At 58.5% G+C, this 55671-nt stretch carries 58 protein-coding genes, 4 tRNA genes and 1 riboswitch (2 of these 63 only partly in view); of the genes, 36 read left to right on the top strand and 26 right to left on the bottom strand.

Annotated elements, in window-relative coordinates:
* The 7 genes from KUA23_RS23350 to astE form a co-directional block, all read left to right on the top strand.
* Positions 1 to 1208, top strand: the 3' portion of a protein-coding gene (locus KUA23_RS23350) for an aspartate aminotransferase family protein (RefSeq protein WP_252992923.1). The gene continues 13 nt to the left of window position 1, outside the view; 1208 of the gene's 1221 nt are visible here — the last part of the coding sequence; its start codon lies beyond the left edge, outside the window; it ends in the stop codon at positions 1206 to 1208.
* 246 nt (positions 1209 to 1454) lie between these two features.
* Positions 1455 to 2474: an arginine/ornithine succinyltransferase subunit alpha gene (gene aruF, locus KUA23_RS23345; protein WP_003175655.1), complete on the top strand. Its 1020-nt coding sequence runs from the start codon at positions 1455 to 1457 to the stop codon at positions 2472 to 2474.
* Positions 2475 to 2525: 51 nt separating this feature from the next.
* The gene (astA, locus tag KUA23_RS23340) at positions 2526 to 3551 is read left to right on the top strand and encodes an arginine N-succinyltransferase (RefSeq protein ID WP_078049883.1); all 1026 of its coding nucleotides are present in this window, start codon (positions 2526 to 2528) and stop codon (positions 3549 to 3551) included.
* Positions 3548 to 5017: a succinylglutamate-semialdehyde dehydrogenase gene (astD, locus tag KUA23_RS23335; RefSeq protein ID WP_252994310.1), complete on the top strand. Its 1470-nt coding sequence runs from the start codon at positions 3548 to 3550 to the stop codon at positions 5015 to 5017. The genes astA and astD overlap by 4 nt, the downstream gene beginning before the upstream one ends.
* 161 nt (positions 5018 to 5178) lie before the next feature.
* Positions 5179 to 6525, top strand: a complete 1347-nt coding sequence (gene astB / locus KUA23_RS23330; protein WP_100492273.1) for an N-succinylarginine dihydrolase — start codon at positions 5179 to 5181, stop codon at positions 6523 to 6525.
* A gap of 38 nt (positions 6526 to 6563) precedes the next feature.
* Complete coding sequence (locus KUA23_RS23325) at positions 6564 to 6854, top strand: hypothetical protein (RefSeq protein WP_003214319.1); 291 nt, start codon at positions 6564 to 6566, stop codon at positions 6852 to 6854.
* A gap of 11 nt (positions 6855 to 6865) precedes the next feature.
* Positions 6866 to 7870: a succinylglutamate desuccinylase gene (gene astE / locus KUA23_RS23320; protein WP_252992922.1), complete on the top strand. Its 1005-nt coding sequence runs from the start codon at positions 6866 to 6868 to the stop codon at positions 7868 to 7870.
* Here the strand turns inward: astE and KUA23_RS23315 are convergent.
* Complete coding sequence (locus tag KUA23_RS23315) at positions 7867 to 9342, bottom strand: M91 family zinc metallopeptidase (RefSeq protein ID WP_252992921.1); 1476 nt, start codon at positions 9340 to 9342, stop codon at positions 7867 to 7869. The two genes, astE and KUA23_RS23315, sit on opposite strands and share 4 nt — an antisense overlap.
* A 143-nt stretch (positions 9343 to 9485) precedes the next feature.
* Entirely contained in the window at positions 9486 to 9998 is a 513-nt protein-coding gene (locus KUA23_RS23310; protein ID WP_078049878.1) for a 6,7-dimethyl-8-ribityllumazine synthase, read from the bottom strand.
* A gap of 96 nt (positions 9999 to 10094) precedes the next feature.
* Positions 10095 to 10264: riboswitch (FMN riboswitch) on the bottom strand.
* A 190-nt stretch (positions 10265 to 10454) separates the two neighbouring features.
* On the opposite strand from KUA23_RS23310, the gene ltaE reads away from it, so the two are divergent.
* The 8 genes from ltaE (at position 10455) to mgtE (ending at position 18193) form a co-directional block, all read left to right on the top strand.
* Complete coding sequence (ltaE, locus tag KUA23_RS23305) at positions 10455 to 11459, top strand: low-specificity L-threonine aldolase (RefSeq protein ID WP_099493697.1); 1005 nt, start codon at positions 10455 to 10457, stop codon at positions 11457 to 11459.
* A gap of 146 nt (positions 11460 to 11605) precedes the next feature.
* Positions 11606 to 14224 carry an alanine--tRNA ligase gene (gene alaS, locus KUA23_RS23300; RefSeq protein ID WP_252992920.1) on the top strand — a complete coding sequence of 873 codons (2619 nt, stop codon included), beginning with the start codon at positions 11606 to 11608 and terminating at the stop codon, positions 14222 to 14224.
* Between the two features lie 94 nt (positions 14225 to 14318).
* On the top strand, positions 14319 to 15560 hold the full coding sequence (locus KUA23_RS23295) for an aspartate kinase (RefSeq protein ID WP_010208327.1): 1242 nt from the start codon (positions 14319 to 14321) through the stop codon (positions 15558 to 15560).
* 174 nt (positions 15561 to 15734) lie between these two features.
* Positions 15735 to 15923 carry a carbon storage regulator CsrA gene (gene csrA, locus KUA23_RS23290; protein ID WP_003175645.1) on the top strand — a complete coding sequence of 63 codons (189 nt, stop codon included), beginning with the start codon at positions 15735 to 15737 and terminating at the stop codon, positions 15921 to 15923.
* A gap of 62 nt (positions 15924 to 15985) precedes the next feature.
* Positions 15986 to 16076 (top strand) — tRNA-Ser (locus tag KUA23_RS23285).
* 108 nt (positions 16077 to 16184) lie between these two features.
* A tRNA-Arg gene (locus KUA23_RS23280) sits at positions 16185 to 16261 on the top strand.
* Positions 16262 to 16333: 72 nt separating this feature from the next.
* Positions 16334 to 16410: transfer RNA gene (locus tag KUA23_RS23275), tRNA-Arg, on the top strand.
* A 340-nt stretch (positions 16411 to 16750) separates the two neighbouring features.
* Complete coding sequence (gene mgtE / locus KUA23_RS23270) at positions 16751 to 18193, top strand: magnesium transporter (protein ID WP_058427502.1); 1443 nt, start codon at positions 16751 to 16753, stop codon at positions 18191 to 18193.
* A 171-nt stretch (positions 18194 to 18364) separates the two neighbouring features.
* Here mgtE and KUA23_RS23265 read toward each other — a convergent pair whose 3' ends face one another.
* A complete protein-coding gene (locus tag KUA23_RS23265) occupies positions 18365 to 18691 on the bottom strand; it encodes an Arc family DNA-binding protein (protein ID WP_003175643.1) in 327 nt (108 codons plus the stop codon).
* 49 nt (positions 18692 to 18740) lie between these two features.
* Between KUA23_RS23265 and KUA23_RS23260 the strand changes: the two genes are divergently transcribed.
* Entirely contained in the window at positions 18741 to 19055 is a 315-nt protein-coding gene (locus tag KUA23_RS23260; RefSeq protein WP_252994321.1) for a hypothetical protein, read from the top strand.
* 19 nt (positions 19056 to 19074) lie between these two features.
* On the opposite strand, the gene KUA23_RS23255 is transcribed toward KUA23_RS23260, so the two are convergent.
* Together KUA23_RS23255 and KUA23_RS23250 are read right to left on the bottom strand one after the other, a co-directional pair.
* Complete coding sequence (locus KUA23_RS23255; protein ID WP_078049874.1) at positions 19075 to 19254, bottom strand: PA3371 family protein; 180 nt, start codon at positions 19252 to 19254, stop codon at positions 19075 to 19077.
* Positions 19255 to 19265: 11 nt separating this feature from the next.
* On the bottom strand, positions 19266 to 19493 hold the full coding sequence (locus tag KUA23_RS23250; RefSeq protein ID WP_252992919.1) for a hypothetical protein: 228 nt from the start codon (positions 19491 to 19493) through the stop codon (positions 19266 to 19268).
* A gap of 325 nt (positions 19494 to 19818) precedes the next feature.
* Between KUA23_RS23250 and KUA23_RS23245 the strand changes: the two genes are divergently transcribed.
* Positions 19819 to 19895 (top strand) — tRNA-Arg (locus KUA23_RS23245).
* 68 nt (positions 19896 to 19963) lie between these two features.
* Positions 19964 to 20833, top strand: a complete 870-nt coding sequence (locus KUA23_RS23240; RefSeq protein ID WP_252992918.1) for a DUF2971 domain-containing protein — start codon at positions 19964 to 19966, stop codon at positions 20831 to 20833.
* Here KUA23_RS23240 and KUA23_RS23235 read toward each other — a convergent pair whose 3' ends face one another.
* Positions 20834 to 21445: a recombinase family protein gene (locus KUA23_RS23235; protein ID WP_252992917.1), complete on the bottom strand. Its 612-nt coding sequence runs from the start codon at positions 21443 to 21445 to the stop codon at positions 20834 to 20836.
* Between the two features lie 570 nt (positions 21446 to 22015).
* Here KUA23_RS23235 and KUA23_RS23230 point away from each other — a divergent pair.
* Entirely contained in the window at positions 22016 to 23200 is a 1185-nt protein-coding gene (locus tag KUA23_RS23230) for a hypothetical protein (RefSeq protein ID WP_252992916.1), read from the top strand.
* A 33-nt stretch (positions 23201 to 23233) separates the two neighbouring features.
* On the opposite strand, the gene KUA23_RS23225 is transcribed toward KUA23_RS23230, so the two are convergent.
* The 9 genes from KUA23_RS23225 to KUA23_RS23185 form a co-directional block, all read right to left on the bottom strand.
* Positions 23234 to 23830, bottom strand: coding sequence for a tail assembly protein (locus tag KUA23_RS23225; RefSeq protein ID WP_252992915.1), 597 nt, complete (start codon positions 23828 to 23830; stop codon positions 23234 to 23236).
* Positions 23831 to 23838: 8 nt separating this feature from the next.
* Positions 23839 to 24183, bottom strand: a complete 345-nt coding sequence (locus KUA23_RS23220; RefSeq protein WP_017138409.1) for a hypothetical protein — start codon at positions 24181 to 24183, stop codon at positions 23839 to 23841.
* Positions 24184 to 24252: 69 nt separating this feature from the next.
* Positions 24253 to 25086 (bottom strand): hypothetical protein, encoded by an 834-nt coding sequence (locus KUA23_RS23215; RefSeq protein ID WP_252992914.1) that lies wholly within the window; start codon positions 25084 to 25086, stop codon positions 24253 to 24255.
* Positions 25083 to 25301: a hypothetical protein gene (locus tag KUA23_RS23210; protein ID WP_092359525.1), complete on the bottom strand. Its 219-nt coding sequence runs from the start codon at positions 25299 to 25301 to the stop codon at positions 25083 to 25085. The genes KUA23_RS23215 and KUA23_RS23210 overlap by 4 nt, the downstream gene beginning before the upstream one ends.
* The gene (locus KUA23_RS23205; protein ID WP_252992913.1) at positions 25288 to 25719 is read right to left on the bottom strand and encodes a hypothetical protein; all 432 of its coding nucleotides are present in this window, start codon (positions 25717 to 25719) and stop codon (positions 25288 to 25290) included. Before KUA23_RS23205 ends, KUA23_RS23210 begins: the two co-directional genes overlap by 14 nt.
* Positions 25716 to 26132, bottom strand: coding sequence for a DUF5681 domain-containing protein (locus KUA23_RS23200; protein ID WP_017529439.1), 417 nt, complete (start codon positions 26130 to 26132; stop codon positions 25716 to 25718). The genes KUA23_RS23205 and KUA23_RS23200 overlap by 4 nt, the downstream gene beginning before the upstream one ends.
* A 754-nt stretch (positions 26133 to 26886) precedes the next feature.
* A complete protein-coding gene (locus KUA23_RS23195; RefSeq protein WP_252992912.1) occupies positions 26887 to 27798 on the bottom strand; it encodes a toll/interleukin-1 receptor domain-containing protein in 912 nt (303 codons plus the stop codon).
* Positions 27799 to 28102: 304 nt separating this feature from the next.
* Positions 28103 to 28759 (bottom strand): hypothetical protein, encoded by a 657-nt coding sequence (locus KUA23_RS23190; protein WP_252992911.1) that lies wholly within the window; start codon positions 28757 to 28759, stop codon positions 28103 to 28105.
* A 135-nt stretch (positions 28760 to 28894) separates the two neighbouring features.
* Complete coding sequence (locus KUA23_RS23185; RefSeq protein WP_346356359.1) at positions 28895 to 29557, bottom strand: DUF4145 domain-containing protein; 663 nt, start codon at positions 29555 to 29557, stop codon at positions 28895 to 28897.
* Between the two features lie 186 nt (positions 29558 to 29743).
* On the opposite strand from KUA23_RS23185, the gene KUA23_RS23180 reads away from it, so the two are divergent.
* The gene (locus tag KUA23_RS23180) at positions 29744 to 29974 is read left to right on the top strand and encodes a hypothetical protein (protein ID WP_252992908.1); all 231 of its coding nucleotides are present in this window, start codon (positions 29744 to 29746) and stop codon (positions 29972 to 29974) included.
* 145 nt (positions 29975 to 30119) lie between these two features.
* The gene (locus KUA23_RS23175; RefSeq protein WP_252992907.1) at positions 30120 to 30485 is read left to right on the top strand and encodes a hypothetical protein; all 366 of its coding nucleotides are present in this window, start codon (positions 30120 to 30122) and stop codon (positions 30483 to 30485) included.
* 478 nt (positions 30486 to 30963) lie between these two features.
* Here the strand turns inward: KUA23_RS23175 and KUA23_RS23170 are convergent, their stop codons facing one another.
* The 3 genes from KUA23_RS23170 to KUA23_RS23160 all read right to left on the bottom strand — a co-directional run bounded on the left by KUA23_RS23170 (position 30964) and on the right by KUA23_RS23160 (position 31986).
* Positions 30964 to 31368 carry a helix-turn-helix domain-containing protein gene (locus KUA23_RS23170; protein ID WP_252992906.1) on the bottom strand — a complete coding sequence of 135 codons (405 nt, stop codon included), beginning with the start codon at positions 31366 to 31368 and terminating at the stop codon, positions 30964 to 30966.
* 61 nt (positions 31369 to 31429) lie between these two features.
* Positions 31430 to 31666, bottom strand: a complete 237-nt coding sequence (locus tag KUA23_RS23165; RefSeq protein ID WP_252992905.1) for a helix-turn-helix domain-containing protein — start codon at positions 31664 to 31666, stop codon at positions 31430 to 31432.
* A 116-nt stretch (positions 31667 to 31782) separates the two neighbouring features.
* Positions 31783 to 31986 carry a helix-turn-helix domain-containing protein gene (locus KUA23_RS23160; protein ID WP_252994309.1) on the bottom strand — a complete coding sequence of 68 codons (204 nt, stop codon included), beginning with the start codon at positions 31984 to 31986 and terminating at the stop codon, positions 31783 to 31785.
* A gap of 186 nt (positions 31987 to 32172) precedes the next feature.
* Here KUA23_RS23160 and KUA23_RS23155 point away from each other — a divergent pair, with 186 nt between their 5' ends.
* Positions 32173 to 32667 (top strand): hypothetical protein, encoded by a 495-nt coding sequence (locus KUA23_RS23155; RefSeq protein ID WP_252992904.1) that lies wholly within the window; start codon positions 32173 to 32175, stop codon positions 32665 to 32667.
* On the opposite strand, the gene KUA23_RS23150 is transcribed toward KUA23_RS23155, so the two are convergent.
* The gene (locus tag KUA23_RS23150; RefSeq protein WP_252992903.1) at positions 32664 to 33875 is read right to left on the bottom strand and encodes a site-specific integrase; all 1212 of its coding nucleotides are present in this window, start codon (positions 33873 to 33875) and stop codon (positions 32664 to 32666) included. The two genes, KUA23_RS23155 and KUA23_RS23150, sit on opposite strands and share 4 nt — an antisense overlap.
* 438 nt (positions 33876 to 34313) lie before the next feature.
* Here KUA23_RS23150 and KUA23_RS23145 point away from each other — a divergent pair, with 438 nt between their 5' ends.
* On the top strand, positions 34314 to 35693 hold the full coding sequence (locus KUA23_RS23145; RefSeq protein WP_078049872.1) for an MFS transporter: 1380 nt from the start codon (positions 34314 to 34316) through the stop codon (positions 35691 to 35693).
* A gap of 60 nt (positions 35694 to 35753) precedes the next feature.
* Here KUA23_RS23145 and KUA23_RS23140 read toward each other — a convergent pair whose 3' ends face one another.
* The 4 genes from KUA23_RS23140 to flgA form a co-directional block, all read right to left on the bottom strand.
* Entirely contained in the window at positions 35754 to 36503 is a 750-nt protein-coding gene (locus KUA23_RS23140) for a flagellar brake protein (RefSeq protein ID WP_078049871.1), read from the bottom strand.
* 96 nt (positions 36504 to 36599) lie between these two features.
* Positions 36600 to 37070 carry a flagella synthesis protein FlgN gene (locus KUA23_RS23135; protein WP_015885461.1) on the bottom strand — a complete coding sequence of 157 codons (471 nt, stop codon included), beginning with the start codon at positions 37068 to 37070 and terminating at the stop codon, positions 36600 to 36602.
* Positions 37071 to 37118: 48 nt separating this feature from the next.
* Positions 37119 to 37442 (bottom strand): flagellar biosynthesis anti-sigma factor FlgM, encoded by a 324-nt coding sequence (gene flgM / locus KUA23_RS23130; RefSeq protein ID WP_078049870.1) that lies wholly within the window; start codon positions 37440 to 37442, stop codon positions 37119 to 37121.
* Between the two features lie 142 nt (positions 37443 to 37584).
* Positions 37585 to 38349 carry a flagellar basal body P-ring formation chaperone FlgA gene (flgA, locus tag KUA23_RS23125; RefSeq protein ID WP_078049869.1) on the bottom strand — a complete coding sequence of 255 codons (765 nt, stop codon included), beginning with the start codon at positions 38347 to 38349 and terminating at the stop codon, positions 37585 to 37587.
* 81 nt (positions 38350 to 38430) lie between these two features.
* On the opposite strand from flgA, the gene KUA23_RS23120 reads away from it, so the two are divergent.
* The 7 genes from KUA23_RS23120 (at position 38431) to KUA23_RS23090 (ending at position 44712) form a co-directional block, all read left to right on the top strand.
* Positions 38431 to 39363: a chemotaxis protein CheV gene (locus KUA23_RS23120; protein WP_033901287.1), complete on the top strand. Its 933-nt coding sequence runs from the start codon at positions 38431 to 38433 to the stop codon at positions 39361 to 39363.
* Positions 39364 to 39407: 44 nt separating this feature from the next.
* The gene (cheR, locus tag KUA23_RS23115; protein ID WP_016979774.1) at positions 39408 to 40235 is read left to right on the top strand and encodes a protein-glutamate O-methyltransferase CheR; all 828 of its coding nucleotides are present in this window, start codon (positions 39408 to 39410) and stop codon (positions 40233 to 40235) included.
* Between the two features lie 312 nt (positions 40236 to 40547).
* Positions 40548 to 40955: a flagellar basal body rod protein FlgB gene (gene flgB, locus KUA23_RS23110; RefSeq protein WP_010208346.1), complete on the top strand. Its 408-nt coding sequence runs from the start codon at positions 40548 to 40550 to the stop codon at positions 40953 to 40955.
* Positions 40956 to 40958: 3 nt separating this feature from the next.
* Positions 40959 to 41402 carry a flagellar basal body rod protein FlgC gene (flgC, locus tag KUA23_RS23105; protein WP_076949604.1) on the top strand — a complete coding sequence of 148 codons (444 nt, stop codon included), beginning with the start codon at positions 40959 to 40961 and terminating at the stop codon, positions 41400 to 41402.
* Positions 41403 to 41418: 16 nt separating this feature from the next.
* Entirely contained in the window at positions 41419 to 42147 is a 729-nt protein-coding gene (gene flgD, locus KUA23_RS23100) for a flagellar hook assembly protein FlgD (RefSeq protein WP_099493663.1), read from the top strand.
* A 31-nt stretch (positions 42148 to 42178) separates the two neighbouring features.
* A complete protein-coding gene (flgE, locus tag KUA23_RS23095; protein WP_078049867.1) occupies positions 42179 to 43489 on the top strand; it encodes a flagellar hook protein FlgE in 1311 nt (436 codons plus the stop codon).
* Between the two features lie 224 nt (positions 43490 to 43713).
* Positions 43714 to 44712 carry a hypothetical protein gene (locus KUA23_RS23090; RefSeq protein WP_252992902.1) on the top strand — a complete coding sequence of 333 codons (999 nt, stop codon included), beginning with the start codon at positions 43714 to 43716 and terminating at the stop codon, positions 44710 to 44712.
* Between the two features lie 102 nt (positions 44713 to 44814).
* On the opposite strand, the gene KUA23_RS23085 is transcribed toward KUA23_RS23090, so the two are convergent.
* The gene (locus KUA23_RS23085; protein WP_071493969.1) at positions 44815 to 47709 is read right to left on the bottom strand and encodes a ribonucleoside-diphosphate reductase subunit alpha; all 2895 of its coding nucleotides are present in this window, start codon (positions 47707 to 47709) and stop codon (positions 44815 to 44817) included.
* Positions 47710 to 48426: 717 nt separating this feature from the next.
* Between KUA23_RS23085 and KUA23_RS23080 the strand changes: the two genes are divergently transcribed.
* Complete coding sequence (locus KUA23_RS23080; RefSeq protein WP_078049865.1) at positions 48427 to 49152, top strand: response regulator; 726 nt, start codon at positions 48427 to 48429, stop codon at positions 49150 to 49152.
* Positions 49149 to 50759, top strand: a complete 1611-nt coding sequence (locus KUA23_RS23075; protein ID WP_078049864.1) for an ATP-binding protein — start codon at positions 49149 to 49151, stop codon at positions 50757 to 50759. Before KUA23_RS23080 ends, KUA23_RS23075 begins: the two co-directional genes overlap by 4 nt.
* Before the next feature lie 65 nt (positions 50760 to 50824).
* On the opposite strand, the gene KUA23_RS23070 is transcribed toward KUA23_RS23075, so the two are convergent.
* On the bottom strand, positions 50825 to 51541 hold the full coding sequence (locus tag KUA23_RS23070) for a 4'-phosphopantetheinyl transferase family protein (protein WP_252992901.1): 717 nt from the start codon (positions 51539 to 51541) through the stop codon (positions 50825 to 50827).
* A 137-nt stretch (positions 51542 to 51678) separates the two neighbouring features.
* Here KUA23_RS23070 and KUA23_RS23065 point away from each other — a divergent pair, with 137 nt between their 5' ends.
* Genes KUA23_RS23065 through KUA23_RS23055 form a run of 3 tightly spaced genes read left to right on the top strand, consistent with a single transcriptional unit; the run spans position 51679 to position 54026 of the window.
* Entirely contained in the window at positions 51679 to 51987 is a 309-nt protein-coding gene (locus tag KUA23_RS23065) for a hypothetical protein (RefSeq protein ID WP_078049862.1), read from the top strand.
* An 18-nt stretch (positions 51988 to 52005) separates the two neighbouring features.
* Complete coding sequence (locus KUA23_RS23060; RefSeq protein WP_015885446.1) at positions 52006 to 52683, top strand: response regulator transcription factor; 678 nt, start codon at positions 52006 to 52008, stop codon at positions 52681 to 52683.
* Positions 52680 to 54026 (top strand): ATP-binding protein, encoded by a 1347-nt coding sequence (locus tag KUA23_RS23055; protein ID WP_078049861.1) that lies wholly within the window; start codon positions 52680 to 52682, stop codon positions 54024 to 54026. The genes KUA23_RS23060 and KUA23_RS23055 overlap by 4 nt, the downstream gene beginning before the upstream one ends.
* A 130-nt stretch (positions 54027 to 54156) precedes the next feature.
* Here the strand turns inward: KUA23_RS23055 and KUA23_RS23050 are convergent, their stop codons facing one another.
* On the bottom strand, positions 54157 to 55155 hold the full coding sequence (locus KUA23_RS23050; protein ID WP_078049860.1) for an AraC family transcriptional regulator: 999 nt from the start codon (positions 55153 to 55155) through the stop codon (positions 54157 to 54159).
* A gap of 338 nt (positions 55156 to 55493) precedes the next feature.
* Here KUA23_RS23050 and KUA23_RS23045 point away from each other — a divergent pair, with 338 nt between their 5' ends.
* Positions 55494 to 55671, top strand: the 5' portion of a protein-coding gene (locus KUA23_RS23045) for a dicarboxylate/amino acid:cation symporter (protein WP_028617588.1). It continues 1154 nt past the right edge of the window; the window shows 178 of its 1332 coding nt (coding positions 1–178); the start codon lies at positions 55494 to 55496; its stop codon lies beyond the right edge, outside the window.

Here is a 55671-nt window from a genome sequence, read left to right as displayed (position 1 = left end):
AAGCCCCGGTGCAACGTGCCGATTTCGACCAGGTGATGGTTCCCAACTACGCACCTGCCGCGTTCATCCCCGTGCGTGGCGCAGGTTCGCGCGTATGGGACCAGGCCGGTCGCGAGCTGATCGACTTTGCCGGCGGCATCGCGGTCAACGTATTGGGTCACGCCCACCCGGCGCTGGTCGGTGCGTTGACCGAACAGGCCAACAAGCTCTGGCACGTCTCCAACGTGTTCACCAACGAGCCGGCCTTGCGCCTGGCTCACAAGTTGATCGACGCCACCTTTGCCGAGCGCGTGTTCTTCTGCAACTCCGGCGCCGAGGCCAACGAGGCCGCGTTCAAGCTGGCCCGTCGCGTGGCGTTCGACCGTTTCGGCACTGAGAAATACGAGATCATCGCTGCGCTGAACAGCTTCCACGGCCGTACCCTGTTCACCGTCAACGTCGGTGGCCAGTCGAAGTACTCTGATGGCTTCGGTCCTAAAATTACCGGCATCACCCACGTCCCTTATAACGACCTGGCTGCGCTGAAAGCCGCCGTGTCGGACAAGACCTGCGCCGTGGTGCTGGAGCCGATCCAGGGCGAAGGTGGCGTGCTGCCGGCCGAGCTGGCCTACCTGCAAGGCGCCCGTGAACTGTGCGACGCCAACAACGCGTTGCTGGTGTTCGACGAAGTGCAGACCGGCATGGGCCGCAGCGGCCATCTGTTCGCTTACCAGCATTACGGCGTGACCCCGGACATCCTTACCAGCGCCAAGAGCCTGGGCGGCGGTTTCCCGATTGCCGCGATGCTCACCCGTGAAGACCTCGCCAAGCACCTGGTGGTCGGCACCCACGGCACCACCTACGGCGGCAACCCGCTGGCGTGCGCGGTGGCCGAGGCGGTGATCGACGTGATCAACACCCCGCAAGTGCTGGCCGGCGTCAACGCCAAGCACGACCTGTTCAAGGCGCGCCTGGAGCAGATCGGCAAGCAATACGGCATCTTCACCGAGGTGCGTGGCATGGGCCTGCTGCTCGGTTGCGTGTTGAGCGATGCGTTCAAAGGCAAGGCCAAGGACGTGTTCAACGCGGCCGAGAAAGAAAACCTGATGATCCTGCAAGCCGGCCCGGACGTGGTGCGTTTTGCCCCGAGCCTGGTAGTGGAAGAGGCGGACATCCAGGAAGGCCTGGACCGTTTTGAACGTGCAGTTAAAGCGCTGACGCAAGCTTGATGGACCGCTCGGCGTCCGAACAATCGGGCGCCGAACACAAATTCCAAAGGCCGGACTGGATCAAATGTGGGAGCTGGCTTGCCTGCGAAGACGGTGGTACAGGCAACATCTGTGCTGACTGACGCGCCGTAATCGCGGGCAAGCCCGGCTCCCACATAGATTTGTTTACACCGTGAGAGCGGTGTGAGCAGTTCTCCTGTCCGGCATTTTTCCCTCTGTGAGTTTTTCGAGTTAAGGAGTGACACCATGCTGGTGATGCGCCCCGCGCAAATGGCTGATCTGGGCGAGGTACAGCGTCTGGCTGCGGACAGCCCGATTGGTGTCACCTCCTTGCCGGATGATGTGGAACGCCTGAGCGACAAGATCGCCGCCAGCGAAGCGTCCTTCGCGGCCGAGGTCAGTTTCAACGGTGAAGAGAGCTATTTCTTCGTGCTCGAAGACACCGAGACCGGCAAGCTCGCCGGCTGCTCGGCCATCGTCGCCTCGGCCGGTTACTCGGAGCCGTTCTACAGCTTTCGTAACGAGACCTTCGTGCACGCGTCTCGCGAGCTGAAGATCCACAACAAGATCCACGTGCTTTCCCAGTGCCACGACCTCACCGGCAACAGCCTGCTCACCAGTTTCTATGTGGTGCCCGAGCTGGTCGGTTCGCCGTGGTCGGAACTCAATTCCCGTGGCCGGCTGCTGTTTGTCGCCAGCCACCCCGAGCGCTTTGCCGACTCGGTGGTGACCGAGATCGTCGGCTACAGTGACGAGAACGGTGACTCGCCGTTCTGGGACGCCATCGGCCGCAACTTCTTCGACCTCAACTACGCCGCCGCCGAGCGCTTGTGCGGGCTGAAAAGCCGTACCTTCCTCGCCGAGCTGATGCCGCATTACCCGATCTACGTGCCGCTGCTGCCGGACGAAGCCCAGGAAGCCATGGGCCAGGTGCACCCGCGTGCACAGATCACCTTCGACATCCTGATGCGCGAAGGCTTCGAGACCGACCATTACATCGACATCTTCGACGGCGGCCCGACGCTGCACGCACGGGTATCGGGCATTCGCTCGATCGCCCAGAGCCGTGTGGTACCGGTGAAGATCGGTGAGATGGTCAAGGGTGTCGGTCGCCAGTACCTGGTGAGCAACGCGCAGTTGCAGGATTACCGCGCGGTAATGCTGGAACTGGACTACGCGCCGGGTAAACCGGTGACGTTGGACCTGGCAGCGGCCGAAGCCCTGGGTGTTGGCGAAGGCGCGAGCGTGCGCCTGGTAGCGGTTTAAAAAGAGAGTTTCGCGGGTGGCTGACAACAGCGGCCCGTTCGAGGAGATAGCATGATCGTTCGTCCCGTACGCAGCAGCGATTTACCGGCCCTGATTGATCTGGCGCGCAGCACCGGCACCGGCCTCACGACCTTGCCGGCCAACGAAGAGCGCCTGACCCACCGCGTGGGCTGGGCGGAGAAAACCTTTCGCGGCGACGCCGGGCGCGGCGATGCCGACTACCTGTTCGTGCTGGAAAACGACGAAGGACGCGTGGTGGGCATTTCTGCCATCGCCGGTGCCGTCGGCCTGCGTGAGCCCTGGTACAACTTCCGGGTCGGGCTGACCGTCAGCGCCTCCCAGGAGCTGAACATCTACCGCGAGATTCCGACGCTGTTCCTGGCCAACGACCTCACCGGCAATTCCGAGCTGTGCTCGCTGTTCCTGCACGCCGATTACCGCACCGGCCTCAACGGCCGCATGCTGGCCAAGGCGCGGCTGTTGTTTATCGCCGAGTTCCCGCAGTTGTTCGGCAACAAGATCATCGCCGAGATGCGCGGGGTGTCCAACGACGCCGGGCGCTCGCCGTTCTGGGAAAGCCTGGGCCGACACTTCTTCAAGATGGAGTTCAGCCAGGCCGATTACCTCACCGGCGTGGGCAACAAGGCGTTTATCGCCGAACTGATGCCGAAGTTTCCGCTGTACAGCTGCTTCCTTTCCGAAGATGCACGCAACGTCATCGGCAAGGTCCACCCGGACACCGAGCCGGCGCTGAGCATGCTCAAGAGCGAAGGGTTCAGCTACCAGGGCTATGTCGACATCTTCGACGCCGGCCCGGCGGTGGAGTGTGAAACCACCAAGATCCGCGCGGTGCGCGACAGCCAGTCATTGGTACTGGCCATCGGCACACCCGGGGACGACGCCACGCCGTTCCTGATCCATAACCGCAAGCGCGAGGATTGCCGCATTACCGCCGCACCGGCCCGCCTGGCCGCAGGCACGCTGGTGGTCGATCAACAGACCGCCAAGCGCCTGCAACTGGTGGTGGGTGATCAAGTGCGTGCCGTACCGTTGTCCGCTGCTCGGGAGTCGAAATAATGAATTCGCTGTATATCGCAGGTAGCTGGCTGGCTGGCCAGGGTGAACTGTTTGAGTCGCGCAACCCCGTGACCCAGCAGGTACTGTGGGCCGGCAATGGCGCCACTGCCGAGCAGGTCGAGTCCGCCGTGCAGGCCGCGCGCCAGGCGTTCCCGGCCTGGGCCCGGCGCCCGCTGGAAGAGCGCATCAATGTGCTGGAAACCTTCGCGGCCACGCTGAAAAACCGTGCGGATGAAATCGCCCGCTGCATCGGCGAGGAAACCGGCAAGCCACTGTGGGAGTCGGCCACCGAAGTCACCAGCATGGCCAACAAGATCGCGATCTCGGTGCAGAGCTACCGCGAGCGTACCGGCGAGAAGAGCGGCGCCCTGGGCGACGCCACCGCCGTGTTGCGCCACAAGCCCCACGGTGTGGTGGCGGTGTTCGGGCCGTACAACTTCCCGGGCCACTTGCCCAACGGCCATATCGTGCCGGCCTTGCTGGCGGGTAACACCGTGCTGTTCAAGCCGAGCGAGCTGACCCCTAAGGTCGCCGAACTTACTGTGCAATGCTGGATCGAAGCCGGCCTGCCGGCGGGCGTGTTGAACCTGCTGCAAGGCGCGCGGGAAACCGGCATCGCGTTGGCGGCCAACCCAGGTATCGATGGGTTGTTCTTCACCGGCTCCAGCCGCACCGGCAATCATCTGCACCAGCAATTCTCCGGGCGCCCGGACAAGATCCTCGCCCTGGAAATGGGTGGCAACAACCCGCTGGTCGTCGATGAAGTGGCCGATGTGGATGCGGCGGTCTACACCATTATCCAGTCGGCGTTTATCTCGGCTGGTCAGCGTTGCACCTGTGCCCGCCGCTTGCTGGTGCCGGAAGGCGCCTGGGGCGATGCGTTGCTGGCGCGCCTGGTGGCGGTCAGCGCGACGATAGAAGTCGGCGCGTTTGATCAGCAGCCGGCGCCGTTCATGGGTTCGGTCATCTCCCTCGCCGCCGCCAAAGCGTTGATGGACGCCCAGGAACTGATGCTCGCCAATGGCGCTGTGGCGCTGCTGGAAATGACTCAGCCTCAGGACCAGGCCGCCTTGCTGACCCCCGGCATCATCGACGTGACCGGCGTGACCGAGCGTGAAGACGAGGAACTGTTCGGCCCACTGTTGCAGGTGATCCGCTACGCTGATTTTGAAGCGGCGATTGCCGAGGCCAACAACACCCAATACGGTTTGGCCGCTGGTCTGTTGTCGGACTCCGAAGCGCGCTACCAGCAGTTCTGGCTGGAAAGCCGCGCCGGCATCGTCAACTGGAACAAACAACTGACCGGCGCCGCCAGTACCGCGCCGTTCGGTGGGGTAGGGGCCTCGGGCAACCACCGCGCCAGTGCCTATTACGCGGCGGATTATTGCGCGTACCCGGTGGCCTCGTTGGAAACCCCAAGCCTGGTGGTGCCAACAACCCTGACCCCCGGTGTAACACTCAAGTGAAGGTGGCACCGATCTAAGGTGGGAGCTGGATTGCCTGCGAGGCAGACGACTCGGTCTTTCAGTACAACCGAGTTGATGCTATCGCAGGCAAGCCAGCTCCCACAGTTGATCGGGATGACAAGTTGATGCCTATAAAAACAGATGTTCGTGGAGCCTCGCCGATGAAATCCTATGAAGTCAATTTTGACGGTCTAGTGGGGCCGACCCATAACTACGGCGGTTTGTCCTATGGCAACGTCGCGTCCCAGAGCAACAGCCAGCAGTCTTCCAACCCAAAGGAAGCGGCGTTGCAGGGCCTGCAGAAAATGAAAGCCCTGATGGACATGGGCTTTGTGCAAGGTGTGCTGGCACCCCAGGAACGTCCTGATGTGGCGGCCTTGCGCAACCTCGGTTTCAGCGGCACCGACGCCCAGGTCATCCAGCAGGCCGCCAAGCACGCTATGCCGTTGTTGGTCGCGAGCTGCTCGGCGTCGAGCATGTGGGTGGCCAACGCCGCCACCGTCAGCCCGAGTGCCGACACCTTCGACGGTCGCGTGCATTTCACCGCCGCCAACCTCAACTGCAAGTACCACCGCAGCATCGAACACCCAACCACCAGCCGCGTGCTGGGGGCGATGTTTGCCGACCAGAAGCACTTCGCCCATCACGCTGCATTACCGGCGGTGGCGCAGTTCGGTGACGAGGGCGCGGCCAACCACACACGCTTCTGCCGCGACTATGGCGAGGCGGGCGTGGAGTTTTTCGTGTACGGGCGCAGCGCCTTCGACACCCGTTACCCGGCGCCGCAGAAGTACCCGGCGCGCCAGACGCTCGAAGCGTCCCAGGCCGTTGCACGCTTGCACGGCTTGAAGGATGAGGGCGTGGTCTATGCCCAGCAGAATCCGGCGGTGATCGACGCCGGCGTGTTCCACAACGATGTGATCGCGGTGGGTAACGGCGAAGTGCTGTTCTATCACGAGGACGCGTTCCTCAACACCGAACAGATGCTGGGCGAGCTGCAAGGCAAGTTGGGCAAGCTGGGCGGCAACTTCCAGTCTGTCTGCGTACCGCGGGCCCAGGTCAGCGTCGAGGACGCGGTGCGTTCCTACCTGTTCAACAGCCAGTTGCTGAGCCGCCCTGATGGTTCGATGCTGCTGATCGTGCCGGAGGAGTGCCGCGCCAACGAACGCGTGTGGCAGTACCTGCAGAACCTCACGGCCTCTGGCGGGCTGATCCGCGAAGTCAACGTCTTTGATCTCAAGCAAAGCATGCAGAATGGCGGCGGCCCGGCCTGCCTGCGTTTGCGTGTGGCGTTGAACGAAACCGAGCTGGCGGCGGTGAACCCAGGGGTTATCATGACCGCGCCGTTGTACGACACATTGACCCAATGGGTCGACAAGCACTACCGCGACAGCCTGCGCGAAACCGACCTGGCGGACCCGCAATTGCTGCTTGAGTGCCGGACGGCATTGGATGAACTGACGCAAATCCTTAAACTGGGCTCGGTCTATCCTTTCCAGATCAATTAACGCCACCTTCTTTTACGCCCTATGCTGAGAGCTACTTTATGACCACCGACACCCTGAAACTGATTCTTGAAGACACCGACGGCACCCAGCTGGAAACTTCCTGCACCCGCGTCGCCGTGGTCTGGCAGGGCAAGGAAATCTGGATCCAGCACGACGGCCGTGGTCAACTGCTGATCGGTGTGGACGTGGAAGAAGGCGACGCCGAGTACGCGAACCTGCTGATGCGCCCGCTGGCCACCAACCTGATGAGCCTGCAACTGGAAATGGAACCGGCCGACGTCGAAGGTGATGACGACGATCACGTCCACGGTCCTGGCTGCAACCACTAAGGAAGCTGCTTATGCTCGCCCTCGGCAAACTGCTTGAACTGACCCTCGCCGGTCGCGAACCGGCGCAAAAAATTCAACTGACTGTCGACGGCGTGCAGATGCGCTGGCTCAGCGAGGGCGCACTCGAAGTGCGCCCGCCTGAAGCGAAGGACAACGGCAGCGACGTGCTGCTGTCGTCCGGCATCCATGGCAACGAAACCGCGCCGATCGAACTGCTCGACCGCCTGTTGCATGGCATTGCCCGTGGGGAGATCAAGCCCCGTTCCCGTATTCTGTTCCTGTTCGGCAACCCCGAGGCCATGCGCCGCGGCGAGCGTTACCTCGAACTGGACGTCAACCGGCTGTTCAACGGTCGCCATGAGAAAAACATCGGCCCCGAAGCCATGCGCGCCGCTGAGCTGGAGCAATTGGCTCGCAGCTTCTTCAGCCTGCCGGGCCGTTCACGCCTGCATTACGACCTGCACACGGCCATTCGCGGCTCGAAGATCGAGCAGTTTGCCCTGTACCCGTGGAAGGAAGGTCGCCAGCATTCACGTCAGCAGTTGGCGCGCTTGAGCGCGGCCGGCATGCAGGCGGTGCTGCTGCAGAACAAGACCTCGATCACCTTTACGGCCTTTACCTACGAGCAACTCGACGCCGAGGCCTTCACCCTCGAACTGGGCAAGGCCCGGCCATTCGGGCAGAACCAGGGCGTGGATGTGTCGCGCCTGGAAACACGCCTCAAGCAGATCATCGAAGGCACCGAGCCTGAGACTGACAGCCTGGATGGCTTGCAACTGTTCGCCGTGTCGCGCGAAGTCATCAAGCACAGCGATGCCTTCTTGCTGCACCTGCCGGCAGACGTGGAAAACTTTTCGCCGCTGGCCAAGGGTTATCTGCTGGCCGAAGACGTGGCCAAGACCCGCTGGGTGATCGAGGAGGAGGGCGCGCGCATCATCTTCCCCAACCCGAAGGTGAAGAATGGTTTGCGCGCGGGAATTTTGATTGTGCCCACCACCGAGGACGGCCTGGTTTAATTATTCCGGTACTGTTTGCGCGGCGGTAACCCGAGTTCCTTGCGTAGCCCGTTTTCGCTGAACTCCCTCGGGTTGGTGTTGGTGGGCGGCGTGCTCGAGTCGCGATCAAAGTCGAACGGCGGTGCTGTCGTGGGCAGGCCCACGGCTTGCAGTTCGAGGTTTTTCACCGGATAGCGCGGTTTGTTGCCGTCAATACCGTCGGGGCTCTCACCGCGCAACAACGTGCCGCTGATGTGGTTCCAGGCGTGGCACAACTCGTGGAACAGGTTAATGATGCTGGGCGTTCCGGGGATTATGTCAGTGGTGTTGTACCAAATGTCTCCGCCGAACGAGGGACGGCCAGGCTGGTCATTGTCGATAAACGGCCAATCTGCGGTGCCGGGCGCCGGGACGAATAGCCCGTTGAGCCTGGGGTAGAACTCATGAATGGTGATGGGGTGTCCGTTCTCGCGTGCGGCATGCTCCAGTTGCGCGAGCAAGCGTTGCCCGGTCGGTGAGCCGAGCAGCAGGCGTAGATCGTCATTGACCCGCTGGACGAATTGCGCACTGCCTTGCACAACGAGTCCACTCTGGCCCAAGGGCTTGGGCTCCAAATGAACCACGTGGGAAGCCAATTGGCCGGGAGGAAGGTCATCCGGCACGTCCGGGTGCATCATCAAGGCACAGTCAACTGTCAGGCTGCTCTTGAAGTTGTAGTACGTGACATCGTCGGCCTTGAGCTGGGTGACGTCGTTGAGCCCATCGCCGGTGTAGATAACGTTTTTGGCCGGGCCGGCCTTGATCCGGTCGTTACCGGGGCCGCCGCTGAGGATGTTCAACCCGCGCCCGCCGACAATATGATCATTACCCGGGCCTCCATCCAGGAAGCATGAGCCGCTGCCGCCGCTGATCTCGTCAGCACCGGGGCCGCCATACACGGTCATGTGGGTATCTTGAAAACCGTGGACCTCGTCGTTGCCGTCGCCCGCTTCCACATGGCAAGCGCCGTTGACGACAGCGATGAAGTCATCGCCAGGGCCGGTGTAGAGGGTGGCCGTTTTGGCTGCGGTGACCACGCGGTCGTCGCCTTCGCCGCTGTACACAAAGACCGGCACAATCACATTATCTTCAATATGAATTCGATCGTTACCGCCGCGGGTGTCCAGCACCACTGTCTGGGTGCGCCAGTTGAGGGTGATCTCATAGCGGGCCTGATTGATCTGCACCGTCAGTGTCAGTAGGGCGTCTATCGGAGGGGCGCCAACGATATTGACCATGTCGGGGGTGTTGAAGGTGGTGAGGCACAGTTGGTCGACCTCTTCATCCCTGAACAGCTTGCGTTCGATGCGCACATTTTCATTTTCAAGGATGTCGTGGATTTCGATAAAGCCCGGGCCGCCAGGACGTTCGTTGGTGGGTTCGCGCCTTGGTTTGGGGGTGAGTGTGCGTGCATCGATGACGTAGACGCCTTCGGCATTTTGATTGGGGTGCATCTCGCAGTTCCTTGCGTCGGAGGTAAGGGGGCAGGCCTTACTAAACCGCAGGGGGGCGCTCTTGAAGCGGTATATATGCAGCGTCAAAAAAAAGCCCCGGCAAAGGCTTGCCGGGGCATTTTTGATCACGGGCTGAGGAGGCGTCAGACCGCCAGTTTTTGCGGCTCTTCGCTGCGACGGATCGCGCGGACTTTCTTCAAGGTATCAGCGCAGGTACGGGCGGCTTCCTGGCCCTTGTGCACGAAGTGCTCGTAGAAGAAGGTGTGGTGCTCGCTACCGGCGTGGAAGTGATGCGGGGTCAGGGACACCGAGAACACCGGTACTTCGGTTTCCAGCTGCACTTGCATCAGGCCGCTGACCACCGATTGGGCCACGAATTCGTGGCGGTAGATGCCACCGTCCACCACCAGCGCAGCGGCGACAATGCCGGCATAACGACCGGTCTTGGCCAGCAGCTTGGCGTGCAGGGGCATTTCAAAGGCGCCGCCGACTTCGAAGAAGTCGATGTCCGATTCCTGGTAGCCCTGGGCGATGATTTCGGCGAGGAAGCCTTTACGGCTCTGGTCGACAATATCCTTGTGCCAGCAGGCCTGGATAAACGCGATACGTTCGCCGTGGTGGTGTTTGCTTTTGCTGTCGATAGCGGTGGGTTGCATGTTCTGACTCCTGTTTAAGAAAAAAACAGGGCGTTATGAATCGAATGGGATTTAAGGGTACGCAAACACACGTCGTGCGCGGCCCTTAGGTGCCAATCCCGTTCTCTCTTCATCCGGACTATGACCGTCGGCCCCGGGATCACACCGGGTCTGCTGACCTTGGCGCCGTCCTGCATGAGCAGTTCGAGGCGCCAAGCGCTCGCGGGCTATGCACATTGCGTGCAATTACCGCCGGTGGGGAATTGCACCCCGCCCTGAGAACGTTGCCGCCAGAACCCTGGCGGCGGAGAGTTTTTAACACGGTTTTTCGAAAACTGCACGACCGCTGTATCGATAAGCTATATCGGTTTGTTTGGTTGGTATTCGATTGAATGCAGTTGGGGCTTGATATTGCGCGGCTTTGCCCGCAGTAATCACTCACAAAAGGAACTTACTCAACCCTGAGAGGCGTGCTTCATGTCTGTGATCGACCTGCGCAGCGACACCGTGACCCAACCCACCCCCGGCATGCGGGATGCGATGGCCAATGCCCTCAGCGGCGATGACGTGTATGGCGAAGACCCCAGCGTCAACCTCCTGGAGGCCGAACTTGCCAAGCGCCTGGGCTTTGCCGCTGCGCTGTTCGTGCCCACCGGCACCATGAGTAACCTGCTGGCGTTGATGGCCCACTGTGAACGCGGCGAGGAATACATCGTCGGCCAACAGGCCCACACCTACAAATACGAAGGTGGCGGGGCGGCCGTGCTCGGTTCGATCCAGCCCCAGCCACTGGAAGTGCAGGCGGACGGCTCCCTGGACCTGAACCATGTGCTCGAAGCCATCAAGCCCGACGACTTCCACTTCGCCCGCACCCGCCTGCTGGCGCTGGAAAACACCATGCAGGGCAAGGTGCTGCCGCTGGAGTACCTGGCAAACGCGCGCGCGTTCACCCGCGAACACGGCCTGGCCCTGCACCTGGACGGCGCGCGGCTCTACAACGCAGCGGTCAAGCTGGGGGTGGATGCGCGCGAGATTGCCCAGCACTTCGATTCGGTGTCGGTGTGCCTGTCCAAGGGCCTCGGCGCGCCGATCGGCTCGGTGCTGTGTGGCTCCACGGCGCTGATTGCCAAGGCACGGCGCCTGCGCAAGATGGTCGGCGGTGGCATGCGCCAGGCCGGCTCGCTGGCGGCGGCGGGGCTGTACGCGCTGGATCACCAGGTGCAGCGCCTGGCGGACGACCACGCCAACGCACAATGGCTGGGGGATGAGCTGCGCAAGGCCGGCTATACCGTCGAGCCGGTGCAGACCAACATGGTCTATGTGCAAATCGGTGATCAGGCCCAGGCGTTGAAAGCCTTTGCCGCCGAGCGCGGGATCAAGTTGAGCGCCGCATCGCGCTTGCGCATGGTCACGCACCTTGACATCAGCCGGGCGCAGATCGAGCAAGTCGTGCAGACATTCGTCGACTTTTCCCGGAAATGACAGTGCAGACCGTCTAATTGACTGTTTCTATCGCATAAACACGCTGTACCACCGGCAAAGGGCCGATATAATGCGGCCCTTTGCCGTCGCTTCGTCTGATGATGTTGCGCACTGGCCTTTGGCCGCAGCCTCCGTGGAAGAACCTAATGAAAAGCGCAGAAATCCGTGAAGCCTTCCTTCGCTTCTTCGAAGAGCAAGGTCACACCCGTGTCGCCTCCAGCTCCTTGATCCCAGGCAATGACCCAACCCTGCTGTTCACTAACGCGGGGATGAACCAGTTCAAGGACTGCTTCCTGGGCCAGGAAAAACGCGCCTACACCCGTGCTGTCAGCAGCCAGAAGTGCGTGCGCGCCGGTGGTAAGCACAACGACCTGGAAAACGTCGGCTACACCGCCCGTCACCACACCTTTTTCGAAATGCTCGGCAACTTCAGCTTTGGCGATTATTTCAAGCAAGATGCGATCAACTTCGCCTGGACCTTCCTCACCGGCGTACTGAAACTGCCGAAGGAAAAACTCTGGGTCACCGTCTACGCCAGCGATGACGAAGCCTACGACATCTGGACCAAGCAGGTCGGCGTACCGGCCGAGCGCATGGTGCGCATCGGCGACAACAAAGGCGCGCCGTACGCCTCCGACAACTTCTGGACCATGGGCGATACCGGCCCGTGCGGCCCTTGCACCGAGATCTTCTACGACCACGGTGCCGATATCTGGGGTGGCCCACCGGGCTCGCCAGAGGAAGACGGCGACCGTTACATCGAGATCTGGAACAACGTGTTCATGCAGTTCAACCGCACCGCCGATGGCGTGTTGCATCCGCTGCCAGCGCCGTCGGTCGACACCGGCATGGGCCTGGAGCGGATCAGTGCGGTGATGCAGCATGTGCACTCCAACTACGAAATCGACCTGTTCCAGAGCCTGCTGGCCGCGGCCGCCAAGGCTATCGGTTGCGCCAATGAAGACCAGGCGTCGCTCAAAGTGGTGGCTGACCACATCCGTTCCTGCGGCTTCCTGATTGCCGACGGCGTGCTGCCGTCCAACGAAGGCCGTGGCTACGTGCTGCGTCGCATCATCCGTCGCGCTTGCCGCCACGGGAACAAGCTGGGCGCCAACGGCAGCTTCTTCTACCAGATCGTCGCGGCACTGGTGGCCGAGATGGGCGAAGCCTTCCCGGAACTCAAGCAGAACCAGGCGCACATCGAGCGCGTGCTCAAGGCAGAAGAAGAGCAGTTCGCCAAGACCCTGGAGCAGGGCCTGAAGATCCTCGAGCAAGACCTTGCCAACCTGCAAGGCAGCGTGGTGCCGGGCGACGTGGTGTTCAAGCTCTATGACACCTACGGTTTCCCGATGGACCTGACCGGCGACATCGCCCGTGAGCGCAACCTGACCCTCGATGAAGCTGGTTTCGAGCGCGAGATGGAATCCCAGCGCGTGCGTGCGCGTTCGGCCAGCTCCTTCGGCATGGACTACAACAGCCTGGTCAAGGTTGACGTGGCCACCGAGTTCACCGGCTACAAGGCCACCCAGGGTGCGGCCAAAGTGGTTGCCCTCTATAAAGACGGCCAGTCGGTTGACGTATTGAATGAAGGCGATGAAGGCGTGGTGGTCCTGGACCAGACCCCGTTCTACGCAGAATCCGGTGGCCAGATTGGCGACTGCGGTTTCCTCAAGGCGGCGTCCGGGCGTTTTGACGTGCGCGACACCACCAAGACTGGCGGTGCGTTCCTGCACCACGGCGTGTTGGCTTCGGGCAACCTGACCGTCGGTTCGCCGGTGGACACCCAGGTAGACGCCGACGTGCGCCACGCCACCGCGCTGAACCACTCGGCCACGCACCTGCTGCACGCCGCGCTGCGTCAGGTACTGGGGGAGCACGTGCAGCAGAAGGGGTCGTTGGTCGACAGCCAGCGCCTGCGTTTCGACTTCAGCCACTTTGAAGCGATCAAGCCTGAGCAGATCAAGGCCCTGGAAGAAATCGTCAACGCCGAGATTCGCAAGAACACCCCGGTAGAGACCGAAGAGACCGATATCGAGACCGCCAAGGCCAAGGGCGCCATGGCGCTGTTCGGCGAGAAGTACGGCGACAGCGTGCGGGTACTGAGCATGGGTGGCGACTTCTCGGTGGAGCTGTGTGGTGGTATCCATGCCAACCGTACCGGCGACATCGCCCTGCTGAAAATCGTCAGTGAAGGCGGCGTGGCCTCCGGTGTGCGCCGTATCGAAGCGGTGACTGGCGCAGCAGCCCTGGCCTACCTGAATGCGGCTGAAGAACAACTCAAGGAAGCGGCCACCCTGGTCAAGGGCAGCCGCGACAACCTGATCGACAAGCTGTCCGCTGTGCTGGAGCGCAACCGTGCCCTGGAGAAGCAGCTGGAGCAGTTGCAGGCCAAGGCGGCCAGTGCTGCAGGCGACGATCTGTCGGCCTCGGCCGTGGACGTCAAGGACGTGAAAGTCCTGGCTGCACGCCTGGATGGCCAGGACGGCAAGGCGCTGTTGGCCCTGGTCGATCAGTTGAAGAACAAGCTCGGCCGCGCAGTGATCCTGCTCGGCGGTGTCCATGAGGATAAGGTCGTTCTGGTTGCTGGTGTAACCAAGGACCTGACTGGCCAACTCAAAGCCGGTGATTTGATGAAGCAAGCCGCCGCGGCAGTGGGCGGGAAGGGCGGTGGTCGTCCGGACATGGCGCAAGGCGGTGGTGTAGACGCTGGCGCCCTGGACGCGGCCCTGGCCCTGACCGTGCCGTTTGTCGAGGCAGGTATTTAAGGCACCGTTAACCGGCCCGTGGTCTAGTCACGGGCTGCTCGGTGCTGGTTGATTGGATATTAGGCGCCCCTTTACGGGCTGAGGCGGCTTAGAAATGGCTTTGATCGTACAGAAATTTGGAGGCACCTCGGTCGGCTCTGTCGAAAGAATCGAGCAGGTGGCCGACAAGGTTAAGAAGTTCCGCGATGCCGGCGACGACCTGGTGGTGGTGCTGTCGGCCATGAGCGGCGAGACCAATCGCCTGATCGATCTGGCCAAGGCAATCAGTGGTGATCAACAGCCGCTGCCGCGTGAGCTGGATGTGATCGTGTCCACCGGCGAGCAGGTGACCATCGCCTTGCTGGCCATGGCGTTGAATAAACGCGGTGTGCCGGCGGTGTCCTACACTGGCAGCCAGGTGCGCATCCTCACCGACAGCGCGCATACCAAGGCGCGGATCCTGCAGATTGACGATCAGAAAATTCGTACGGATCTGAAAGCCGGGCGCGTGGTAGTTGTAGCAGGCTTCCAGGGTGTGGACGAGCAGGGCAACATCACCACCCTCGGGCGTGGTGGTTCGGACACCACCGGCGTGGCGCTGGCCGCGGCCCTCAAGGCCGATGAATGCCAGATCTACACCGATGTGGATGGCGTCTACACCACCGACCCGCGTGTGGTGTCCGTGGCCCAGCGCCTGGACAAGATCACCTTCGAAGAGATGCTGGAAATGGCCAGCCTCGGTTCCAAGGTGTTGCAGATCCGTGCGGTGGAGTTCGCCGGCAAGTACAACGTTCCGCTGCGCGTACTGCACAGCTTCAAAGAGGGTCCGGGCACCCTCATTACTATTGATGAAGAGGAATCCATGGAACAGCCGATCATTTCCGGTATCGCATTCAACCGTGATGAAGCCAAGCTGACTATCCGTGGCGTGCCAGACACCCCGGGCGTGGCCTTCAAGATCCTGGGCCCTATCAGCGGCGCGAACATCGAAGTCGACATGATCGTGCAGAACGTTTCGCACGATAACACCACCGATTTCACCTTTACGGTGCACCGTAACGAGTACGATGCGGCGGAGCGAATCCTGCAGAACACCGCGAAGGAAATCGGCGCCCGTGAAGTGGTCGGCGATACCAAGATTGCCAAGGTGTCGATCGTGGGGGTGGGCATGCGTTCCCATGCCGGCGTTGCCAGCCGCATGTTCGAAGCCCTGGCCAAGGAAAGCATCAACATCCAGATGATCTCCACGTCGGAAATCAAAGTCTCGGTGGTGATCGAAGAGAAGTACCTGGAACTGGCCGTGCGCGCGTTGCATACCGCTTTTGAGTTGGACGCTCCGGCCCGACAGGGCGAGTGATGCAGTGCCAGGAAGGCGCGGTTTACCGCGCCTTTCCTTTTTTTGTAGGGCGCATGTTCTTTTGCGTGCGCTCGACAATACTTAGGCAGTAGGACTATGACCTTTTGGTTGTAGGTCGAAGGCCTTTTTTTTGCAGACTGTTGTTCCTGAACTGAAATGCGTGAGGAGAAAGGTATGCTGATTCTGACTCGTCGTTGCGCAGAAAGCCTGATTATCGGTGATGGCGAAATCACCGTGACCGTGCTCGGCGTCAAAGGCAATCAAGTGCGTATCGGGGTTAACGCTCCGAAAGAGGTAGCGGTGCACCGCGAGGAAATCTACCTGCGGATCAAGAAAGAGAAGGACGAAGAACCAAGCCTTTAATTTTTATCGTTTTTTATGTTTGCAAACGGGGATGAACGTGGTTAATATACGCCCCGTGTTGCGGAGAGCTGGCCGAGTGGCCGAAGGCGCTCCCCTGCTAAGGGAGTACACCTCAAAAGGGTGTCGGGGGTTCGAATCCCCCGTTCTCCGCCATTATTTGCTTAGTACGTTGCAATCTGGTTTTTTCGGTAAGTTGTTGAAATTACTCGAAAAAATAGCTTTACATAGAGATTGAACGGCCTATAATGCGCGGCAACAAATGCACTCGTAGCTCAGCTGGATAGAGTACTCGGCTACGAACCGAGCGGTCACAGGTTCGAATCCTGTCGAGTGCACCATTTAAGAGTCAGTTGCAGCAATGCAGGTGATTCGGTTACAACCAGTTGTGATCTGGTCTAAAAACACAATCTGCACTCGTAGCTCAGCTGGATAGAGTACTCGGCTACGAACCGAGCGGTCACAGGTTCGAATCCTGTCGAGTGCACCATACAAACAAAAAGCCCGCCTAGTGCGGGCTTTTTGCCGTCTGGGGTTTGTGTAGGACTTCATCTTTTTCTCCTGCCTGCATGTGTTTTCCTTTCCCGCTGCGTCGTCGCAGTTCTTAGATGCAGCCAATGCTTAGCTTTGGCTCGCAAGCGCTTGTTCTTTCCAGTTTTTTAACGTTTAAAGTGGCCGGGCGGTGTATCATTGCGCCCGTCAGCCCCGCCGGGGCTTGTGGAATACCTCCATGGACTTACCCAGTAGTTACTCAGTACCCCGTTTTACCAATCATGAATTGACTGATTGATCCTTCCGGCGTGCCCCGCTGCTGGGAGTGGAGTTCGCCTATGACCGAAGTAGAAGTAAAGAAAACACAAGAAAGCCTGCAGGATCGCCTCGCTCAAGTCATCGAGCTGCTGCAGCGCCAGCGCGTGGTCGAAGACCTGACGCATCGCCAGGACGGCCCGAATAACAACCTAGTCGAAAACCTGGTTCACCGGCAAAACCTCGTCGAGCTGCAACGCAAGCTCGACGACCTGCACTCCGCCGACGTCGCCTACATTCTCGAAGCCTTGCCGCTGGATGATCGACTGACCCTCTGGCAGTTGGTCAAGGCCGACCGCGACGGCGACATCCTGCTAGAAGTTTCCGACTCGGTCCGTGAAACCCTGATCGCCGACATGGACGATCACGAGCTCCTGGCTGCGGCCAAGGAGATGGACGCCGACGAACTGGCTGACCTGGCTCCCGAGCTGCCCCGTGATGTTGTCCATGAGCTCATGGAAGCGCTGGATACTCAGCAGCGTGAGCGCGTGCGCTCCGCGCTGTCCTACGATGAGGATCAGGTCGGTGCGCTGATGGACTTCGAGATGGTCACCATCCGCGAAGACGTCAGCCTGGAAGTGGTCCTGCGTTATCTGCGCCGACTCAAAGAGTTGCCAGGCCACACCGACAAATTGTTCGTGGTTGATTACGAAGGCATTCTCAAGGGTGTGCTGCCGATCAAGCGCCTGCTGGTGAATGATCCGGAAAAGAAAGTTGCGGACTTGATGGCCAGCGACACCGTGAGTTTTCATCCCGATGAGGATGCTTATGATGCGGCCCAGGCGTTCGAGCGTTATGACCTTATCTCGGCGCCGGTGGTCGACAAGAACGGCAAGCTGATCGGGCGTCTGACCATCGATGAAATCGTCGACTTGATTCGTGAGGAAAGCGAAACCGAAGTCCTCAACATGGCGGGTCTGCGTGAAGAGGAAGATATTTTTGCCTCGGTCTGGCGTTCGTTGCATAACCGCTGGGCCTGGCTGGCCGTTAACTTGATCACCGCCTTTATTGCCTCGCGTGTGATCGGGCTGTTCGAGGGCTCCATCGAGAAGCTGGTGGCGCTGGCGGCGCTGATGCCGATCGTGGCGGGGATCGGTGGCAACTCGGGTAACCAGACCATTACGATGATCGTACGGGCGATGGCGCTGGATCAGGTCAGTACGGCCAACTCATCGCGTCTGTTGCGCAAGGAGCTTGCGGTAGGCCTGATAAACGGCCTTGTGTGGGGTGGAGTGATCGGCGTGGTGGCCTACCTGCTGTATGGCAGTTGGTCGCTGGGTGTGGTGATGACCGCCGCCATGACGCTCAACTTGCTGCTCGCTGCCCTGATGGGGGTGTTGATCCCCATGACCTTGGCCCGCCTTGGTCGTGACCCTGCCATGGGCGCCAGCGTGATGATCACGGCTATGACCGACAGTGGTGGCTTCTTCATCTTCCTGGGTCTGGCAACCATCTTCCTGCTCTAATCCCTCTTGGCGCCAGCTCCCCTGTAGGAGCTGGCTTGCCAGCGAAAAATCCTCAACGATAACGCACAAGGCCCAGTAGCTCGTTCGTTCTCTCCGGCGCTTTCGCGACCCCCCTCAAATCCCAGGCAAAAAAAAGCCAGCACATGGCTGGCTTCGGCTTTCAGCTGCAAATCAATTGGCTTCTGCGGCCGCCTCAACGTCATGCGCGATAAGCGAGACGAGAGCATTTTGCTGGCGGTGGGAGAGCTGACGAAAGCGCTGCAGCAGTTCGCGTTCGTGCAGCGACAGCTCGGGGCTGTCCAGGCGCATGCTCAACTCGTCGCCCAGCGCACCTTCCTGAATGAGGCTTTGTTCCAGGCGCGCGATGATTTCGGAGTTCATGCTGCGGTGATGATTGCGAGCCACCTCGGCAATGCGTTCCCGCATTCCGTCTGGCAGACGTACGACGAACTTGTCAGCCGTACGGCTGGAATAAATTGCCTGTTTCAATGGGCGCATATATTTAACCGGTTAGTTCAGGGGAGCGGTTTTTGGAATTGGCCGCAAGATGAGTGTTAAGACAAGGCTCACGACCAAAGTTCAACCTGAATTGCAAAGAGGTCGCATCATGCCTCAGATTTGCCATTTCCTTGGCGTCAATTCTGTGACAAATATTGAACTGCCTGAAGGCTTTATGCCAGCACTCATTTGCATTTTTGCGGACTGGTTGGAAAATTTTTCTTCGCGTAAATCCGCGAGGGAACTTCCCGCAAGTCAGGCCACCACAGGGTTTGAGGCCGCACATCCTATCGCAAAGTGGCCTTTTGCCCTTAGCTTTAAGACTAGTGGCAATTTGCCGATTAGCGAGGGTGAGGCGACATAAGGTAGGCGAGGGGGGTGGGTTAGCGCAGGACGGGATCGAATTTGATGCGACGACCTAGAATCAGGGTCAGCACTAGAAGGCTGGCAAACACGCCGCTGGCGATGAATGCGGTAGTTTGGCTGTCTGCAGACTCGGTGCCCATGCCAACAACGACGGCCAATGCAGTCAGGCAGAGAAACAGCCAGGCGAATTTGTTCATCAACGACTTCCTCAGAAAACCCAGTGTTCAGACGCAGTTGCAGATTGGGTGCCCTGGGCCAGACGGACTGGCGACTGCGCGTTCGGCGTCATGACCGCCAGTTGCGGACGTTGCTGCAGGTGGTGCGGCACGGCCTGGCTGATCTGCGCCGGGTCGTTGGCACCTGTCGACTGGAAGTGAAACGTGACCAATGCAGCCAGGGCTACGGTGTTAAGGGCTAACAGAAGGGCACTGTTCATGATTATGTTCTCCGCTCAACGCCGTGGCTTATTGGGTTTGTAGGAGAAGTATTGCAGGTGTCGTGCCAATCTAATAATTCAATAAAATCAACAGGTTGAGTCTACTTCAAAGGGTGGAAAGGTTGCAATTTGCAATGATGGCGTTTTGGGGGAGTGCAATTTGCACGATGGCCTTGGGAGCCCGTATTTGCAGGGCCAAACCGGGATCATTCACAGAGGTATAGGCCTACACTCAAAAAGCCCACGGACGACATGACAAAACCCACCCTGACCGTTAACATGCACGCCGTCCGTCGCCATGCCCGTGGCTCGACGGCTGTCATTTGTCCCAGTAGCTCAATTGGATAGAGCATCCCCCTCCTAAGGGGAAGGTTGGCCGTTCGAACCGGCCCTGGGACACCATTAAATTCAACGACTTGCGCACACTCCATGGATAGGCGGTTGTGTTCATGGGTGCAGGATGGGTGCAATTGAGCATTCTTTACCACTACACCAGCCAGCAAGGATTGCTTGGAGTCCTCGACAGCAAGTCAATTTGGGCAACCAATACTCATTACCTAAACGATCCCACAGAGTTCGTTCATGCCCTGTCGTTCGCCAGAGCAATGGCAAGCCATTCCTATGAAGATGACTATTGGGAGACATTCGGTTTCATGCTCCATGGCCATTTGAACAAAATGGACGAGCAGGATCTCTACGTTTCTTCTTTCAGTGAAAAGCCTGATTTGCTCAGCCAGTGGCGGGGGTATTGCCCCGGTGGAAGTGGTTACTGCATCGGCTTTGATCAACGCCTGGTAGCAGAGTACTGCGAGGAGAGAGGCATTCGATTGGAGAAGTGCCTTTATAAGCATGAGGATCAGGCTGGGGCAGTGGCGACCATAATTTCTGCAGGTAGGGATTGCTTTCCGTCGGTCCCGCACTCGGTGGAGGAGTTCTTTTCGCTTCCTACCGAAGAAAAACTAGACTGTATGTTCGCGATCAAGGACCGCCTTAATGGGGATCTAAAACCTGAAGCAGATCGAGTGCTCAATACGATTTGCAATCTATTGTTGGAGCTTGCACCGCTGTTCAAGCACGAGGGCTTCCATGAAGAGGCGGAGTGGCGAATTATTTCGAACAAGCCCGATCACCAAGTGCGGTTTCGTACCGGGCCATCCTACGTCATACCGTACATTTCAATTGATCTGCTCAATGCCAAGCCTGATGTGCTGAAAAAACTGATCGTGGGGCCCAATCCAAATCAGGCTCGTGCCGCGAAAGCTGCTGAGCTCTTAGTTAAGCAGTATGGATATGACAAGAGCATCGTTACGTGCTCAGACATTCCATTCAACAACTGGTGATTAAGTCGAGTTCCGTATACGGAGAACGGTAGTGGTCGAGCAATCGGCGTGCCTAGCGGTGGCTCGGATGCCTAGCCCGGCATCGAGCAGTTCCTTGACCCTCCTATGCAAGTCGGCATCAACAGGCCTGCCCTGGTACTTGCCAGCCGCTTTAGCCTTCTCGATACCTTGAGCCTGTCGTTCGCGGCGCTGTTCGTAGTCCTTTCGGGCAATCGCCGCCATCATCTCTACCAGCATGGAATTGATTGCTCCCAGCATCCGACCGGTGAACTCGTCGCCCTTGGTGTCCTGCATTCCCTGGTGGCTGGTCGGAAGGTCGAGCGCGACGATGCGCAAACCCTTGGAGTCGATAGCAGCCTTCAGCTTTTGCCAATCCTCTACCGGCAAGCGGGAGAGTCGGTCTATCGACTCCACCAGCAACACGTCACTCTTGCGGGCATCCTTGAGCAGGCGCAACAGCTCAGGCCGATCGGCGGTGGCGCCACTGGCGTTCTCCTGGTAAACGCTTGCTATGACCTTGTTGTGGTCGCTGGCGAACTGCTCGAGCGACGCCCGGGCGCGGCCGGCGTCTTGTTCGTCGGTGGATGCTCGGAGGTATGCGCGGATGAACATGATGGGTGCCTGTATCAGTTAGGGCGTTCTACTAAGAATGTTGCATTTTGGGTGTTACTTATCAAGCGAAAAGCCCGAGAAAGGCAAAATAAGCCTGTATCTGGATAGGCATACCCTAGAGAGCTTGACATCGAGAAAGGCGCATAGGAGTCTTCGATACTATTAGGAACTAGGTACGCGCTCAGGGAGAGGGCCTTTGATCTACACGCCAAATCCGCAGCATCGAAGCAGAGCTTTTGCAGGAATTAAGTCCCAATGGACGATCTCACTTCCTGAGGAAAAAGGATGTTTTGATCTTGCCGCCTCAGCCGACTGGTTCGGAAATGACTGTTATTGGGGCCTTAATGTTGGTGGCGGCTCTGTGCAGCCCATTGGGATAGCACCACCGCCCATTGGCTGCCCTCTCCATGTTGCAAAGTTTGTGGGTGACTCTCATGAAAACTGGCATGGTTACCCAGTCGCGCACTGGATAGCTCCATGGGATAGGCCTACGGAAGTAATTTTGACTAGCTGGAAGGTATTCGGGTTTATCTCGAAAGCGCAGATGGCCAAGATACATAGGGGCAAAAAATGCGCTCTGTGAAACTTAGTATTCCCGGAAGTTATTGGGATTCTCAAATCTACTCAGGCGAACTTATCCTTTTGGGTGATGGGGGAGAACTTCATAAGGTTGCCTGGGAGGAGTTTATAGATGATATAGCAAATCAACATTTGGAAATTCAGACGGCGATTAGAGTCGCCTTTTCAGATAGTGATTTGTTCTATAATACTAAGGTTCGTAGAATATTGCGCGACCCCCACGTTGAACATCCTATAAAGCTCCAGCTCTCAAGGCTGTCTGAGGCTAATTTGCATGCGGAAAATATGCAGTCTCGCGAGTATTGGTCGACACAGACTAGTCCGTTTAACTTTCTCCCTACAGATACAGAAGTTTACTATAACCAGTTCTTTGCAGGTGGTAATGAAGGCCTCTATTCATTTCCGCGAACTGCCTCTACTCGCTCAAGAGAGAGTCGGTTAAATAAACATCATGACGCAAGCATATTTCAGGTGAAAGCATCCGAGCGGTTTAGCGCGCTGGCCACTGCGGCGGGAACGGACGGGCTCTTTGATTTCAGCGTTCCACGAAGCAGTTTTGATTCGCTGGGAAATGCTAGACAGCTCGCCACCCAAGCCTGCAGTGCTTGCGACTGGGCGTTCCAAAGCGTTATGGGGTGGACCTCTGAAGACGCATTTATGGCCAGCTTTAGAGAGGAGAAAGATCCAGGAACTAAGAAGAAAATTCGTGTGTTTGATCGAATAATTGATCAGCGAGAAATCTTCGGATTAAGCAGTGTTGCTGAGCCCGATTTCGTATGGGGTAGCAGAGAGAAGATGTACAAAATATCTGGCGGAGCGATATCTGTCAGTAATTACAACTCATCTTATAAAGCAGAAAAAAAATCTAATTCAAAATTTGAATATTTAGGCGGTCAGGATCTCCCATTCGATGGTGATGTGGTTTCAACGGGAACTGCTCCATTTGGTACAGTCCTAGAAATGGACGACCGCATGATAGTTTTGCGTAGCGATGGTGAGGTTGAAATATTTCCGGGAGAGCCAGTCCATTGGCGAGTTTTTCCACGCTCGGAGCATTACAGCAATCAACTGCATATAATTTATGAGGACTACGTGGATGTCATTTCATTCACTCATGATTACTTTGTAAATCAGCAAGAGAAAATATTTGGTTTTTCAAAGTCTCGTGAAGAATGAGACTGATTAGGATCTGATTTTTTCTAGGTTTTTTTAAACTTTATCTTCAGCGTAAATTGCAGCGCTGATGATTGCTCCACCCCAACGACGGTGGCCAATGCATAGCGGCACGGGATTTCCTGAGGCGGTGGTGTTTCGGGCTGAACCGAACGCGTATCCAGGTTGATTTTCTGGCGCAGCGCTTGTCTTGAGACCGCCGGCCTGGGGGCTGAGCATTTGGATAACTCCACCGGCGACCATACCCACGCCTGATGCGAATAGCGCTGCCGATACTGGAGGTGCCCAGAACGTGAAGAATGACGCGGCAATAAGAATTGCCCCGACGACTGTTTGCAACACTCCAGCACGCTTACTACCAACGATAACAGGCGAGATTATGATGTCGCCGGTGCCCTGGTATCCCAGCTCCTCTGCGCCAATATTTTTCTTGCCGCGAAACACTGCAAACTCCAAGCCGCGCGACTTGGCGTTAGAGATAAAACGCTCAAGGCCTGGGATCTGTACACACAAGGCTTTGATTGCTTCGGCAGGCGAGCGAACGGCTAGGTGATAGACCTTTCCGAACCGCCGGAGCTGGCCATAGAGCTTGATTGTGGTACGTGGGTTGTAATCGATTGCTGTAGCGGCCATGAGGCCTCCTATGGATTAGTCGAAGGGGCTGGAAGCCCAAGGCGAATGGCGAGCACAGCGCGTGACATATGCGCCTGGTCGATGGTCAGTTGCTCCTGGCGCGGGTCGTAGTTCCACACCCGGTTGTAGATTGCCTCGCTGGCCCGGGCACCGCGGAATGTCCCCCTCAGCAGGTCGGCCGAAACCCTGGCCTCTTCCTCGGTGAAGAAGGGGCCGTCGACTGTCACCTGTTGGCCACCACTGACGTGCTGGACCTCCCACACCGTGTAGCCGGCGTCCGGCCCTTGGATCAGTTCGTATGGTTTGAATTTCTGCGTTTTGCACGCCTCGGTAAAGCGCTCTTGAAAGGTCATGTCTTCACACTCACAGAGTCTGCCGTTGATCGGCGCCACCAATACTTGCGTAGCGCACGGGTGCGGCAGTTAGGCCGCTTCGGATTGATCAGAAGACGCTTTTGCGGAGGTGCGAGAGGGCATTTTTGCTAGCCATTCGCGAAGCGCTTCGGAGCCTTCGCAGCCCGATCTCCACTTCTCAAACCGGCCGGTGTACCCATTCGAATTGGCAACCATGCCGCTCAGTGCGACACCAGCATTGGAGGCGGTGGCCAGCACGTCATCGTAGATCGCTAGCATCTGCTTGAGCCCTTCGATGTCTTCGGCGCGCGACGCGGCAATGCCTGCTCGCGACAGGCTGTCAGCCGCCTCTGGCGATAGCCCGGAGAGCATTGGGTTTGCCCTGAGCACGGCCTCTACAACGTCGGGGTGACTGCCTGCGCGCGCCTCAGCGACTAGTCGCTGGCGCTCTTCCGGCTTGAGGCTACGCACGATGGCTCGTAGCTCCTGATCGGCCAGGAAACCAACAACGTCCGAGCTAGCCCGCGGCGTGACCGCGGCAAAGCCGCTGGCCACCGTTTGGGCCAACGTGAGCATATCTTTTGCTGCCTTCTCCATCGCCGGCATCAGGGCGGGAATGATTCCATCAATCTGCTCCTTACCCTTGCGCTCAATGGCAGCGGCGTTGAGGTCCTTGTTCCCTCGAATCGAGAGGATTTCTTCTCCGAGGTCCTTGAACGCCTCCAGCGACAAGCCCTGCAAATGGCGAACGGACTTCAGCAAGCCACCGGCCTGCCAGGTTCCTTTGGTGCCATCGGGGCGCTGAATATTGAAGGTTCTTGCCTCTACCTGGGAGTGCTCGTATTCGGAGTAGTGGAGGTTGGCCAAGCCAACTTTGAGGACGGATCGTTTGCCGATTTTCATTGGGTTACCTTTTGATTGTCTGGCCGTGGTTCGGCCGTTTGTTGGTCTGAGGCTTCGCTCAGGATCTCGAATAGGGACACGCTCTCTTGGGGGCCGCCACCGGTTGCTGCGGCGTGCAACTCGTCCATAAGGGCGCTGATCTCTCGCACGTCACGATTGAATTGAGTGAGCCCGGATTGCTGACGCAGCTTGGCCACCTGGCTACGGATGTTCATGGCGGGCCTCGATGATCAGTTGGTACTGTTCTGCGACGTGCTCTTTGATGTTTTGCCCATCAGCCAGCGGCGGGAAGATCCAGGCACCAGAACTTGGGAATGGCCGCATATCCATCACACCTACCGGAGCGGGGCGGCGGAGGCGTTCAATTGCGCGGACGTGGAGAATGAACGCCTCTGCCAGATTGGCCGCGTCATAGCTGTTCATGGTGCACAGTGGGAAGTGCATCACCATCTGTACGCCCAAGACGGGATAGTTGAACGAATGGCCCACTGTCTTGGGGTAGTCCATCTCCTCCTCAACCGCGTTAACCCTGCAGTCCACCACCGTCAACATAACGAGAACTGTCTCTTCGTCGTCGGCGCCGATCTTTTCTGCAATTCGTTTGAGCTCGGCCCGCATCCACTTAACGCTCATTGCCGCATTCCCTCCATCTGTTCGCGGAGTTCTTCGACGGCCTTCTGTAGCTCGGCAACTTCGATCACCCGGGCTACAGCGCCTAGTCCTTCGATCAATGCTTTGCCCTGGTCGGGCGGTAGCTCGCCGGCGGCAACTGCGCGGAGGATTGATTTGGCTGCGCTGGGTAGGTCGGTATCGTCGAGGTCGAAGCACACTGTCTCGGCAGTTGGCTTGATTGGCGGTACCAGTCGTTCAAGGATCAGCCGGCAAGCCTGCATATCGCCCTTCTTGGCCGCTGTCAGAACCTTCTTTGTCACGGCGTCTGCACCTTCCGCGAGTCGGGCGCGCAGCTCCTGCGTTTGGCCAGAACGACCACCGGGATTACCCGATTGCCCCGGCTTCCATTTGCCGGCTTTATCGCGATCAGTCATGCGGCCGGCGATTCCATGGCGATGACCGGTTTGTTTTCAGCGAGCGCTATCAGCAGCGCGGATGCTTGAACGCTTCCGTCTGCCGCGGCTTCGCGAAGGCGGTCCCAGGCGGCAGCAACTTCAGAGCGAGTTGGTTTGTGCTGGCGTCCTCGGGCGGGCTTAGCTGTGTTCATAGGTGCTGTCTCGAATGAGTTTTGAGTGGCTCAAAAACTCACATTAGGCATGATCTGATCATTTATCCAGTGCTTTTTAGGTGTACTCTAGGTGATACACATAACCGGATTAAACGGGACTGAAACAGTTAGTTTTGGCGGGATTGAAGAGGGTGTTTTTGTTGCATTAAGTCGAGGGTAGGCAAAGTGATACATAGCCGGGTTTTCGGCTCAGTCCGTCCTCAGATTGAGGATGGAGAGGGGAGGGCTGACCTACCATTTAGGTATGTGAGGTTTGCGCGCCACGTTTTGCGAGATGTTAAAACGTGGCGCGTATTGGATATGAGCAAGTTTGCTCACATCTTCCCCCAATGGGGAAATACCCCTGATCGGTGGGATTTGCGAACCGCAGAGAAATCCTCGGCAGTTGGCAGCCCAGGCGGGGTGAGAGAATCCCACCTCGCTCTGAATGGATGAAGGGTGAGCAAGGAGCACGGTTGAGCGAAGGTGTTGCTGTCATCGCAACACCTGCTCCAGCCTGCTGTCAGGAGGAGCAGGAGCCAAGCAGACCAAACGGTCTGATTCGGCTCATTTGGTCTGCCTCATTGAAAGGGATTTGGCCCCAGTGGTGGAATTGGGGTCTGCACGTTATGCAAGTCTCTAATGAGGGCTTGCAACTGTGTCGGGTATTCCGCACCTGGGCCAAGGTCGAAATATCGGCGAGTGTTCAGTTCTGTTGGCAGGGTGATCGGCCGACTGGACTGGCGAACTACTGGAATGAATTTAGCGGTTCCTACGTTTCTCATCAATTCGCCGGTTACCATTGTATGCTCGTACCCAACCCCTCCTTGCCTACCAATAGCCCTTTCCACATATGCTTCAGTGCAAATTACCAGCACGCGGTCTGCTTCGCGGATGGACCTTTCCATAAAACCCGCTAGATCTTCGCCTCCTCTAACGTGCCATTGATCTAACGTCGCATCGATTCCGTTGGAGCGCAGTGTTCCTGCCAGCAATGCAACCCACTGCCGGTGTTCCGGTGAGTCCCACGAGTAGGATATGAAAACTTTGGGAGGCCTAGGCTGAGGTGGTAGTAGGGGAAGATTTATAAGGTTGGCCCTTACCAAAACGCCAACCAGATCAATATCTTTTATCGCCCAATGGGTGCGGCAGTGCTCCAAGTTCCTAGTATTGATATCAAGGTCCTGATAAAGAGTCCTTAATACGGCTTGTGGTATCGGAGCCACTGCAGGATCTATGGCGAGAGTGATTCGAAGCTCATGTTGGAGCTGTTGTATTTCAGTAATGCGTCCTACCGTGGCAGGCTGATCGCGGAAGTCCTCATATGCAAATAGGGTTGGCATTTGTTTGAGCTGCTGGACCGTATCGGGGGAAAGAATTTCGAACCTATTCCTTAATATCTGAACCGTGTGCTCGAGGTATCTACCCGTAGATAGTGACCACGTAGGGCTATTCCAGTCATCTTCACCAGCTGTCATCAAAAGGTTGTACATCCAGCGCTTCCTTGAGCTTTAGCTCTGTGGTGATCGTTGGCACGCTAGGGCGTGCGTCTCAGGGATAAGTGGCGAGAGGAGCATAGCTGACGCCCGGCCGGCTTGCTTTCGAGCTTTTAGCATCGGGCGTCAATGGTTGCTGATGAGATCAACATAAGTCTAGTGAGACTACAACGTCTCTGTGAGATGAATTTGCGGCACATTTCGGCACCTCATTACCATTCCCGAAGACTGCCTTAAATTCCCTGGATTAAGTTATGGTATACTACAAGATCCAAGTGTCTCATTCGGTTTTTATATCGATTTAGGTGATGTCTGTTAGATCAGGTTTTAAATTTTTATTTTGCGATGCTAGTTTATTTAGTTTGAATTTGTTTCCGTAATGACAGTGGTAGTGGATTTTTATAGCGATAGTGGATGAGTAAAGTTTTGCTAGTTCTCGAGCCTCGCTGAATATAATTTTTTCCTTGCGGAAATTGATTTCGAGTATCGTCTTTTCCTCCCCTTTATCTATAGCATTACCTTCTCGAAGGTAGTTCGATCCGCAGCGTGTGTTCCCCTTGGCATTAAATTGCTCGCGGGCATGTTTTTGAATGGTTTCAAGCAAAGAACCGGACGGTATATCGCCGTCCTTGCCAATAGATATTGAAAATTTTTCAATTAAAGCAGGTCCCAGTCCAGAGTTTTTCACTTTTACTGAAAATGAGTAGAAGCCATCTATTTCAATGCTTGAGAAGGGTAGGCTAAGAATTAAATGTGGTCTTACCAAAAGTCTGTTGTGCCGTCTTGTTGAATGCGATTGATATAAGGTTACCCCGAAACCCAGTGTGGCTATTACCAATGTAAGAGAGGTTCCAAGTGGTAGTCCCCATCCCAGTTCGACCGAGAGCCCAAATAACGAGCCAATCAAAAAAGATAAAAGAAGTGCAAGAGTTATATTTATTTTATCTAAGTGCCGCATTTAAGTGTCCGTCTGAATTGGTGCTGTGGGCGGCTTGTACTCATTGTATTAGCCAAAGTTGATGCCCTTCAAAAAACTGCTCTGTTGAGTTTCAAGGCGAAAGTGCTCAGATTTGAGCGCACCTAGAAATTGAATTTAGTGCAGTATCGTCGCTAAGAATCGCTCGACGTCATCAATCATCCCCTTTACGTCTCCTGAGGTAAATTCGTCTGTCTTGCCGTGCGCAGCGCTATTGCGAATGCCAGCCATCGCGGTAATACGTTTCTGCTGGATTGAGTTGTAAGCGCTCGCCTTTGTCAGATCGGCGTTCATTCTATCTAGTGACCCATGGGCGATACCACGATCGGTACAGAGGTTGCGGATCGTGGTTTCAAGCACCACCCCGGCAATCACAGCGGCTGCCGAAATATATCCAGCATCAAGCAGCTGACCCGCCTGTTCTAGCTCGCTTGTGAAGACGTCAGCTTGCACCAGATTTCGAAGCGAATTGAGATACCCCCCCTCAAAATCCTCTTTTGCTGCCAGAAAAACAGCTCGCATTCGTTCAAAGCGGGCAACGCCGACATCGAACATTTGCTTCTCATCAGCTTCGGTAAACCTTTGCAGGTAACTAGATTCTTTGCCGCAAACCCTTTCAAGCAGTGCCTTAACCTTTACTGACCAATTCAGAATCAAATCCGGGGCTAGGTACTCTGTCTGGCCCTCCCTTCTTGGGTCGCCTCTCATCGTGGTGGCGTTAAGCAGCTGAATCAACTGTTTATCTAGCTCTGCAAAGCGCTTCTCAAACTGTGCTGTCACTTTGAGTTCCCTGTGTATAAATCACGAAATAGTGGCTTTAGGCCGCTATAAGATCAAGCTTATGTTTTTTGGATCGTCTGAGCTTCTATGCTGCGGGGACCTGCAATTATTTTTTGCACCTATCCCTTGTGTTAGCACTAACAGGGTGACATTATCTCTTTGTGTCAGCACTAACAGGGGAAGGGAATGGAAGATTTGAACAGCGCGGTTGGCAAGAGGACCGGCGCGGATCGGCAGCGGGACTTCGCCGAACGGCAGAAGGCAGCAGGCTACAAACGGACAACGGTCTGGATTCACGAGGAGACGGCAAAGGAGGGGATCAGGGCAGCACGGGCAGGAAAGCCACTTGAGCCGATGGAGTCGAAAGACCCCTTGAGCTGGGCGGCTGGTTGGATCAGCGAGAAGGGTAAGCAGTAGATGCGGGGAAATCCCGTATGTCGATCGGCTTAAGTCGGAGCCGATTGAATCGATGGTCCAGATTTGGGCCATCTCAAAAGAGGTGCCAAGCCGCTGCGTCAACAGCGGCCTGGCGATCACACGACGCAACCTTGAGAGACACGTCATGCAACTTTACCAAAATATCAGTAACGCCCTGAAAGGCCAAGATAAGTCCGAATTTGAAGGGGAGGGCTCGGCACGCACTGAGGCGGAAGACTCTAGCGTCTTACACCTGCCACTCTTCACCGAGAAGCAACGAACCTTAGTGGTTGAGCTCATTCTCGCAGAGCGGCGTTACGCTACTCGGTGGTGGACGCACCTGAGCGAGATGCGGCGGCGTAAGGAGCTCCCTGAGTGGGTTGCGGCGGACATTGGCACTCATGATGAGCATGACCGTCTGTTGGATAGTAAGAAGGCCGTCAACCAGGCTCTGTTCGGCTCGGATGACCTGGGCGGCGATCAGCAATACCGCGCGGTGGTGTTGGAGTAGGGCTGACAAACTACGAAACCTTCGCAGCATCAAGGGCACTACCCCGAAACAGGGTGGTGCCCTTTTTTCATTTGCTGGCCGTTGGTGCCTTCTCGGTGAGGTAGATAAGGTCTTTCCTCACTTCCTCGGCGCACGGTCTACACATTCCGAGCATCGTCCAAGGTCGCCAGTCGAGAACAAGGAAAGTGAAGCCTCCGATGCGCTTACATTTCCCTGCATAACCATGAGTGCAGCGGGCCTGCTGGTAGGTCGTTGGTCCCATCTTAATAACCCCTGGTGGTGGTAATTTATAAAGGGTGGGATTTTTTCCGTTTACGCACTCCTCTGGAGGCCCCGGTTTCATTGAAAGGTACTGGGAAAAAATCCCAGCACTGCACCATTTCAGCAAAATAACCGGACGCAACCGGACAATGAGGGAGTGATGACTGGGAAAAATTCCCAGTACTAGGCGGAAAAATTCCCACCGAAAAACTCGAACTCAGATGAACTTGAAGCGCGGTGGCCCAGGGGAAATCTCGAGCTCCTTTCCCGGGCAGTCGTCAATTGCTGCCCACGTGACCGCATACAGCGCGCAACGGGCCATTCCCTGTTCTCTGCCGCCTTTCCGGCTCTCTCTCGTGCGCACGATCAGCCCAGCCTCTATAAGCTCAGAGAGGGCTGAGGCAAGCGTCTTCGCGTCCATAGGCTTACCCTTGGCCATCATTGAGGCGGTGCAGGACAGATCTCCGTTATTACGGCCGTTGTAGTTCCTGGCCAACTTGATCAGCACCGTTACCGCCTTGGTCGACAGATTGTCGAAGGCGTCGCTGACCAAGAGCCGATAAGGAAGCGCCAAAACTCGGCCGCCGCCAAAATCGACTTTGTAGGATTTTTTTCTGGCCATTAGCGGCTCACAGGCAGGCGGAACGGGTGTCTCCGTTATGGAGACACCCGCTATCTTTGGATTACGACGCTTCGCGCATGAGGATGTACTTGGCGACGCGGTGAGGTGGGCGGCCCGGCTCAGTAGACTGGTGCGTCCAATAGGTGCGGATTTCGTGCCCCTTTTTCCTGAGGCGTCGGATGGTGTTCGGTGGCTGGACGATATCCAGGTCCTTGGCGGCCTCGATGGTTGATACCGGCCCGTGTCGCAGGGCCTCCATCATCTTGCGGTCTTGCTCAGTTGAAGAATGACGTGTCATAGTTTGACCTTCACGTTGGTGCTATCCAGTGTGTTTCGCTAGGGCGGTGCTCGAACACCGCCTTGGCATCTCTCGCGCAGCCCTGCGCAATCCCCACTCCTCATTCTTTTCGCACTTCATCGTGCCCCGACCTTTGCTGCGCGCTCGATGAAAGCCTTCAGCTCGGACGCCAGCGCCAGGCGCCGGCGTCCGATTTTGAAAGTCTTGATTTCGCCTTGAGCGATTAGCTCGTAGGTGGCCGAGCGCGAGATACCCAGAATTCGGGCAGATTCTTCGACGCTCACCGATAGCGGCGCCATTTGTTGACGTGCTTGTTCCATGGTTGTCTCCCCAAAAACGAAGCCAGTAATGGCGTCGTGCGTTGCTAGATTACGACGCATAAAGCTTTCATTGCAAGCAAATGCTAAACAGACTCGTACTCGCACGGATTGACAGCGGTTTGCGTGTCACGCAAGCTGTGGATATCAGGTCAGTAAGCCTGACCTCAGCAGAGCAGATGGAAGGGTATGGCTACTAAGACGAGTAAGCGGACAGGCGAATCGAGTACTACGGTAAGCGTGGGGATTAGAATTGACCCGAAAATCAAATTCGCGCTCGACATTATGGGCAGGCTTCAAAAGCGATCTTTAACTGCCGTCGTTGAGTGGGCAATTTCGAACGCTATAGCCGACCAAAAAATAGATTTGCCGGACAAGATGGACGCTTCTCTCGCAGAGGTTATCGATAGGGTATGGTCGACGGACGAATCCACGCGCTTCATCAAGCTTTGCTTTGATATGCCTCAAGCACTCACATATGACGAACTGCGGATTTGGGAGACGGTTAAAGCAAGTAGCTTCTTCTGGGTGACCGATGAGGCTGGCTGCTACGAAATTGATCGAGCTTCAATTTCTTTAGAATTTGTGCGGATGGCATGGGATGCGTTGCTTGCGCACGTTGAGAAACACAAATTAAGCAGCACTATCGTTCCCATACGCGATGATGACTGTATCCCATTTTAAATGAGCTCCACGGCCGCGGCCTTTGTGCCTGGCGCTAGGTGAGCGTAGCGCAGCGTCATTTTAATATCGGCGTGCCCCAGCAGATCCCGTACCGTGTTGAGCGGTACGCCGGCCATTACCAGGCGTGACGCAAAGTCGTGACGCATATCGTGCCAGCGGAATTCGTCGATCTGCGCCCGCTCAAGCAACTTGAGCCAGGCGCTTTTGACGTCCTCAAAGCGACCGCCGCCCTGACCTGGGAAGACATACGGCGACTTGCTCCCCTGCTTCTTCCAGGCTTCCAGCACACCAATAGTCTCCTTGTTCATCGGGATGTGGCGCGTATCGCTTGTCTTGGTGGTGGCTCCGGCGACTGTGATTGTCTTCGTGTCGAAGTTCACCGCTGACCATCTCAGGTCGAATAGCTCTCCACGCCTCATGCCGGTATTCAACGATACCAACACCATTGGCTTCAGGTGATCGGTGAAGGGCAATTCCAGGAGACTTGGCATCGGCTCTCTGTGGCGGTCCATCCGCCAGGCGTTTGCACTCTCGCGCTCGGCCCTCATTTCATCCTGTCGAGCGTCCAAGGCATCGCGCAGACGCTTGGTCTCGTCAGCAGCCAGGTAGCGAATCACCCCCTTTGAGTCGACTTTGAGCTGTTTCAGCTTGGCCAGAGGATGCTCGTCGATGTAATCCCACTCGACCGCCCGGCTGAATACTCCGCTGATAGAGCCCATTTTCCGGTTAACCGTGGAGGGCTTGTTGCCGGCCTGCATCCATCCTGTGCGGATCAGCTCCAGGTCTCGTCCGGTGATCGCGTCCAGGCGCTGGGCCATGATTGGGTCGAAGTTATTACTGAGGGTGTGCTGGGTCTTCTCGTGGCCTTTGTGATGAGCCTTGAACCACGGCATATAGGTGTCATCAATGAAGTCGCGCAAGGAGGGCAGGGTGGCGCCCCTTCGGCCTTGAGTGACCGCCAGAGGCTCTCCATGTGCTCGGGCTTCTGCGAGGTACTGAGTGGCCTCAGTGCGCGCTTGGTCAAGCGTGAGAATGCCGACACGGCCTAAAGTCTTCTTCCGGCCACGGGCCCAGGAGACGACGTAAGACTTTGCACCCGCGGCAGTAACACGCACGAATAGACCGCCGACGGTGGTATCGTGAACTTCGTATTCGTTGCCAGTGACCTGCAGTGATCCCAGCAGTTTGGCTGTTAGCTTTTCTTTCAATTTGTTCCCATGGGTGCATGGTGGGTGCAAAAAGAAATATACCGGGTCGTTTTTACGGACACAACCGGACGCTAAGGCCAATAAATGCTGGGTCGCCTCAATGGTTGCTGGGCTTGATATGACCCTCCTAAGGGGAAGGTTGGCCGTTCGAACCGGCCCTGGGACACCAGATACAAAGCCCTGCACAGAACATTCTGGCAGGGCTTTTTTGTGGGCGTTTTCCGAACATGAGTCGAACCTTGAGGGTGAACAGGGTTCACAGCACGTACGTGGTGTATTTCTCGCAATTCGTGTATCCAGCAAGCCACCGGACAGCGTCTGAGTCCGTAAGCAAAATAATCCCCGGAAACAGCCCCTACCGGCTGTCCGGACTCCGTCACCCCGGACTATCATGCCGATAGGCCTGTCTCTCACTGCAAGGAGCCGCTCGGAACGCCGATGCGCCAGATCTGGAAATCTTTTCGAGCCCTTTATTTCGCCTCCTTGATGATGCTGATCGGCTCCGGCCTGCTCAGTACTTACCTGGCCTTGCGCCTGGCGGCCGACCATGTCGACAGCCTGTGGGTGGGTGCGCTGATGGCGGCCAACTATTTTGGCCTGGTACTGGGTGGCAAGATCGGGCACCGCCTGATCGCCCGGGTCGGGCATATTCGGGCCTATGCAACCTGTGCCGGCATTGTCGGTGCGGCCGTGCTGGGCCATGGCCTGATCGACTGGCTGCCGGCCTGGATCGTGCTGCGGATGATCGTGGGCCTGGGGATGATGTGCCAGTACATGGTCATCGAGAGCTGGCTCAATGAGCAGGCGGACGCCAAGCAGCGCGGCGTGGTATTCAGCGGCTATATGATCGCGTCTTACCTGGGCTTGGTCCTCGGCCAATTGATTCTGGTCATGCACCCTCAGCTCGGCCTGGAATTGCTGATGCTGGTCGCGCTGTGCTTTGCGCTGTGCCTGGTGCCGGTGGCCATGACTCGCCGTATTCACCCGGCTCCCCTGCACCCTGCGCCGATGGAGCCACGCTTCTTTATCAAGCGCGTACCGCAGTCGTTGAGTACGGTACTTGGGGCGGGTGTGATCGTGGGCTCTTTCTACGGCTTGGCGCCGCTCTATGCCTCCCAGCAAGGCCTGACCACCGAGCAGGTGGGTCTGTTCATGGGTAGCTGCATTTTCGCCGGCCTGTTGGTGCAGTGGCCGTTGGGCTGGTTGTCGGACCGTTATGACCGTGCGCTGCTGATCCGTTGTTTTGCCCTGTGCCTGGCGGTGGCTGCTTTACCGTTGGCGATAATGACCCAGGTGCCGCTTGAAGTGTTGTTCGTGGCGGGCTTCCTGTGTTCGCTGGTGCAATTCTGCCTGTATCCACTGGCGGTGGCGTTCTCCAACGACCATGTAGAAGGTGACCGCCGCGTGTCGCTAACGGCGATGCTGCTGGTGACCTATGGCGTCGGCGCGAGTGTCGGGCCGTTGCTGGCAGGTGTGGTGATGAAGATGTTCGGCAGCCACATGCTGTATGCGTTTTTCAGCCTGTGCGCGTTGATCCTGGTGTGGCGTATCCGGCCGAAAGCCGTGACCAACCTGCATCAGGTGGACGATGCACCGCTGCATCACGTCGCGATGCCCGACAGCATGTCCAGCTCGCCGCTGGTGGCCGCATTGGACCCGCGTGTGGATGAGCAGGTGGTGCAGGACCAGATGCAAACCGCCGTCCCGGAGCCGGAAGCGGACCCGACTCCGCCCGTGGATGAGCCGCCCTTTGAGGGGCCGCCTGAACCCCTGGGGCCGGACGACCACCCTCATGACCTGAGCAGGGCGCGCCCCTGACAGCAAAAACGGGCAGACCCCTTTAGGGGCTGCCCGTTTTTTTTGCCGCGATCTTTAAGTTTAAAAATCGTCGTCTTTGTCGAAGCGCCGCGCTTCGCGTTGCAGTTGGTACACAAAGCGTTCGACCTGGCGCTGCACCAAGCCACTCATATTGTGGAAGCGCACGCCGGCAAACGTGGTGTTGATCTTCTCTTCGAAGTGCAGGTAACGCAACTCGACCGAGGTGGTCATGCTGCCAAAGGGCAGGGCGGCGATGAAGCGGTCATACACCTGGCCCAGTTGCAGGCGCTCGGAGATGTCCCCTTCAAAGCGCAATTTGCAGCCGGTAGCGGAAATATCCAGCAGCTTGCCGCTGATGGGCGCCTTGAGCTTCTCGCCACCCAGCTCGATATTGACCAATTGGGCCAGCTTCAAGGCGGCGCGAAAGGCGTTGCGGCGCTGGTGGTAAACCACTTCGTCGGGCAGGCTGCCGGTGTAGATACGGTGGCCGTCCTTTTCGCTGATGCTCATGCCGCCGTTGCTTTCCCAGGCAACGCGCACGCCGTCATGGAAGCCTTCGATGCGGAAGGGTTCGCCATTTTCGAGGTGGCGTTCGCCGTCGCGGGGGATCATTTCGTCCAGGGCCAGGGTGCCGCTGTCCCGGTTGACGTCCACCAGGTAGCTCTGGAAGCGCTGGCTACGTTCGTGGAAGGTAATGATCAGCGGGTCATGGCTGTCTTGCAGCATCCGCAAGGTGCTGGCGATTTCCAGAGGGGTGGTGAGGACCTTGGGTGGCTGCGGGGCATCTTCCGCATTAAGGGCGTTGAACACGGTTCTTCCATCTCCAGACAAAATACGACTACACGCAAGAGCAGGCATTCTGCCAGTATGTGACGCGCCTTGGATAGGCCGCGCCGTGATCCGGCGTCAGGCTTGGCTGCGGGTGCTTGGCTTGACCAGGCGTGAGGTGGAGCCCTGAGCGTTGTAAAGCGCCGGAGGCTCTCCGCCGTGAAGTATACGCAACTGGTTGGCGGTCGTAGCTTGCTGAAGCTGGATCGACTGACCGTTGAGCAGGTTGGCTTCCTGGCACTGGGCGAGCAATTGATTGAGTTCTTTGCTCTGGGCCAGTAATTGATCGCCGACCGAGGAATGGCTGGCCAGCTGTGCCAATCCGTCATGGTCGGCGGGCAGGCCCAGGCTGACGAGGATCTGGCTGCGTTTTTTGCCGTGCTGTTCCAGCAGGACAATCAGCGACTGCTTGCGCGCCAGAATTTCTTCCAGCAGGGGCATGTCCCGGCCATAGAGGGCCAGGGATTCTTCCCTGAGCAGCTCGAGCAGCTGTTGGGTCGGGGCGAGATCATCAATGATCAGTTGAAGCAGATTTTCGTCGTGATGCATGGCTGGCCTTGGGGTTTAAGCGTCCAAAAGCCCGGCGCAGGCCTTAGCCTAGCGCTCGGCTTCGAAATTAAGCAGCTTGCTGGCTACACGGTTGCTGTCGACTTTATAGCTGCCATCGGCGATTGCCTGTTTCAATTCGGCCACACGGGCTTTATTGACCACTGGTTGATCGCGCAGCGAGTCAGTGACCTTCTGCAACTGTTGAGCCTCATTGCTCAGGTGTACGGATTCCCCGCTCTGGCTGGCGCTGGCCTGTTCTGCCTTGGCGGGCAGTGGCTGTGCCTTGGCTTCTACGCTGTCCTTGGTGCCGGTGGTGCGCGTAGGGGCCGACGTGGTCGGGGTGTTATTCAAACGACTGAAATCGATGACCATGATTGAAAAAACCTCTGGGTATTTGGACGCTTGCCATGTTTTCGGCCATACCCGGACAAACTTTAGGCTCGATTGACAATAAACTGCACAGGCCGACATCCAGTCGACAGTGTAGGAAAAGCTGGCGCCCGATACCAGTGCTCTATAAAGCCACCTCTACCTGGCCAGGTGCCGTGACCCGTGCCTTGATCACGCGGTTGGAGTTGAGGTTCTTCACCCTTATCTGCTCACTCATGCCGCCGTTGGACAGCGCTTCCCCCGGCATTTTGACCTGCAGCGCACCGCTGCTGGCGGAAATCACCACCTGATCACCCTTGCGGATCACCTCCGCCTGTTCCAAATGCACCAGGGTGATGACCTGGTCGGTGACCACTGGTCGGGTCAGTTTCTGCCCCACGGCCTGATCGAGGGACGTCAGGTAACCCTGGCTGATCATGCTGATGTCGCGTTCGCGCAACACCACGTCCTCAAAACCGATGATGCCGGTGCGCTTGAGCGGGCGGGCAACGACCACCACATCGCGGAACAATTTGACTTGGGCTGGCACGAACACCGTCCAGGGCGAGGCGCCGTCGCAGCGGACCTTGACCGTCACGCGGCCGATCGGTTGGGCGGGGCTTTCCAGGGTGGCTGTCAATTCCTTGTCGCACATGGGCATGCGCAGGCGCGGGTCCAGCTGGTTGACCTGGATTTCGTAACGGCCCGGTGTCTGGGTGGTCGCCAGATAATCTTCTACAGTGAACTCAAGAAAGCCCTGGGTGACGCCGATAAGTAGATCAGGCAAGGTGACGTTGTCTGCGCGGGCCGTGGCGCCCAGGCCCAAGGCAAGCAACGCCAACGCTGCGCAGAGCGATCTGCGGTAACGTGTCAGGATGGGGCGTCGGGAAACTGTCGTTTTAATATCCATGACCAATAAATAGCAAAGGCCGTGCCGTTTAGCGTTGGGTGCGCGTCGCACCCTTTAAGGTTTTAGCGTAGGAGTCTGGGCATGGCAGGAGTAATGGATTCAGTAAACCAGCGCACACAGCTGGTAGGGCAGAATCGCCTGGAGTTGTTGCTTTTTCGCCTGGATGGCAAGCAGCTGTATGGCATCAACGTGTTCAAGGTGCGGGAAGTGTTGCAATGCCCCAAGCTGACGATCATGCCCAAGTCCAGCCCGGTGGTGTGTGGCGTTGCCAACATCCGTGGCGCGACGATCCCGATTCTTGACCTGGCCCTGGCCACCGGTTCCGCGGGTTTGCAGGACCGCGAGAACCCGTTCGTGATCATCACCGAATACAACACCAAGACCCAGGGTTTCCTGGTGCGCTCGGTGGAGCGCATCGTCAACATGAACTGGGAAGAGATCCATCCGCCGCCCAAGGGCACCGGTCGCGATCACTACCTCACGGCGGTGACGCGGGTCGACAACCAGTTGGTGGAAATCATCGACGTGGAGAAGATCCTTGCCGAAGTGGCGCCGACCTCGGAATCGATTTCCGTGGGTGTGGTAGACGCCGAAACCGCGCATAAGGCGATCTCCCTGCGTGTATTGACGGTGGACGACTCCTCGGTGGCGCGTAAACAGGTGACCCGTTGCCTGCAAACCGTCGGCGTGGAAGTGGTGGCCCTCAATGATGGTCGCCAGGCGTTGGATTACCTGCGTAAGCTGGTGGATGACGGCAAGAAACCGGAAGAAGAATTCTTGATGATGATCTCCGACATCGAGATGCCGGAAATGGACGGCTACACCCTCACGGCCGAGATACGTAACGATCCACGCATGCAAAAACTGCATATCATCCTGCATACTTCGTTGTCGGGTGTATTCAACCAGGCGATGGTCAAGAAAGTCGGTGCCGATGACTTCCTGGCCAAATTCCGTCCTGATGACCTCGCATCCCGGGTTGTCGACCGGATCAAGGCAGCAGATCACGGCTAGGGGGATTTCCCCCTGGCGGTCACACGATTTAAGAGGCGGTATCATTGTCTACGGGTAATTTGGATTTCGAACAGTTCCGGGTCTTCCTGGAAAAAGCCTGTGGCATATTGCTCGGTGAAAACAAGCAGTACCTGGTATCCAGCCGTCTCAACAAACTGATGGAGCAGCAGGGCATCAAGTCGTTGGGTGAGCTGGTCCAGCGCATCCAGGGGCAGCCGCGCAGCGGGCTCAAGGAAATGGTGGTCGATGCCATGACCACCAACGAAACCCTGTGGTTTCGCGACACCTATCCGTTTGAAGTGCTCAAGAGCAAAGTGCTCCCGGAAGCCATCAAGGCCAGCCCGGGCCAGCGCCTGCGCATCTGGTCGGCGGCCTGTTCCTCGGGGCAGGAACCGTACTCGATTTCGATGTCGATCGATGAGTTCGAGCGGACCAACATGGGCCAGTTGAAGGCTGGGGCGCAAATCGTGGCCACTGACCTGTCCGGCACCATGCTCACCAACTGCAAGACCGGCGAGTACGACAGCCTGGCACTGGGTCGTGGCTTGTCCCAGGAACGCCTGCAACGCTACTTCGACCCGAAAGGGGCGGGGCGTTGGGCGGTCAAGGCGCCGATCAAGAGCCGTGTGGAGTTCCGCTCCTTCAACCTGCTCGACAGCTACGCCAGCCTGGGCAAGTTCGACATGGTGTTCTGCCGCAACGTGCTGATCTATTTCTCGGCCGAGGTGAAGAAAGACATCCTGTTGCGCATCCACGGCACGCTCAAGCGTGGTGGCTACCTGTTCCTCGGTGCTTCCGAAGCGCTGAACGGTTTGCCGGACCATTACCAGATGGTGCAGTGCAGCCCTGGGATCATTTACCAGGCTAAGTAAGTCGTACGCGGTAAAAAATGTGGGAGCGGGCTTGCTCGCGAAAGCGCAGTGTCAGTCGATGCATGTATCAACTGACAGGCTGCATTCGCGAGCAAGCTCGCTCCCACATTTGTTTTTGCGGCAAACCTTTCAATAGCGGCAACCCGGATTGCCGCTTTACTGGCACCACGCGGAAACCCGTTGCCGCTTTTCTGGCATTGCCGCCCGGCAATCCGCCCCCAAGCCCTTTAAATACGGGCTTCCCACAAACTGGCACACACCTTGCTATAACCCTGTTAACGAACAGCAGGTCAGCCCTTAAAGGTTTCCGCCATGAGCATCAGCTTCGATAAAGCGCTCGGTATCCACGAACAAGCCCTGGGCTTCCGCGCCCAGCGTGCCGAAGTCCTGGCCAACAACATTGCCAACGCCGACACCCCGAACTACAAGGCTCGGGACCTGGACTTTTCCGCCGTGCTCGCCGCACAGCAGGACAAGACCAAGAACGGCACCTTCGCCTTGAACATGACCAACAGCCGTCATATTGAAGCGCAAGGCCTGAGCAATGGTGACGAGTCGTTGCTGTATCGCACACCGATGCAGCCGTCGATCGACCAGAACACCGTCGACGCCCAGCTGGAGCAATCGGCCTACGCCGAGAACTCGGTAAACTTTCAAGCCAGCTTCACCCTGCTCAACAGCAAATTCAAAGGGCTGATGTCAGCCCTGCGTGGAGAGTAAGCCATGTCCCTGTCCAGTGTTTTCAATATTGCCGGCAGTGGCATGAGCGCGCAGACCACGCGTTTGAACACCGTCGCCAGTAACATCGCCAACGCCGAGACCGTGTCTTCGAGCATCGACCAGACCTACCGCGCCCGTCACCCGGTGTTCGCCACCATGTTCCAGGGTGGCCAGAACGGCGGCAGCGATTCGCTGTTCCAGGATCAAGGCGCCGCCGGCTCGGGCGTGCAGGTACTCGGTGTGGTTGAGGACCAGAGCAATCTGGAAGCTCGCTACGAGCCTAACCACCCGGCGGCGAACGAAAAAGGCTACGTGTACTACCCGAACGTCAACGTGGTCGAGGAAATGGCTGACATGATTTCCGCCAGCCGCTCGTTCCAGACCAATGCGGAAATGATGAACACCGCCAAAACCATGATGCAGAAGGTCCTGACCCTGGGTCAGTGATAAGGGGCGCCAAATAATGGCCATCGTTGATACGTCAAACAACACGCCGGTCCAGGACCTTTTCAACTCGAAGGTCAAGACTGCGACAGACAACGCCAGTAGCCTCGGCGACGCTTCCAAGGCTGCGACGGGCAAGCAGGCGTTGGGCAAAGATGCGTTCCTGCAACTGCTGGTCACCCAGCTGAAAAACCAGAACCCGCTGTCGCCACAAGACAACGGCGCGTTCGTGGCCCAGTTGGCGCAGTTCAGCAGCCTGGAAGGCATCAACACCCTGAACGACTCGGTGAATGCGATCTCCAGCAACTTCAGCTCGTCGCAGGCGTTGCAGGCCTCGTCGCTGGTCGGGCGCTCGATCATCATCCAGACCGACAAGGCCATGGTTGATACGAGCAAGAGCATGACCGGTTCGGTGGCGGTGACCTCGGCGGTGGGCAACGTCTCCGTCAAGATCACCGACAAAGACGGCAACGTGGTGCGCACCATCGACATGGGGGCCCAGAGCGCCGGCACCCAGAACTTCATCTGGGATGGCAAGAACGACAAGGGCGAAGTTGCCCCGGCGGGCACCTACACCTTCAACGCCACCACCAAGAACGACAAGGGCGACTCCGTTGCCCTGGCCACTTCGCTGCCAGCGACGGTAACGAGCGTGACCCTGAGCAAGACCGGCGGCGAAATGCTGCTGAACCTGGCGGGCGGCATGGGCAGCGTCAAGCTGTCGCAAATTCAGACTATCGGTACATAGAGCCGGCTAAATACGGCAGAGGGAGAGAAACATGTCTTTTAACATCGGCCTTAGCGGCCTCTATGCGGCCAACAAACAACTGGACGTGACCGGCAACAACATCGCCAACGTCGCGACCACTGGCTTCAAGTCGTCCCGTGCGGAATTCGCCGACATCTACGCCGCGTCCAAGCTGGGCACCGGCCAGAACAGCATCGGCAACGGTGTGAACCTGGCGGCTGTGTCGCAGCAGTTCACCCAGGGTGACGTCAACGGCAGCGGCGGTATCCTGGACATGGCGATCCAGGGTGGCGGCTTCTTCGTGCAGAAGGGCAGCGACGGTTCGCTGGAGTACACCCGCAGCGGTGCCTTCCGTGCCGACAAAGACGGCTACATCACCAACAACACCGGCACTTCGCGCCTGCAAGGCTACGCGGCAGATGCCGATGGCAAGATCATCAAGGGCGGCCTGACCGACCTGCAACTGAACCTGTCGAACCTGCCGCCCAAGGCCTCCACCAAAGTGGACTCCACCAGTAACCTGAACTCCTCGGAGCCGGTGATCGACCAGGTGGCCAAGCCGTTCAACCCGAACGACACCAGCACCTTTACCACCCAGTACAGCACCACCTTGTACGATTCCCAGGGCAACGCGCACCCGATGGTGCAGTACCTGGTGAAAACCGACGGTAACAAGTGGAATGCCTATACCCTGATCGATGGTCGCAACCCCAACGGTTCGGCGCCAACCGGCACCCCATCGACTCCACCTGTGCCATCGGCCTTGACCTTTGACGGCGCCGGCAAGCTCACCAGTGTGGTCACCGGTGGTGTCTCTGATAAGACCCTGACCATTACCGGTTGGGTTCCTGGCACCGTGACCAACGGTGTGTGGAAGGCCAACGGTGCGGATGCGAACCCAGCAGGGATCGCCGTCAACATGGCCAACATCACCCAGTACAACTCGGCCACCTACCGCAACCCACCGGTCACCGATGGCTACGCCACCGGCCAGATCACCGGCCTGAAAATCGACGGCAGCGGCGTGTTGTTCGCCACGTTCAGCAACCAGCAGAGCAAGGCCATCGGCCAGATCTCCCTGGCCAGCTTCAACAACGAGCAGGGCCTGCAGCCAGCCGGCGGTACTACCTGGAGAGAGACCTTCGCCTCCGGCCAGCCGGGTTACGACACCCCGCAAGCCGGTACCCTGGGTTCGATCGTGGCCAACTCCCTGGAGAACTCCAACGTCAACCTGACCAACGAGCTGGTGGACCTGATCAAGGCCCAGAGCAACTATCAGGCGAACGCCAAGACCATCTCCACCCAGAGCACCATCATGCAGACCATCATTCAGATGACCTGATGCGGTAGCGCTGCACAAGAAGCCCCTCGTAAGAGGGGCTTTTTTGTGGGCGTAGGAAAAGTGCCCTCGACACATCGGGTTACTCGCTTTGAGGCCTGGGAAGGAACGCTGCGTAGCCATTCTGCCACTGATTGAACCGGAGCCTGGCTGGCTCACCAATCAAGAGGGGCAAGGGTATGTTGCATTCAGGAGTGTCCGGGCCGGGGACCGGTCGTGTGGGGTATATGCCTGGCCTTGCCGGTGGAGAGACACCTGCGGTTGCGCCGGTGACTGAAGTGTCTGCGGTCAAGCAGTTGCTTGGCGAGCTGTTCGATGCGCAGCAGAGCGGCAAGCACCAAACGATGCAGGACACGCGCGACAAGTTGAATGCGCTGCGCGAGAAAATGGGGGGTGAGGCATTCAAGGACGCCCTCAAAAAGATGATGGAGGAGGCTGACGAGACACTTCGCGCGTTTCTCAGGCAACTGTTGATGCAGTGGTTTCCGGATGAGGGCGATGCACCGTCACCTGCTCCGCCGTTACCTGCTCCATCGTTGCCGCGTGGTGGTGGCGGCGGCCCTAGGGTTCCCCGAAGTGGTTTCGGGCCCTCTGAGTCCATGAGCAACAAGCCGATTACTGAGGGCGCAAAACACTTCAACTACACACCTGATAACAGCAACCCCGGCAAAAAGCCTGACAATATCTGGAGTGGCTTCAGCCAGGGGCCGGATGGTAATTGCATCACGGTTTCCGCCATAAAAGCCGCAATGATGCAATTTGGCCAGAAGCCCACCGATGTCTTCAAAGACGTGAAGACGACAGCGACCGGCTATGACGTGACAATGCGCGATGGCTTCAAGCTTTCATTGACCAACGAGGAAGTGAAGCAGGCGGCCCGGCATGCACAATTCAAAGGGGATGACCCGGCGATGATGACGGATGCCAACTTCATGTATGCCGCGAGCGCCAAGCGGGCGCAGATGGAGGACAACGATGGCACGGCAGGGCGCAGTTTCATGGGCGCGATGAACAGCCTCAATGATGGAGAACACTCCCGTGAAGGTCTGGATCGCCTTGGGTTGAGGGGCCGCTACAGGTCGGCTACGGATGCCGAATTGAGAAGCGGCAAGGTGGGAACTGTGGAATACGGCGGCCATTCGATGGCCGTGATCGATGGTCGCGTTGAATTGTGGGGGCGGCGAGGCGGCGTGCCGCAGTCGGGTACCGCAACCGTGCTGTTCTAGGCAGATCCCGTGCATTTTCCAGGCAAAAGAAAACCCCCGATACACCGCAGGCATATCGGGGGTTTTGCAGCCTTGGGTGATTAAACCCAAGGCGGGCTCAGCTTATTGGCAAGCTTCGCAATCCGGCTCGTCGATCGCGCAGGCTTTTGGCACTGGGGCCGGGCCGGCTGGAGCGGCGAGGACCGAGTCATCACCGTGGTTGCCGCTGGAAACAGCGTTCAGCTTACCGGTGTTGATGGTCGACTTCTCGGTGCTGGTCGCGGCCAGGGCGCGGAGGTAGTAAGTGGTTTTCAGGCCACGGTACCAAGCCATGCGGTAGGTCACGTCCAGCTTCTTGCCCGAAGCGCCGGCGATGTACAGGTTCAGCGACTGAGCCTGGTCGATCCATTTCTGGCGACGGCTGGCAGCGTCAACGATCCACTTGGTGTCCACTTCGAAGGCCGTCGCGTAGAGCTCTTTGAGTTCTTGCGGGATGCGCTCGATCTGCTGCACGGAACCGTCGTAGTACTTCAGGTCGTTGATCATGACCGAGTCCCACAGGCCGCGAGCCTTGAGGTCGCGAACCAGGTACGGGTTGATCACGGTGAATTCGCCCGACAGGTTCGATTTCACATACAGGTTCTGGTAAGTCGGTTCGATCGACTGCGACACGCCAGTGATGTTGGCGATGGTGGCGGTCGGTGCGATGGCCATGATGTTGGAGTTACGAATGCCTTTCTGCACACGGGCACGTACCGGCGCCCAGTCCAGGGATTCGTTCAGGTCGACATCGATGTACTTCTGGCCACGGGCTTCGATCAGGATCTGTTGCGAATCCAGCGGCAGGATGCCCTTGGACCACAGCGAACCCTGGAACGTCTCGTAGGCGCCGCGCTCGTCGGCCAGGTCGCAGGAAGCCTGGATCGCGTAGTAGCTGACCGCTTCCATGGACTTGTCGGCGAACTCGACCGCAGCATCCGAACCGTAAGGAATGTGCTGCAGGTACAGCGCGTCCTGGAAGCCCATGATGCCCAGGCCGACCGGACGGTGCTTAAAGTTGGAGTTCTGCGCCTGTGGCACCGAGTAGTAGTTGATGTCGATCACGTTGTCGAGCATGCGTACGGCGGTGTTGACGGTGCGCTCCAGCTTGGCGGTGTCCAGCTTGCCGTTGACGATGTGGTTCGGCAGGTTGATCGAGCCCAGGTTGCAAACGGCGATCTCGTCCTTGTTGGTGTTCAAGGTGATCTCGGTGCACAGGTTCGAGCTGTGGACCACGCCCACGTGCTGCTGCGGGCTGCGCAGGTTGCACGGGTCCTTGAAGGTCAGCCATGGGTGGCCGGTTTCAAACAGCATGGACAGCATTTTGCGCCACAGGTCTTTGGCCTGGATGGTCTTGAACAGCTTGACCTTGCCTGGGTACTCGGTGAGGGCTTCGTAGTACTCGTAGCGCTCTTCGAAGGCTTTACCGGTCAGGTCGTGCAGGTCCGGCACTTCGGATGGCGAGAACAGAGTCCACTTGCCGTCATCGAAGACGCGCTTCATGAACAGGTCAGGGATCCAGTTGGCGGTGTTCATGTCGTGGGTACGACGACGGTCATCACCGGTGTTCTTGCGCAGCTCGATGAACTCTTCAATGTCCATGTGCCAGGTTTCCAGGTAGGCGCACACAGCGCCTTTGCGCTTGCCACCCTGGTTCACGGCGACGGCGGTGTCGTTCACGACTTTCAGGAACGGTACAACGCCCTGGGACTTGCCGTTGGTGCCCTTGATATACGAACCCAGTGCACGCACCGGGGTCCAGTCGTTGCCCAGGCCGCCGGCGAATTTGGACAACATGGCGTTGTCGTGGATCGCGTGGTAGATGCCCGACAGGTCATCCGGCACGGTGGTCAGGTAGCAGCTGGACAGCTGTGGACGCAGGGTGCCGGCGTTGAACAGGGTCGGGGTCGACGACATGTAGTCGAAGGACGACAGCAGGTTGTAGAACTCGATGGCACGGTCTTCTTTCTGCTTCTCTTCGATCGCCAGGCCCATGGCCACGCGCATGAAGAACACTTGCGGCAGTTCGAAGCGGATACCGTCCTTGTGGATGAAGTAACGGTCGTACAGGGTTTGCAGGCCCAGGTACGTGAACTGCTGGTCGCGCTCGTGGTTGATCGCCTTGCCGAGTTTTTCCAGGTCGAAGGTGGCCAGGACCGGGTTCAGCAACTCGTATTCGATACCCTTGGCGATGTAGGCCGGCAGAGCCTTGGCGTACAGGTCGGCCATCTCGTGGTGGGTGGCGCTGTCGGCGACTTTCAGGAAGCCCAGGCCTTCGGCACGCAGGGTGTCCATCAGCAGGCGTGCGGTCACGAACGAGTAGTTCGGCTCACGCTCAACCAGGGTACGGGCGGTCATCACCAGGGCGGTGTTGACGTCGGTCAGGGCCACGCCGTCGTACAGGTTCTTCAGGGTTTCGCGCTGGATCAGGTCACCATCGACTTCTTCCAGGCCTTCGCAGGCCTCGGTGATGATGGTGTTCAGGCGGCCCAGGTCCAGCGGTGCAAAGCTACCGTCGGCCAGGGTGATGCGGATCGACGGGTGAGCCTGTACGGCGGCTTCTTCGGCCGGGGAACGTACGGCACGTTCCTTGGCGCGCGAGTCGCGGTAGATCACGTAGTCGCGAGCCACTTTCTGCTCGCCGGCACGCATCAGGGCCAGTTCGACCTGGTCCTGGATTTCTTCGATGTGGATGGTGCCGCCCGAAGGCATGCGACGCTTGAAGGTCGCGGTGACTTGTTCGGTCAGGCGGGCAACGGTGTCGTGGATGCGCGACGAAGCGGCAGCGGTGCCGCCTTCAACTGCAAGAAACGCTTTGGTGATGGCGACGGTGATTTTGTCATCGGTGTAAGGAACGACAGTGCCGTTACGCTTGATCACGCGCAATTGGCCGGGCGCAGTGGCGGACAGATCCAGGTTCGAATCAGCGGCCTGCGGCACGGAGCCTTGCGGGTTCTCGCGAGTTGTGTCGGTTTGCATGGGGGGTTGTCTCCACATTCTATATTTATTTGGGCACCATCAAGGTGCCCACCGTTCCGTCCTGAAGCACTTACAGCAGGCCTGGGCCTGGCATAACAACTTCGGGACAGGAGGAAGGGAGCTGTTCGCGCCGCTTCCATGCCGAAGTCTTCGGTTCGGGGCTGCAAAGCCCTTGGCCGTATTCCTGGTGGGTGACAGTTGCCAGGTTCAAGCACTGCAACACCCGTACCGTTTTGCGCTGTTGGAGCGTGAAAACGGCTGCCATCCGCGTGCGCGGTTTGGTCTTTCAAAAAATGCGTTGGTTCAACCAAACGAGAGCAAGAAAGGGCTTGAGTTTCTTGTCTGATCTGTGTTTGGTCTTTTCGCTCAAAACCCTACATGTAGGGTTTTTTTAGCGCCGACCTACAAGATAATGCGTTTTGGGGGGCTTAGCAACGCACTACCTGTGGATAACGCTGTGGGTAAAATGTGTATGAAACGTGGAACACCCGTGTAGGCCGCATTACTGCTGGAGTCGGCCGTTTGTCACCGAATATTCCAAGGCAAAAACAGCCGGTTGGATTTTTGAGGGCGCGAACCCTATCACAAAAAATCGCGATCACCGAATGGATTTCCCGGCTTGTGTTTGGGGACTGGCCCATGGCTACAATCGGCCGCAACGGGCGGTGATGTGGTTCAGATCATGCCCTCCTTTTATGACAGACATTGAGGTCGCCCGTGGAGCAAGAAGCCTGGCAGGTATTGATAGTCGAGGACGACCAGCGGTTGGCCGAATTGACCCGTGATTACCTGGAGAGCAACGGCCTGCGGGTGTCGGTGGAAGGCGATGGCGCCTTGGCGGCGGCGCGCATCATCGCCGAGCAGCCGGACTTGGTGATCCTCGACCTGATGCTGCCCGGCGAAGACGGCTTGAGCATCTGCCGCACCGTACGCGAGCGCTATGACGGCGTGATCCTGATGCTCACCGCGCGCACCGACGACATGGACCAGGTGCTGGGCCTGGACATGGGCGCCGACGACTACGTGTGTAAGCCGGTGCGCCCGCGCTTGTTGCTGGCACGCATCCAGGCCCTGTTGCGACGCAGCGAGCCTGCGGAACCGGCAACAACGGAGAGCCCGCGCCGCCTGCAGTTCGGCCCCCTGGTGGTGGACAGCGCCTTGCGCGAGGCCTGGCTGAATAATGAAGGTATCGAACTGACCAGCGCCGAATTCGACCTGCTGTGGCTGTTGGTGGCGAACGCCGGGCGCATTTTGTCCCGCGAAGAAATCTTCATCGCCCTGCGCGGCATTGGCTATGACGGCCAGGATCGCTCCATCGATGTGCGCATTTCACGTATTCGCCCGAAAATCGGCGATGACCCGATCCACCCGCGCCTGATCAAGACCATCCGCAGCAAAGGCTACCTGTTCGTCCCCGAAGCCGCCGCCGACATGTCGCTGTGAACTCGATCTTCCTGCGCATCTACGGCGGCATGTGCGCGGCGCTGATCCTGGTGGCGCTGCTCGGGGTGCTGGCCCTGCACCTGCTCAACGAGGTGCGCAGCGGCCAGTACCGCGAGCGCCTGGCCCACGGCACCTTCGCGTTGATGGGCGATAACCTGCAACCCATGAGTACCATTGAGCGCCAGCGCGCCTTGGCGGTGTGGGAACGCCTGTTGGGCATTCCGCTGGAGTTGCGCCCGCTGGCCGAGGCGCAACTGGACCTGAGCCAGCGCACTCGCCTGCAACGCGGCCAGGTGCTGGTCGAGCAGACCGGGCCGCACGCCGCGCGGGTACTGCGCTTGGTCAGCGATCAGGAGCAGCTTGTTCTTACCGGTGAAGTGCAGCAGATCAGCGAACAGCTGGCGCGCGCTACCATTTATCTGCTGGCAGACGAACTGGTGCGCTTCCCCGTGGCCGAACAGCCGCAACGCCTGGCGGATATCAAAGAAGCCAAGGGCTTTGGCTTCGATATGCATTTGATGACCCTCGACCAGGCCGACATGGACGAAGACCAGCGCCGCCGCGTCTCGGAAGGCGATACGGTGATGGCCCTGGGCAAGGGCGGCGATTCGATCCGCGTGTTTGCCGGCATGGTCGGTACGCCGTGGGTGTTGGAACTCGGGCCGCTGTATCAGATGAATCCTTACCCGCCGCAATGGCTGATCCTGATCGCCTTGATCGGCCTGACCCTGATCGGTTTGATCGTGTATCTGCTGGTGCGCCAGCTTGAGCGTCGACTGCGCGGCCTGGAAGCCGCCGCCACTCGCATTGCCAAGGGCAACCTGGAAGTGCGCGTGCCCGCCCGCGGTGCTGACTCGGTGGGGCGCCTGGCTGCGGCGTTCAATGGCATGGCCGAGCACTTGCAGCAGTTGCTGGCGATCCAGCGCGAGCTGGTGCGCGCGGTGTCCCACGAACTGCGCACGCCGGTGGCACGCTTGCGTTTCGGCCTGGAAATGGTCGGCGATGCCACCACTGCCGAGGCGCGGCGCAAATACCTGGAAGGTATGGACAGTGATATCCAGGACCTCGACGGCCTGGTCGACGAAATGCTCACCTACGCGCGCCTGGAGCAGGGCTCGCCGGAGCTGAATTTCCAGCGGGTCGATCTCAATGCGCTGCTTGATCAGGTGATCGGCGAATTATCGCCACTGCGTCCACAGGTCAACGTGGCGCGGGGGATTTGCCTGTCTTCGGCGCACTGGGATGATGCCTGGGTGGATGCCGAGCCGCGTTACCTGCACCGTGCACTGCAGAATCTGGTGAGCAATGCCATGCGCCATGCACAGGGCCAGGTGCTCATCAGCTATCAAGTGGGGCAGGTGCGCTGCCGCATCGATGTCGAAGACGACGGCCCCGGCGTGCCGGAGAGTGCCTGGGAGCGCATCTTCACGCCGTTCCTGCGCCTGGACGACAGCCGCACCCGCGCGTCCGGCGGGCATGGCCTGGGGCTGTCGATTGTGCGGCGGATTATCTACTGGCACGGCGGGCGGGCGTTGATCAGCAAGAGCAATAACTTGGGTGGGGCGTGCTTCAGTTTGAGTTGGCCGAGGGAGCAGGATAAGCCTTGATATCAGCCTTCGCTGAGGGGGCACATCGCAAATGTAGGAGCCGGCTTGCCGGCGATAGCGGCCTATCAGGCGCTGACGGCCACCAGGCTCAACAGCTGTCCGCCATCCACCGCAAACTGCCCCACCAACTCCTTGCCATGGCACCACTCTGTCGACAAGTCCGTCAGCAACCGCAGCCTTATATAGCCGGCCTCAGTCCACTCCATCACCTGCGCATGCTCAAAATAGAAGCGCTTCTGCACAATCGGGTAGAGCGCCTTGAACAAACTCTCCTTGGCCGAAAACGTCAGCGTCACCAGCAGGGCGTGCTGCTCGCGCGGGAGGGCGCCCATGCGCTGCAGTTCATCGGCGGTAAGAATTTCCCCCGCCAACCGTTCCGCCCGTTCCAGGTCCAGCACGTTCTCCAGGTCCATCCCCAGGCCACGCCATTGCGCCTTGTGCGCGACAATCGCAGCGGCATGCCCGGTACTGTGGGTGATGGAACCGCTGATGTGCGCAGGCCACACCGGCGCGCGGTCTTCACCGATCGCGGGGATGCAGTTGAGGTGATCGAGTTGTTGCAACGCTGCGCGGGCACACAGCCGGCCGGCCAGGAACTCGGCTTGGCGCTTGGCCACCGAGCGCTGGATGCTGGCCGGTGGCGGTACGGCACTGCGCTGGAAGTCGTCCGCCGTTAATAAGGCAGGGTTAAAGCGGGTGCTGAGAAACACCGCGCCCGGCAAGGGCTCAGGCAGGGGCCAGTGGGCGTCGAGTGGGGTGCAGCATGCGGGTAGGGAATTCATGGGCGGTATTTTGCCGAGTTGATGGGCGTGAGGATAGCCCGCAGCGGTTCAGGCGCGGTTCAGAGCCTGTTCAGGAGGAGTTCAGGGGCGCATGCGTAGCCTTGGGCATACACAGCCAAACGCGTAGAGGTAACACCATGACTGCGATCAAACAGCTGATGTTGGCGTTAAGCATGCTCAGTGCCACTGCCGGGGTGCAGGCCGCCGACGGTGCCTTTGCTGGATTCGGTGGTGAGAAGACCAAGAAATCCAGCACCTTGATCCAGCGTGTCAGTTTCGAAGAGTCTGGCAGCCAACCCGCGCCCTGGGGACAGTCCCTGGGCCTTGCAACCCCGCAGCCGGCCTATCGCGCCGGCTATGAACACCTGACCGCACAGTACAATGGCATTAAACTGCGCCCGCAAGACCTGCAGGGCCGCTATGATATCCCTCTGTCGGACAGTTGATTTGCCTTGGAGAGCCTTATGAAATTGCTGGTGGTGGAAGATGAGGCGTTGCTGCGTCATCACCTGTTGACCCGCCTGACCGACAGCGGGCATGTGGTCGAAGCCGTGGCCAATGCCGAAGAGGCCCTGTACCAGACCGGCCAGTTCAATCACGACCTGGCGATCATCGACCTGGGCCTGCCCGGCATGGGCGGCCTGGACCTGATCCGCCAATTGCGTACCCAGGCCAAGACCTTCCCGATCCTGATCCTCACCGCCCGCGGCAACTGGCAGGACAAGGTCGAAGGCCTGGCGGCCGGTGCCGACGACTACGTGGTCAAACCGTTCCAGTTCGAAGAGCTGGAGGCACGGATGAACGCCTTGCTGCGCCGCTCCAGCGGGTTTACCCAGTCGACTATCGTGGCCGGCCCCTTGCTGCTGGACCTCAACCGCAAGCAGGCGTCCCTCGATGAGCAGCCGCTGGCGCTGACGGCTTATGAATACCGCATCCTCGAGTACTTGATGCGTCATCACCAGCAAGTGGTCGCCAAGGATCGCTTGATGGAACAGCTCTACCCCGATGACGACGAGCGCGATCCGAATGTCATCGAAGTGCTGGTCGGCCGCCTGCGCCGCAAGCTGGAAGGCCCGGGCGGGTTCAAGCCGATCGACACCGTGCGTGGCCTGGGCTACCTGTTCAATGAGCGCTGCCGTTGATTCGCTCGCTACGCGTGCGCTTGATGCTGGCGGCCGCCACCCTGGCCGTGCTGTTCATGCTGGGCTTGTTGCCGGCCATGCAGGGCGCGTTCAGCCTGGCGTTGCAGGACTCCATCGAGCAGCGCCTGGCGTCGGACGTCACCACCCTGATCTCTGCCGCACGCGTGGAGAACAACCGCCTGCTGATGCCGGCGCAGTTGCCCGACGAACGCTTCAACCTCACCGATAGCCGCCTGCTCGGCTATATCTACGACCGTGAAGGCCACCTGGTGTGGCGTTCGCGGGCGACCAAGGAAGAAAACATCAACTACAAACCGCGCTACGACGGGCGCGGTAACGAATTTGCACGGATTCGCGAGGCCAACGGCCAGGAATTCTTCGTGTATGACGTCGAGGTCAGGCTGCTGGGCGGCAAGAGTGCGGCATTCAGTATCGTCGCGCTGCAACCGGTGCGCGAATATCAGCTGACCCTCGAAGGCCTGCGCGAAAACCTCTACCTGGGCTTCGGCGCGGCCTTGCTGGTGCTGCTGACCCTGCTGTGGTTGGGCCTGACCTGGGGCCTGCAAGCGCTGCGGCGGCTGAGCCAGGAACTTGACCAGATCGAAGGCGGTACCCGCGAAAGCCTCTCCGAACAACACCCCCGCGAGTTGCTGCGCCTCACGGGCTCTCTCAACCGCTTGCTGCACAGTGAGCGTGAACAACGCGCGCGCTACCGCGACTCCCTCGACGACCTGGCCCACAGCCTGAAAACCCCGCTGGCGGTGTTGCAAGGCGTGAGCGAAGACATGGCCCAGCGCCCGGAAGACCGTGACCAGGCCTGGGTACTGCAATCGCAGATCGAGCGCATGAGCCAGCAGATCAGCTACCAGTTGCAGCGCGCCAGCCTGCGCAAAAGTGGGCTGGTGCGCCATCAGGTGCGGCTGGAACCGGTGCTGCAAAGTCTGTGCGACACGCTGGACAAGGTCTACCGCGACAAAGGCGTTACGGTGTCTTTTGAGTTGCCGCAAGACTGCGACGTGCCGATCGAGAAGGGCGCTCTGCTGGAGTTGCTCGGCAACCTGCTGGAGAACGCCTACCGTCTGTGCCTGAGCGAGGTGCGCATCAGCCTGGTGGAAGGCCTGGAAGGCACCGAGTTGTGCATTGAGGATGATGGCCCTGGCGTGCCACCGGATCAGCGTGCGCGGATCCTGCAAAGGGGAGAGCGGCTGGACCGCCAGCATCCGGGGCAGGGGATTGGCCTGGCGGTGGTCAAGGACATCATCGAAAGTTACGGCGCGCGGCTGACCTTGGGGGATTCGCCGTTGGGCGGGGCCGCGTTCAAGATTCACTTTCCTGCCTTGTGATCTTTGTTGACTCCACTGGCCTCTTCGCGAGCAAGCCCGCTCCCACATTCGACCACGTTTATCCTGTAGGAATGCGGTCGAATGTGGGAGCGGGCTTGCTCGCGAAAGGGTCGGCAAAGGCAATACACCTCTAACTCTCCTGCGCGCGATACGCTCCCGGCGTCAACCCTGTCCACTTCTTGAACGCCCGATGAAACGCCGACGGTTCGGAAAACCCCAACTGCTCGGCGATCTCCTGCAATGACAAATCCGCCCGGCCCAAATGATAGATGGCGATGTCCCGCCGCAGCTCATCCTTGAGCGCCTGAAAGCTGGTGCCTTCTTCGCGCAAATGCCGGCGCAGGGTCTGTGGGCTGATATGCAGGTGCTGGGCGACGGCTTCCAGGTCCGGCCAGGGACTGCGGTCGCGGCTGAGCAAGCGGCGTAGCTGGCTGCTCAAACTGTCGCCTTCGTCCGGCCGCGACAGCAGATCGGCGGGGGAGCGCTCCAGGAAGTGCTTGAGCGTGCGCTCATCCTGCAACAGCGGCAGGCTCAGGTAGCGGGCGGGAAATACCAGGCTGCTGTTCGGTGCACCGAATACCTGGGCACAGGGAAACAGCAGGTCATATTCGCTGGCGTGAGCCGGCTGCGGGTAGCTGAAAGTGGCCTGGTGCAGCCGGATACGCTGGCCGATCAGCCAACTGCCCAGGCGATGCCAGATCACCAGCAGGCATTCACTCAGGAAGTGATCCGGGTCCCAAAGCTGCGAGTCGTCCAGGCTCAAACGAGCCATTTCGCCTTCGCGTGTCAGCTGCCAGCGCGGGCCTTGCGGGAATAGGCTATAAAATAATAAGCCGCGTTCCAGAGCCTTCTCCAGGGTGCGGCAGTGGATCAACGCGTGGCACATCATGGCGAACGTCCCGCGTTTACTCGGGCCGTCGGCGAAGCCCAGGTATTCGTCGTCCAGCGCCAGCCAGAGCATTTGCAGCAACCGGGTAAATTGCTCCGGCGCGATGCGGGCGCGGGGTTCGGTCAACAGCTCTGGGGTGATACCCACCTGTTGCAACAGGCCCGTATAGTCGTAACCGGCCCGACGCGCCCCGCCGAGGGCTGCCCGGGCGTAATGACTGGCGATGGTACGTTCACGCATGCGAAGGCCTCGTCCCTGAAAGGGCGGATCGTAGCATCCCCGGACAGGGTCACAAGGCGGATATCCGCCAAATTGTAGGACGGGATTGGGTCGGTGGGCGGAAATCCGCCACTCGATCGGGGGCTTGGAAGAATGGCTGTAGAGCCCCAGGCCTGATGTCTAAAGGCCTTCAGGGATTTTGAGAGAAGTGGCACGGTGTTTGCGATAAGGACCACAGCGCAGGCCTGCATCTATAGGTCTCGCAAACAACAAATCCCTCCAGTGCAGGAGGGTTCGCAATTCAAGTGTCGTGGGCAATGGCGGATATTTGCCACACGGGACGATTGAGGAACTTTGCAATGACGACTCGTCAGCCAATCTACAAATCCCTGTACTTCCAGGTGATCGTTGCAATCGTTATCGGTATTTTGCTCGGTCACTTCTACCCGCAGACCGGTGTGGCCCTCAAGCCACTGGGTGACGGGTTTATCAAACTGATCAAAATGGTCATCGCCCCGATCATCTTCTGCACCGTTG

The organism is Pseudomonas pergaminensis (assembly GCF_024112395.2).
Lineage (GTDB): Bacteria > Pseudomonadota > Gammaproteobacteria > Pseudomonadales > Pseudomonadaceae > Aquipseudomonas > Aquipseudomonas pergaminensis.
The sequence above is the reverse complement of the archived record's forward strand: the minus strand, read 5'-3'. Positions and strand labels throughout refer to the sequence as shown.

Coding starts and splice junctions, on each gene's coding strand:
- astB (WP_100492273.1), top strand. CDS start 5,179: ATGAAATCCTATGAAGTCAATTTTGACGGTCTAGTGGGGCCGACCCAT.
- KUA23_RS23120 (WP_033901287.1), top strand. CDS start 38,431: ATGGCAGGAGTAATGGATTCAGTAAACCAGCGCACACAGCTGGTAGGG.
- KUA23_RS23295 (WP_010208327.1), top strand. CDS start 14,319: ATGGCTTTGATCGTACAGAAATTTGGAGGCACCTCGGTCGGCTCTGTC.
- KUA23_RS23170 (WP_252992906.1), bottom strand. CDS start 31,368: ATGGCCAGAAAAAAATCCTACAAAGTCGATTTTGGCGGCGGCCGAGTT.
- KUA23_RS23085 (WP_071493969.1), bottom strand. CDS start 47,709: ATGCAAACCGACACAACTCGCGAGAACCCGCAAGGCTCCGTGCCGCAG.
- KUA23_RS23065 (WP_078049862.1), top strand. CDS start 51,679: ATGACTGCGATCAAACAGCTGATGTTGGCGTTAAGCATGCTCAGTGCC.
- KUA23_RS23160 (WP_252994309.1), bottom strand. CDS start 31,986: ATGGAACAAGCACGTCAACAAATGGCGCCGCTATCGGTGAGCGTCGAA.
- astE (WP_252992922.1), top strand. CDS start 6,866: ATGCTCGCCCTCGGCAAACTGCTTGAACTGACCCTCGCCGGTCGCGAA.
- flgA (WP_078049869.1), bottom strand. CDS start 38,349: ATGGATATTAAAACGACAGTTTCCCGACGCCCCATCCTGACACGTTAC.
- KUA23_RS23220 (WP_017138409.1), bottom strand. CDS start 24,183: ATGACCTTTCAAGAGCGCTTTACCGAGGCGTGCAAAACGCAGAAATTC.
- KUA23_RS23260 (WP_252994321.1), top strand. CDS start 18,741: ATGAGTGTTAAGACAAGGCTCACGACCAAAGTTCAACCTGAATTGCAA.
- KUA23_RS23230 (WP_252992916.1), top strand. CDS start 22,016: ATGCGCTCTGTGAAACTTAGTATTCCCGGAAGTTATTGGGATTCTCAA.
- flgC (WP_076949604.1), top strand. CDS start 40,959: ATGTCCCTGTCCAGTGTTTTCAATATTGCCGGCAGTGGCATGAGCGCG.
- KUA23_RS23190 (WP_252992911.1), bottom strand. CDS start 28,759: ATGCGGCACTTAGATAAAATAAATATAACTCTTGCACTTCTTTTATCT.
- KUA23_RS23250 (WP_252992919.1), bottom strand. CDS start 19,493: ATGAACAGTGCCCTTCTGTTAGCCCTTAACACCGTAGCCCTGGCTGCA.
- aruF (WP_003175655.1), top strand. CDS start 1,455: ATGCTGGTGATGCGCCCCGCGCAAATGGCTGATCTGGGCGAGGTACAG.
- KUA23_RS23265 (WP_003175643.1), bottom strand. CDS start 18,691: ATGCGCCCATTGAAACAGGCAATTTATTCCAGCCGTACGGCTGACAAG.
- csrA (WP_003175645.1), top strand. CDS start 15,735: ATGCTGATTCTGACTCGTCGTTGCGCAGAAAGCCTGATTATCGGTGAT.
- KUA23_RS23225 (WP_252992915.1), bottom strand. CDS start 23,830: ATGGCCGCTACAGCAATCGATTACAACCCACGTACCACAATCAAGCTC.
- KUA23_RS23050 (WP_078049860.1), bottom strand. CDS start 55,155: ATGCGTGAACGTACCATCGCCAGTCATTACGCCCGGGCAGCCCTCGGC.
- ltaE (WP_099493697.1), top strand. CDS start 10,455: ATGTCTGTGATCGACCTGCGCAGCGACACCGTGACCCAACCCACCCCC.
- KUA23_RS23215 (WP_252992914.1), bottom strand. CDS start 25,086: ATGAAAATCGGCAAACGATCCGTCCTCAAAGTTGGCTTGGCCAACCTC.
- mgtE (WP_058427502.1), top strand. CDS start 16,751: ATGACCGAAGTAGAAGTAAAGAAAACACAAGAAAGCCTGCAGGATCGC.
- KUA23_RS23315 (WP_252992921.1), bottom strand. CDS start 9,342: ATGCACCCCAATCAAAATGCCGAAGGCGTCTACGTCATCGATGCACGC.
- KUA23_RS23135 (WP_015885461.1), bottom strand. CDS start 37,070: ATGCATCACGACGAAAATCTGCTTCAACTGATCATTGATGATCTCGCC.
- KUA23_RS23310 (WP_078049878.1), bottom strand. CDS start 9,998: ATGCAACCCACCGCTATCGACAGCAAAAGCAAACACCACCACGGCGAA.
- flgM (WP_078049870.1), bottom strand. CDS start 37,442: ATGGTCATCGATTTCAGTCGTTTGAATAACACCCCGACCACGTCGGCC.
- KUA23_RS23235 (WP_252992917.1), bottom strand. CDS start 21,445: ATGTTCATCCGCGCATACCTCCGAGCATCCACCGACGAACAAGACGCC.
- KUA23_RS23175 (WP_252992907.1), top strand. CDS start 30,120: ATGCAACTTTACCAAAATATCAGTAACGCCCTGAAAGGCCAAGATAAG.
- KUA23_RS23255 (WP_078049874.1), bottom strand. CDS start 19,254: ATGAACAAATTCGCCTGGCTGTTTCTCTGCCTGACTGCATTGGCCGTC.
- flgB (WP_010208346.1), top strand. CDS start 40,548: ATGAGCATCAGCTTCGATAAAGCGCTCGGTATCCACGAACAAGCCCTG.
- KUA23_RS23205 (WP_252992913.1), bottom strand. CDS start 25,719: ATGAGCGTTAAGTGGATGCGGGCCGAGCTCAAACGAATTGCAGAAAAG.
- KUA23_RS23180 (WP_252992908.1), top strand. CDS start 29,744: ATGGAAGATTTGAACAGCGCGGTTGGCAAGAGGACCGGCGCGGATCGG.
- alaS (WP_252992920.1), top strand. CDS start 11,606: ATGAAAAGCGCAGAAATCCGTGAAGCCTTCCTTCGCTTCTTCGAAGAG.
- KUA23_RS23070 (WP_252992901.1), bottom strand. CDS start 51,541: ATGAATTCCCTACCCGCATGCTGCACCCCACTCGACGCCCACTGGCCC.
- KUA23_RS23325 (WP_003214319.1), top strand. CDS start 6,564: ATGACCACCGACACCCTGAAACTGATTCTTGAAGACACCGACGGCACC.
- astA (WP_078049883.1), top strand. CDS start 2,526: ATGATCGTTCGTCCCGTACGCAGCAGCGATTTACCGGCCCTGATTGAT.
- KUA23_RS23195 (WP_252992912.1), bottom strand. CDS start 27,798: ATGTACAACCTTTTGATGACAGCTGGTGAAGATGACTGGAATAGCCCT.
- flgD (WP_099493663.1), top strand. CDS start 41,419: ATGGCCATCGTTGATACGTCAAACAACACGCCGGTCCAGGACCTTTTC.
- KUA23_RS23200 (WP_017529439.1), bottom strand. CDS start 26,132: ATGACTGATCGCGATAAAGCCGGCAAATGGAAGCCGGGGCAATCGGGT.
- KUA23_RS23155 (WP_252992904.1), top strand. CDS start 32,173: ATGGCTACTAAGACGAGTAAGCGGACAGGCGAATCGAGTACTACGGTA.
- KUA23_RS23090 (WP_252992902.1), top strand. CDS start 43,714: ATGCCTGGCCTTGCCGGTGGAGAGACACCTGCGGTTGCGCCGGTGACT.
- KUA23_RS23165 (WP_252992905.1), bottom strand. CDS start 31,666: ATGACACGTCATTCTTCAACTGAGCAAGACCGCAAGATGATGGAGGCC.
- KUA23_RS23060 (WP_015885446.1), top strand. CDS start 52,006: ATGAAATTGCTGGTGGTGGAAGATGAGGCGTTGCTGCGTCATCACCTG.
- KUA23_RS23145 (WP_078049872.1), top strand. CDS start 34,314: ATGCGCCAGATCTGGAAATCTTTTCGAGCCCTTTATTTCGCCTCCTTG.
- flgE (WP_078049867.1), top strand. CDS start 42,179: ATGTCTTTTAACATCGGCCTTAGCGGCCTCTATGCGGCCAACAAACAA.
- KUA23_RS23210 (WP_092359525.1), bottom strand. CDS start 25,301: ATGAACATCCGTAGCCAGGTGGCCAAGCTGCGTCAGCAATCCGGGCTC.